Source organism: Tamlana crocina, from assembly GCA_040429635.1.
In the GTDB taxonomy this organism is placed as follows: Bacteria; Bacteroidota; Bacteroidia; order Flavobacteriales; family Flavobacteriaceae; genus Flavisericum; species Flavisericum crocinum.
In genome coordinates this window covers 3280514-3338184 of record CP158972.1, presented here as the reverse complement: position 1 = coordinate 3338184, position 57671 = coordinate 3280514, and the positions used below count along the sequence as shown (strand labels likewise).

General features: G+C 36.8%; 33 protein-coding genes (2 of these 33 running past the window's edge). 28 read left to right on the top strand and 5 right to left on the bottom strand.

The window, feature by feature from the left end; genetic code table 11:
* The 22 genes from ABI125_14625 to ABI125_14520 form a co-directional block, all read left to right on the top strand.
* Window positions 1-1645, top strand: partial view of a GH92 family glycosyl hydrolase gene (locus tag ABI125_14625; GenBank protein XCF05939.1) — the 3' portion only. The gene continues 689 nt to the left of window position 1, outside the view; the window shows 1645 of its 2334 coding nt (coding positions 690-2334); its start codon lies beyond the left edge, outside the window; the stop codon is at window positions 1643-1645.
* A gap of 25 nt (window positions 1646-1670) precedes the next feature.
* Window positions 1671-3545 carry a hypothetical protein gene (locus ABI125_14620; protein XCF05938.1) on the top strand — a complete coding sequence of 625 codons (1875 nt, stop codon included), beginning with the start codon at window positions 1671-1673 and terminating at the stop codon, window positions 3543-3545.
* Between the two features lie 37 nt (window positions 3546-3582).
* Window positions 3583-4617 carry a LacI family DNA-binding transcriptional regulator gene (locus ABI125_14615; GenBank protein ID XCF05937.1) on the top strand — a complete coding sequence of 345 codons (1035 nt, stop codon included), beginning with the start codon at window positions 3583-3585 and terminating at the stop codon, window positions 4615-4617.
* Between the two features lie 77 nt (window positions 4618-4694).
* Window positions 4695-7547: a glycosyl hydrolase-related protein gene (locus tag ABI125_14610; GenBank protein ID XCF05936.1), complete on the top strand. Its 2853-nt coding sequence runs from the start codon at window positions 4695-4697 to the stop codon at window positions 7545-7547.
* A gap of 29 nt (window positions 7548-7576) precedes the next feature.
* Window positions 7577-8281 (top strand): RraA family protein, encoded by a 705-nt coding sequence (locus tag ABI125_14605; protein ID XCF05935.1) that lies wholly within the window; start codon window positions 7577-7579, stop codon window positions 8279-8281.
* Window positions 8282-8318: 37 nt separating this feature from the next.
* Window positions 8319-9770: a sugar porter family MFS transporter gene (locus ABI125_14600; protein ID XCF05934.1), complete on the top strand. Its 1452-nt coding sequence runs from the start codon at window positions 8319-8321 to the stop codon at window positions 9768-9770.
* A 6-nt stretch (window positions 9771-9776) separates the two neighbouring features.
* Entirely contained in the window at window positions 9777-10208 is a 432-nt protein-coding gene (locus ABI125_14595) for a hypothetical protein (GenBank protein ID XCF05933.1), read from the top strand.
* Window positions 10209-10214: 6 nt separating this feature from the next.
* Window positions 10215-11012: a glucose 1-dehydrogenase gene (locus ABI125_14590; protein ID XCF05932.1), complete on the top strand. Its 798-nt coding sequence runs from the start codon at window positions 10215-10217 to the stop codon at window positions 11010-11012.
* A gap of 43 nt (window positions 11013-11055) precedes the next feature.
* Entirely contained in the window at window positions 11056-12108 is a 1053-nt protein-coding gene (locus ABI125_14585) for a lactonase family protein (GenBank protein XCF05931.1), read from the top strand.
* A gap of 16 nt (window positions 12109-12124) precedes the next feature.
* A complete protein-coding gene (locus ABI125_14580) occupies window positions 12125-13264 on the top strand; it encodes an extracellular solute-binding protein (protein XCF05930.1) in 1140 nt (379 codons plus the stop codon).
* Window positions 13265-13266: 2 nt separating this feature from the next.
* Window positions 13267-14037: an enoyl-CoA hydratase/isomerase family protein gene (locus ABI125_14575; GenBank protein XCF05929.1), complete on the top strand. Its 771-nt coding sequence runs from the start codon at window positions 13267-13269 to the stop codon at window positions 14035-14037.
* A 2-nt stretch (window positions 14038-14039) separates the two neighbouring features.
* Complete coding sequence (locus tag ABI125_14570) at window positions 14040-15227, top strand: CoA transferase (protein XCF05928.1); 1188 nt, start codon at window positions 14040-14042, stop codon at window positions 15225-15227.
* A 12-nt stretch (window positions 15228-15239) separates the two neighbouring features.
* Complete coding sequence (locus ABI125_14565; GenBank protein XCF05927.1) at window positions 15240-16325, top strand: mannonate dehydratase; 1086 nt, start codon at window positions 15240-15242, stop codon at window positions 16323-16325.
* Between the two features lie 118 nt (window positions 16326-16443).
* Complete coding sequence (locus tag ABI125_14560; GenBank protein XCF05926.1) at window positions 16444-17841, top strand: glycoside hydrolase family 76 protein; 1398 nt, start codon at window positions 16444-16446, stop codon at window positions 17839-17841.
* 120 nt (window positions 17842-17961) lie between these two features.
* Complete coding sequence (locus tag ABI125_14555) at window positions 17962-20301, top strand: GH92 family glycosyl hydrolase (GenBank protein XCF05925.1); 2340 nt, start codon at window positions 17962-17964, stop codon at window positions 20299-20301.
* 251 nt (window positions 20302-20552) lie between these two features.
* Window positions 20553-23294 (top strand): GH92 family glycosyl hydrolase, encoded by a 2742-nt coding sequence (locus tag ABI125_14550; GenBank protein ID XCF05924.1) that lies wholly within the window; start codon window positions 20553-20555, stop codon window positions 23292-23294.
* A 44-nt stretch (window positions 23295-23338) separates the two neighbouring features.
* On the top strand, window positions 23339-25105 hold the full coding sequence (locus ABI125_14545) for a class I mannose-6-phosphate isomerase (GenBank protein ID XCF05923.1): 1767 nt from the start codon (window positions 23339-23341) through the stop codon (window positions 25103-25105).
* A gap of 14 nt (window positions 25106-25119) precedes the next feature.
* The gene (locus ABI125_14540; protein ID XCF05922.1) at window positions 25120-28356 is read left to right on the top strand and encodes a GH92 family glycosyl hydrolase; all 3237 of its coding nucleotides are present in this window, start codon (window positions 25120-25122) and stop codon (window positions 28354-28356) included.
* Between the two features lie 91 nt (window positions 28357-28447).
* On the top strand, window positions 28448-29185 hold the full coding sequence (locus ABI125_14535; GenBank protein XCF05921.1) for a GntR family transcriptional regulator: 738 nt from the start codon (window positions 28448-28450) through the stop codon (window positions 29183-29185).
* 402 nt (window positions 29186-29587) lie between these two features.
* Window positions 29588-31645: a DUF5722 domain-containing protein gene (locus ABI125_14530; protein XCF05920.1), complete on the top strand. Its 2058-nt coding sequence runs from the start codon at window positions 29588-29590 to the stop codon at window positions 31643-31645.
* Between the two features lie 11 nt (window positions 31646-31656).
* On the top strand, window positions 31657-33363 hold the full coding sequence (locus ABI125_14525; protein ID XCF05919.1) for a sulfatase: 1707 nt from the start codon (window positions 31657-31659) through the stop codon (window positions 33361-33363).
* Between the two features lie 3 nt (window positions 33364-33366).
* Window positions 33367-35013, top strand: a complete 1647-nt coding sequence (locus ABI125_14520) for an arylsulfatase (GenBank protein ID XCF05918.1) — start codon at window positions 33367-33369, stop codon at window positions 35011-35013.
* Between the two features lie 234 nt (window positions 35014-35247).
* On the opposite strand, the gene ABI125_14515 is transcribed toward ABI125_14520, so the two are convergent.
* On the bottom strand, window positions 35248-38214 hold the full coding sequence (locus tag ABI125_14515; protein XCF05917.1) for a G8 domain-containing protein: 2967 nt from the start codon (window positions 38212-38214) through the stop codon (window positions 35248-35250).
* A gap of 350 nt (window positions 38215-38564) precedes the next feature.
* Between ABI125_14515 and ABI125_14510 the strand changes: the two genes are divergently transcribed.
* The 4 genes from ABI125_14510 to ABI125_14495 all read left to right on the top strand — a co-directional run bounded on the left by ABI125_14510 (window position 38565) and on the right by ABI125_14495 (window position 48154).
* Window positions 38565-41828: a glycosyl hydrolase gene (locus ABI125_14510; GenBank protein XCF05916.1), complete on the top strand. Its 3264-nt coding sequence runs from the start codon at window positions 38565-38567 to the stop codon at window positions 41826-41828.
* 292 nt (window positions 41829-42120) lie between these two features.
* Window positions 42121-42273: a hypothetical protein gene (locus ABI125_14505; protein ID XCF05915.1), complete on the top strand. Its 153-nt coding sequence runs from the start codon at window positions 42121-42123 to the stop codon at window positions 42271-42273.
* A 423-nt stretch (window positions 42274-42696) separates the two neighbouring features.
* Window positions 42697-43743, top strand: a complete 1047-nt coding sequence (locus ABI125_14500) for a GntR family transcriptional regulator (GenBank protein ID XCF05914.1) — start codon at window positions 42697-42699, stop codon at window positions 43741-43743.
* A 160-nt stretch (window positions 43744-43903) separates the two neighbouring features.
* The gene (locus tag ABI125_14495; GenBank protein ID XCF05913.1) at window positions 43904-48154 is read left to right on the top strand and encodes a two-component regulator propeller domain-containing protein; all 4251 of its coding nucleotides are present in this window, start codon (window positions 43904-43906) and stop codon (window positions 48152-48154) included.
* Between the two features lie 61 nt (window positions 48155-48215).
* Here ABI125_14495 and ABI125_14490 read toward each other — a convergent pair whose 3' ends face one another.
* Genes ABI125_14490 through ABI125_14480 form a run of 3 tightly spaced genes read right to left on the bottom strand, consistent with a single transcriptional unit; the run spans window position 48216 to window position 52140 of the window.
* Complete coding sequence (locus ABI125_14490) at window positions 48216-49415, bottom strand: Gfo/Idh/MocA family oxidoreductase (GenBank protein XCF05912.1); 1200 nt, start codon at window positions 49413-49415, stop codon at window positions 48216-48218.
* A 1-nt stretch (window position 49416) separates the two neighbouring features.
* Window positions 49417-50757 (bottom strand): Gfo/Idh/MocA family oxidoreductase, encoded by a 1341-nt coding sequence (locus ABI125_14485; protein ID XCF05911.1) that lies wholly within the window; start codon window positions 50755-50757, stop codon window positions 49417-49419.
* Between the two features lie 3 nt (window positions 50758-50760).
* The gene (locus ABI125_14480) at window positions 50761-52140 is read right to left on the bottom strand and encodes a DUF1080 domain-containing protein (protein ID XCF05910.1); all 1380 of its coding nucleotides are present in this window, start codon (window positions 52138-52140) and stop codon (window positions 50761-50763) included.
* 177 nt (window positions 52141-52317) lie between these two features.
* Here ABI125_14480 and ABI125_14475 point away from each other — a divergent pair, with 177 nt between their 5' ends.
* Complete coding sequence (locus ABI125_14475; protein ID XCF05909.1) at window positions 52318-53421, top strand: glycoside hydrolase family 88 protein; 1104 nt, start codon at window positions 52318-52320, stop codon at window positions 53419-53421.
* A 487-nt stretch (window positions 53422-53908) separates the two neighbouring features.
* Here the strand turns inward: ABI125_14475 and ABI125_14470 are convergent, their stop codons facing one another.
* Window positions 53909-56695: a family 78 glycoside hydrolase catalytic domain gene (locus tag ABI125_14470; protein ID XCF05908.1), complete on the bottom strand. Its 2787-nt coding sequence runs from the start codon at window positions 56693-56695 to the stop codon at window positions 53909-53911.
* A 554-nt stretch (window positions 56696-57249) separates the two neighbouring features.
* Here ABI125_14470 and ABI125_14465 point away from each other — a divergent pair.
* Window positions 57250-57671 carry the 5' end (the start) of a TonB-dependent receptor gene (locus ABI125_14465; protein XCF05907.1) on the top strand. 2632 nt of this gene lie beyond the right edge of the window, so 422 of the gene's 3054 nt are visible here — the first part of the coding sequence; it begins with the start codon at window positions 57250-57252; its stop codon lies off the right edge, out of view.

The following is a 57671-nucleotide window of genomic DNA, read 5'->3' as shown; positions in this document are numbered from 1 at the left end:
GACCTTAGCAGAAAACAGTACCGAAAATGAGGGAGAACATGTTGGAGCAATAATAGGTTTTAAAACTAAAAAAGGCGAAGAAGTACACGTAAAAGTAGCCTCTTCTTTTATAAGCCCAGAGCAAGCACAACTTAACCTAAATAGAGAAATAGGAGATGACAATTTTAAAACCACTTTAACAAAGGCAAAAACTTCATGGGAGAAAGAATTAGGTAGAATAGTGATTGAAGATGATAAGATTGATAATTTAAGAACCTTTTATTCTTGCCTGTACCGTGTATTGTTATTTCCAAGACAATTTCACGAAATAGATAAAAACAATGCTATTGTACATTATAGCCCGTACAACGGAGAGGTTCTACCAGGATATATGTTTACCGATAATGGCTTTTGGGATACGTTTAGAGCCGTATTTCCATTTTTCAACATGATGTATCCAGAGTTAAATTCAAAAATTATGGAAGGGTTGGCCAACACGTATAAAGAATCGGGGTGGTTGCCAGAGTGGGCTAGCCCAGGGCATAGAGATTGTATGATAGGCTCTAACTCAGCACCCATTATAGCCGATGCCTTTTTAAAAGGAGTCGATATAAAAAATCAAGATATTCTTCTTGAAGCTATGTTAAAAAACGCAACGACTTCTAAGGGAAGGCCGCTATCAAAAGGAGGGAATACTCTAAAATCGGTTGGGAGAGAAGGTGTAGAATATTACAATAAATTAGGTTATGTGCCTTACAATGTCGGTATCAACGAAAATGCCGCAAGAACATTAGAGTACGCCTATGCCGACTTTACCATAGCCCAAATGGCTGATAAATTAGGAAAGAAAGATGTTGCAGAGCGTTTCTATAAGCAATCTTTAAACTATAAAAATCTATTCGACCCTGAAACCAAATGGATGCGCGGTAAAAATGAAGATGGTACATTTCAAAGCCCTTTCAATCCGCTTAAATGGGGCGATGCCTTTACAGAAGGCAATAGCATTCACTATACATGGTCTGTTTTTCACGATGTAAATGGACTAATGGAATTAATGGGCGGTAAAAATGCTTTTGAAAGTAAATTGGATGAAGTGTTTGAAATGCCTCCAGTTTTTGACCATTCATACTACGGCTTTACCATACACGAAATTCGTGAAATGCAAATCATGAACATGGGTAATTACGCGCATGGTAATCAACCTATTCAGCACATGATATATTTATACAATTACGCTAATGCATCTTATAAAGCGCAAGAAAAAATAAGAAAAGTATTAACTAAATTATATACGCCAACACCAGATGGGTATTGTGGCGATGAAGATAACGGTCAAACTTCCGCTTGGTATGTATTTAGTTCGTTAGGATTTTATCCGGTAACACCGGGCGTAGACCAATATGTTATTGGTAGCCCATTATTTAAAAAGGCAACCATTCATTTAGAAAATGGAAACACTTTCGAAATTTCAGCACCACAAAACAGTAAGGAAAATGTGTACATACAATCTGCAACTTTAAATGGTAAGGATTACAATAAATCGTATTTAGATTATAATGATGTGATGGCCGGCGGAACCTTAAATTTTGAAATGAGCGCCACTCCCAATAAAAATTGGGCAAGTACCGAAGATGCCGTTCCTTTTTCATTAAGCCTTAAGAACTAAAAAGTTGATGATTAAAATCTTAAAAGTGAAAACAATAGTAACAGTATTGGTTTTAACGTTATTAACTAATGCATGCATCAACAACTCAAAAAAAGAGCGCGATAGTGCAGAGGCCAATAAAGCCTATACTAACGAGTACGATTCTTTTAAAGACGTAGGGCAATATTGGCATCTAGCAATGCAAGTAAAGCCAAAAAAATACTGGAGTATTACAGGTTTAATACCCCAACTTCATAAAAATGAATTGGGCCATACAGAATTAACAAAAGGTATGCAGTACCATTTGTTATGCCAATCTATTTCTGGTTTGGTAAATAGGGCTGTAGACCAAGGGAAGAGTGATGTTGGTATATGGTTGCATGATCATAGCGAAAAAGAAGCTTATAAGGTAGCCAAACAAGGGCTTGCAAAAATGGGTGTTCAAGAGCACGCTCAAACAACAGCCATAGAACTTGTTAGCGAAACATATGCTGACGTTGATGGAGTAAAAGTGCAAGTTAAAGATTTATTCAATGGTTATGTATTAACAGATGTTGAAAATAACCCAGAAAGTAATACGGTAGCCACGGTGGCTTCGCATCTGCATAATGCCATCATAGTAGATGTTAGAGATAAGGACTATTTTGATTCGTTAGGTTATAAAATGATGTACGATGCTTCGAAAAAAACCACTCAAGATGCATGGAACGAGTTCAAAGATAAGTGCAATAATAATGCTTTGGTAGTTATGCCGCTTCAAACTGGAGAACAAAGAGAGTTCGCTATCAAAAACAATTTATTTGTAATTAATTTAAACAAAAAATATAACGATGCTTCTGCAGGACAAAACACGGCATTATTTGATGAGGTATTGCAGTGGTTAAAACCTGGTTCACCCATTTACGGATGGGAACATGGCGTAGGCGAAGATTTGTTTGTAAATAAAGTATCAGAAACCGGAAATATCATGGTTCCTGCAGACTGGATGTACAATTTAAACTTAACATCTTTACTCTACAAAAATCGTCAAAGTGGACAGGCAAAAGTATTAGACCCAAAGTCAATAGATTTTTCTGAAAAAGGTAAAAAATATGTATCCTATCATTTATCTGATGGCGACAACGTGCAATGGATGATGAATGGATTTGCAAACGAATACTATTTTAACCATACCGCAGCTGATACTATGAAAATTGCCTTTGGCCTTCCTGTAGATAATTTATCAATGATGGCTCCAGATGTTATGCAGTTACTGTTCGATAAACAAGGCAAAAATACTTCAATAGTACAAACTTTTGGCGGAGGATATAATTACGCCGATCTTTATGGAATAAAAGGCAACAGAGCAGAAAGTTTAAAGCAAATTGCTAAGGCCACAGCTGCACATATGCGCCAACACCGCATTAAAGTTTTGTCGTTAATGGCAAAAGATGTAGGTTCAGAAGAAGCCAAAGAAGCATACAGAGCCTATATAAAAGCCAATAATCAATTAGAAGGTATATTGGCGGTACAGTATTCACCGTATGCTGGTGGTAAAGGCGACATTTATTGGGAAACCAATAGTGATGGGTATGATATTCCAATAATAACAGTTAAGTATTCATTGTGGAATTTTGGTGATAAAAACAATGAACGCGAAGGTACGCCAACATACATAGCCAATAAGTTAAATTCAGAGTCTGATAGTAACCCTTTTAGTGTTTTATCCATTCATGCGTGGAGTAGATTTTCAGACACAGGTAATTCAAAAGACGAAGTGGCTGAAAACGTTTTAGGCCCAATAATAGGCCCAGGAATAGCAAAATTAAACGCTAGTAAATTAAGTGAAAACTATAAAGTAGTAAATGTAGAAGAATTGATTTGGAGGGTAAGAATGTATTATAGACAAAAGCAAACTATTAAAAGATTAGATTTATTCTAAAATAATTATTATTTTAGCGAACTAAATCGGTTTAGTTTTGGTTAGAAGTAAAAAATGTGCGTTAAAAGATATTGCTAATGATTTAAATATATCTAAAACAACCGTATCGTTCGTGCTTAACAATAAAGGTGACGAAAATAAAATTAGTGCCAATACCCAAAAAAGAATTAAAGAATATGCGAAGAAAAACGGATATGTTCCAAATCAATTAGCCAGAGGATTAAGTAGGGGAAAGAGTGAAACCATTGGACTGATTATCCCAAACATATCAGATACCTTTTACTCTAAAGTAGCTGGTTTTATTGAAAGAAAAGCAAAAGAAAAAGGCTATACAGTGTTATTTAGTAGTTCTTACGAAAACCCAGAAACTGAAGGAGAACTTATACGGTCTATGTTAAATAGACAAGTAGATGGATTAGTAATTGCGTCTACTCAAGAAAATCAAAAGGAAATAGACTTTTTAAAGAAAGAAAATTTTCCCTTTGTGCTGTTTGATAGACATTATCCAGATAAGGATACAGACCATGTTATTGTAGATAATTACTATGGTTCAAGAAAAGTAACAGAGCACCTGCTCAACTTAGGAAGAAAACGTATAGGTTTTGTAACATTAAAACCGGGCTTAGAACCGATAGCACAACGTTTAAAAGGTTATTGCGACGCACTTAAAAGTCATAATTTAGTTCAGAATAAAGACTATATACAAGAGATTAGTAGAGAAGAATATTTTAATGAAATAGAAAGCGCTATTAAAGACTTATTCCAGGGAGCAGAACCCGTTGATGCCATAGTATTTTCAACACATTATTTGGCCTCTCAAGGGTTGCGGGTACTTAAAAAGTTAGACGTAAATGTACCAGATGACGTTGCCATAGTAAGCTTTGATGAACTAAGTGCTTTTGATATAGTAGAACCTCCAATTACAGCAGTAGTACAACCTATTGAAGCCATTGGAAGTGCAGTAACAGATATACTTTTAAATAAAATAGAGGGTACGGTTAAGACCAAAACACAAGTAAAAGTTTTAAAAACAAAACTAGAAGTAAGAGGGTCTTGCGGAACAAAAAAATAGCTTTACCGAGTTTTTTTAGAAATAAACTAAACCGATTTAGTAAGACAATTAATAAATTTAAAATAGCTAAGAATTAAATGAAAAAGTACACATTTTTAATGCTGATGTTGGTGGTTGGGTTTGCCTATGGGCAACGCACTATCAATATGACTTATGTAGAGCCTTATGAGTATAAAGAAATCTCAGGGAATTTGCTGGTAAAGGCTAGTTTAGATATCGATGATGTTAATTTATATAAACGGATAGATTTTATTAGCGGAAGAACTGTAGATGTTAAACCTAAAGACGGCAAAGCTTGGGTATGGCTACCTGTTTTTGGTACACCAGAAAGCGTAACTTTTGTGGGTAAGTCTAGTAAGAATACATTCAAACAATTATTTACACCTTTAGTTACTTCTGATTGGGGATATTTTAGCGAAGGTACGTTGCATGTTATTTCATCATCACACCAAGATATTGCGTGGGTAGATACTCCAGATAAATGTAGGGAGGAGCGTATTCATCATATCGTAGCGCCTGCTTTGGATATTATGAAAACCGATAAAAATTTCCATTTTGGAATGGAGCAAACACTCGATTTAATGGAGTTTCTAGAAGAATTTCCAGAGCGCAAAGAGGAGATTATATTACGTTCACAGGAAGGAAGATTTAAGTGGGGAGGCACCTATAATCAGCCTTACGAAGGCATGCAAACCGACGAGCAGTTAATTCGTGAGCTCTATTTTGGAAGACGTTGGATTATAAAGAACCTTGAGGGTGCAGACGCCGTTACAGTATACAATACAGATGTGCCAGGAAGAACATTGCAATCAGCTCAAGTACTAGCTAAATCTGGTATAGAGAACTTATTTGTGTCTAGAATGAAAGAAGGTTTTTATAACTGGTATTCTCCAGATGGTTCGAAAATCCCAACATACAGTCCAGGAAATTATGGCTGGGCGGTTATGTTCTACAAGCTCTTTGAACAAGATGCTATAGAAGCTATGCATAAATTGCAATCTAGAGTAAAAATGTGGAGCGATTATTACAAAGAACACAACTTACCACCGCATTTTGCCATAGTGATAAGTAATGATGCTTCAGGACCTAATAACTATGGAAACATTGTTTCAGAATGGAATGAAATTCTAAAGAAAACTGGGGTTAAAATGCCCAATCTTAGACATTCCACAGTAACAGCACTGATGAATGAAGTAAAAACACCAGAAGCTAATTTTGAAATTGTTGATGGAGAAAGACCCAACATTTGGTCATACATCCATGGACCAGGTCACGCAAAGGCTATTACAGCTTCAAGAAAAGCAGGGCGCTTATTACCATCAGCAGAAATTTTTGCGTCTATTGATGCTACTTTAAAAGGCTCGTTTAAAGACTATCCATCAGAAGCACTTTCGGAAGCTTTTGAAGCCTCCATATACCCAGACCATGGTTGGGGTGGCAAAAACGGACATATTACAGATAGTATTTTCCGAGCAAAATTGGAATTTTCGGCATCAGAAGCAGACCGTTTAATTGAAAAGTCAATCCACTCCATTTCAAGTAATGTAAAAACCAAGCGAAATAATGCCATGGTGGTTTACAATGATCTGTCTTGGGAAAGAACAGCAACCGCTAAGGTAGCATTAAATGATAATTCCAGCTATTATGTGGTAGACCAAAATGGAAGTATGGTGCCGTCTCAAACAAGTACTCATAAAGGCACAAGAACGTTGGAGTTTCTGGCTTCTAACTTGCCATCTTTGGGCTATGCTACTTTTTATTTAAAGAAAGGAAGAAAAACGTTTAAGGTCAACAAGACAGTAAAGCCAAATGCCCTATGGAATCAATTTTATGAAATGCGATTAGGGAAAGGAGGTATGACGTATTTATTTGATAAAGAATTGAATAAAGAGGTTGTGAAAACTACACGATTTGCTGGAGGCGATATACTCTCCATGAAATATGATGGGAATGGTGCAGGCGAGTTTACCCAAATGACAGCCCCAAAAATGGACGGATTTGATAAAACAAGTTTACACACAGGTAACTGGAAAATTGTGAATGATGGTGCTGTATTTACGCTTTATGAAAATCGAGTTAAGTTTAAGCATGCCAATATAGTTCAACACATAAAAGTGCATCATCATATTAAGAAAATAGATTTTTCAATAGATATTTTGGATTGGGATGGCACACATAATAGGGAGTTTAGATTTGCTTTGCCTTTAGATATGGAAGACACAACCATTAAATATGAAGTGCCTCTAGCCATTGCCGAAGTTGGAAAGTCTGAGATGAAACAAGCACCAAGAGGCTGGTCTTGGGGTGGAACTTACGACCAAAAACCGGTAGAAATCCATCCAAGAGAAGTGATGAATTTTATCTCTTCGGAAAAAGACGGTTTCCAGGTAACCTTAGCTTCTGGTGTGGCCGTAGCAGATTGGATAGACCCAACCAGAGAATCTGTTGAATATACAGTGCTTCAAGGTATTTTAATGGCATCACATAAAAGTTGCCACGGCGAAGGCAATTGGTACCATCAAACGGGAGACCATCATTTTGAGTTTTCATTATCATCACATCAAGCAAGTGATGCCACAGCGTACCAGTTTAGTAATGGTGCGCATCATCCGCTACAGGTAAGTCAACAAAAATCTAAGAACAGTAAAGGTAACTTACCAGAAAGTAAAAGCTTTTTTGATGTTTCCAATCCGATGGTGCGTGTTACTACCATTAAGAAAGCAGAAGATGAAGAAGCCCTTGTGTTAAGATTGGTAGAGCTAGATGGTAAAGACGGTCAACCTACAATATCACTACCTAAAGAGGCTTCAAAAGTTATAAAAACCAATTTAATTGAAGAAGACGCTGAAACATTGAATTTAAGTGGAAAAGATATTAAAATAGACATTGGGCACAATGCTATTGAAACTTATAAAATAATTTTAAAATAACAGGAATAAACACTTTGTAATAGAACGATATGAGCAGTACTAATAAAATTTGGAGTGATGATAAAGAGCTATTTGCTATAGCCAAATCAGAATTATTTGTAGCCTTGGTAGGCGATATTTTAGATACCTTAGGATATCAACATCAATTTTTACCGCCTAATATAAAACCATTAAACACAGATTTTGTGGTTATAGGTAGAGCAATGCCAGTTTTAGAGGCCGATGTCTTTGAAGAGTCTGTAAAAGACACTAAAAACCCCATGATGAAAAAACCATTCGGGATTATGTTTGAAGCCTTAGACGATTTAAAAGAAGATGAAGTTTACATCTGCTCGGGCTCTTCGCCCAGATATGCACTTTGGGGTGGATTAATGAGTACTCGCGCAATGAAACTCAAGGCCGCAGGAGCTGTACTTCATGGCTATTCAAGAGATACCAACGAAGTTTTAAATCTTAATTTCCCGACGTTTTCTTATGGAGGCTATGCACAGGACCAAGGCCCAAGAGGTAAGGTAATAGACTACAGGGTTCCTATAGAAATAGAGGGAACACGTATTAATCCGGGAGACATTATTTATGGTGACAGAGATGGTGTAGTTGTAGTGCCAAAAGAAGTAGAAGTAAAAGCGTTTGCAGGAGCTATAGAAAAGGCTAGGGGAGAGCAACTCGTTAAAAAAGCTTTAGAAGAAGGGATGAGTACTGTAGATGCCTACAACAAATTTGGAATTATGTAATTGAGAAAACCAAACCAACGCCAACTAACTATAAATTATGAAAACCAACACATCATTTTATGTTTACGCCATAAGTTTCGTATCCACCATTGGGGGCTTCCTTTTTGGATACGATACGGCTATTATTTCAGGATGTAACACATTTTTAGAAAGTCACTACAACCTATCTGCAAGTATGTTGGGGTGGGTCGTGTCTTCGGCACTTTTGGGCACAATTTTGGGATGTGTGATTTCGGGAAGTATTACGGACAAGTTTGGTAGAAAAAAAGCCTTAATAGTGGCAGCAGTATGTTTGTTGCTTTCTGCGTTTGGTTCTATGTTGCCGCCTCAATTTTTAGGCGATTTAAACAATGCCTATTGGATGTCGGCATCATCTAACAACTCATTTGTATTTTTAGTAGTGGTTAGAATCATAGGCGGTATAGGCGTAGGTATCACGTCAGTTGTAGCGCCTATATACATTTCAGAATTAACATTACCCGAAAAGCGAGGAAAAATGGTATCGCTATATCAACTTTCAATAACGCTAGGTATTCTGTTGGCCTTTTTGGTAGATTGGATGGTACTAAATGCGGCAGGAGATGCGGCAGGGGTTGTAACGCAAGAAAACGGAGGGTTTTGGAACTGGTTATTTGTAGAAGAAATTTGGCGTGGTATGTTTGGTACAGAAATTCCCATAGCATTATTGTTCTTGGTGCTGTTATTCCTAGTACCAGAGAGTCCAAGGTGGTTAGCGGTAAATGGTAAGGAAAATAAAGCCTACGCCATTATGGTTAAAACCATGGGAGAGCTTATGGCTAAATCTCAAATGGACGAGATACAATCTGTGGTAAAATCAGAATCTCAAGGTTTTAAAGATTTGCTAAAGCCCTATTTAAGACGACCATTTTTAATAGGTATTCTATTGCCAATGTTTTCCCATTTAAGCGGTATTGCGGCCATCATGTATTTTGCGCCAAATATTTTAAACGAATCTATAAAAAGTGTTGAAAGTTCCTTTTTAGGAGCGGTTTTAGTAGGATTGGTAAATTCAATTTTCACGTTTGTAGCTATTATGAATATTGAGCGTTATGGACGAAGAAAATTACTTTTAATCGGCGTCATAGGTGCGGCCATATCATTGTTTGGCGTAGCAGCCTTATTCGCCATAGGCTCTAGTTTGGTCATTATTCCATTATTATTGTATGTAGCATGTTTTGCCTTTTCCTATGGTCCTATTGTTTGGGTTATTATTAGCGAAATATTCCCCACTAAAATTAGAGGTTTGGCGGTAAGTATTGGTAGTTTATCTTTAATGGTTACAGGTTTTTTTATCACACTTACCAACCCTGTGTTTATAGAAACTATAAAACCGTCGGGGACTTTCTTTTTATACGGCGCATTAACGCTCCCAGCCATTTGGTTTATATGGAAGTTTGTACCAGAAACAAAAGGCAAAACATTAGAAGAGATAGAAATGTCTTGGAAACAAGATAAAACAAAAGACTAAGATAATATGAGCACAACCGTTATAGAACAGTACAAAGTAGAAGCTAATGGGTACCATCCGTTTTTAATACGAGAGGGCTGGCAAGTGGCACAATTAAACTATATGCCAGAGCAACATATAGATAATATAAAAAAATTGGATGTTCATTTTTTAACCGATGAGGTATTTATTCTATTAAAAGGAGAGGCCGTATTAATTGGTGCTGAAATTGAAGGTGATAGTGTAACCTTTGAAGCAGAATTACTAAAACCCAACATCACATATAATATTCCAGCCAATGTGTGGCATAATATAGCTATGAAAGAAGGAAGTGAGATTATTATAGTTGAAAAATCAGATACACATATATCAGACTTTGAGTTTTTTCAATTAAATGATGCTCAAATAGCTGAATTAAAACAGAAGGTAACAGCTTGTTTTAATAACCAAAAAGATTAAAAGCCAATGACACAAATTAACTTAAAAGGCAAAAAAGCCCTAGTAACAGGAGGAAGTCAAGGTATCGGCGCAGGAATTTGTAAAGCATTGGCGGCGTGTGGTGCTGATGTATTTATCAATTATTACAGTAATAAAGATAAAGCACAGGAGTTAGCAGATGAGATAACATCAAAGTATAATGTTACGGTAAGCATAGGAAAAGCCAATGTGGCAAAAGCTTCCGAAGTTAAGGGTATGTTCAGTCAAATGGATACCGAAATTGGCACTATTGATATTCTTGTAAATAATGCTGGTAGCGAAAGCGTTCAACATGTTTTAGATTTAGAAGAAGACGAATGGGATAGGGTAATGGGCATCAACCTGAAAGGCCCTTTTTTATGTGCTAAAGAAGCAGGAAAACGTATGGAAAACAATGGAGGCGGTGTTATTATAAATATTTCCTCAATTCATGATACGGTTCCCAGAAAGGGATTGATTCACTATTGTTCTGCAAAAGCAGGATTAAAGATGTTTACAAAATGTCTGTCTTTAGAGTTGGCAGAAGATAACATTAGAGTGGTATCTGTAGCGCCAGGAGCTATAGAAACGAATATGAACCGAGAAGAAATCAACAAATTTGGTAGAGAGAAGTTTCATAATTGGATACCATCTGGACGAATAGGTAATGTTTCCGAAGTAGCCAATACCGTAGCCTTTTTGGCAAGCGATATGGCAGATTACATCAATGGTGCCGATTTGTATATTGATGGAGCCTATATGAACCACACGATTCAGTACGACCCGCGTCCTCCGCGCAAAAAATAACAAAGCCGTGAAAGCTATTTTACTAACTATAATATTACAAAGTATGGGTGTTTTTTATACAGGAAGCTATACGGGGCAAGGCACTCCGGCAGAAAATCCAGAAGGAAAAGGTATTGGGTGTTTTGAATTTAATTTAGAAACAGGAGAAATTACCGAAAAAAGCTATACGAAACAGCGAAATCCGAGCTACTTGGTAATTTCTGATGACAAAAAATACCTTTATGCGGTTGAGGAAACCCAAGAAAATCTCAAACCAAAGGTACATGCCTATAAGATTGAAAATAATGGAGGTTTACGCCTTATAAATTCCCAACCTATCAATGGCGATTACGCCTGTCATCTAGCTATTATTGAAAACAAATTGGTACTGGCAAGTTACGTGTCAGGAAATATTTTATCCTATCCCATAAACGTAGATGGTAGTCTTAATCCATATTCGCAAGACATCCGGCACATAGGTGTTGGTCCTAATAAAGAACGGCAGGAAGCGGCACATGCCCACATGATATACCCTTTTGCCGACAATCAGATGTTTGCTGTAGATTTAACTTTAGATACCGCGAAGGCCTACCAATGGCAAGAAAAAGAACAAAAATGGCAGAGTAATCCAATTTTAGATATATCAATTGAGCCAGGTAGTGGTGCACGACACATGGTTATGGATAACAATCAAGAGTTTGCCTATGTACTGGGGGAATTAACAGGAGAGATTTTTGTTGTCGATGTAAAGAAAAGTGATAGTAAGAGCACTCAAAAGATAAGTTTTATTCCTGAAAATCATGATGGGGCAATTGGTGGTGCGGCCATACGAATGCATCCCAATGGGAAGTTCTTATACGCATCCAATCGCGGTTCTGAAACCATTGCTATTTTTAAAATTGATGCTCAATCCAAACAGTTATCCCTTGTGGGGCATCAAAGTACCTATGGCAAAACCCCACGAGATTTTAATATCCATCCTGAAGGCAAATGGCTTGTAGTCGCTAATCAGGATAGCAATAGCTTAGTAGTGTTTGAGATAAACACTAACTATGGTACACTTCAAAAAAAATCGACATTAAAAGTAAATACGCCAGTGAATATTTGCTGGTTATAATTTAATTAAGTTAATAATGATTGAATTAAAAGGCATAGCATGGGACCATCCAAGAGGGTATGAACCACTCATAGCTACATCAAAGGCATTTCAAGAAAATAATCCAAATGTCAATATCGCATGGAAAGTGCGTTCCCTAAAGGAATTTGGGGATACACCTATCGAAGATTTAATTGAAAACTTCGATATCATAACCATAGACCATCCCTACATGGGGCAAGCCCACAAAAATGGCTTGTTACTTCAATTGGAAAACTATATAACCCTCGAAGCATTAGATGCCTTGAAACAACAGGCTTTAGGAAAATGCTTTGATATCTATAATTACGAGGGGCACTTTTACGCCACTCCAGTTGATGCGGCCGCTTTAGTGGCGTCTTATAGAAAAGATATTATAGATAGCTTGGAACTGAGCTTACCTAAAAACCAGGAGGAATTAAAAGCATTTTATAAAAAGTTACCTTCCGGGTTTTCAGTGACTTGGGCACTTTGTCCAACAGATATTTGGTGTACATTTTTAACGCTATGTGCCCAAAATTTTGGTTCTAGATTTATCGATAACAATAAAATTAATTCCAAAGTTGGTATTTCAGCTTTAGATGAGATAAAATTTCATGTAGAACATAGTCATCCCCAATCCTTAAACTGGAACCCCATTCAGGTATTGGATAATATGGGGAATGAAGAAGGTATAATTTATTCTCCTTATCTGTTTGGGTACACTAATTATTCCCGAAAAGGGTATACTAAAAACCTAGTGCATTTTACAAATAGCCCTACGGGATTACAAAAAGATATATCAACGATTATGGGAGGTGTGGGGCTAGCGGTATCTGCCTTAACCAAACATCCTGAAATAGCTTCAAAGTATGTCAACTATGCAGCCAGTGCTGAGGTTCAAAAAGGTGTGTTTACCAAAAACGATGGGCAACCCGCAAGTAAAAATGCTTGGGAGAGCAAAGCCAACAATGCGTTGTGCAACAACTTTTTTAGTGATACCAAATGGACTATTGAAAACGCTTATATACGTCCGCAACATCCAGGATGGAATGCATTTCAAGAACAGGGCGCCGATATTATTCACGAAGGGATATTAAAAGATGCGAATTCAGAGGTAATAATGAATAGGTTAAACGACTGTTACAAATCTGTTTAGTTATGAAAGCATTTAAAACCATAACCATTGAAAACACCGATGCCATAGCTGTATTAAAATTTAATAGGCCAGCTCAATTAAATGCCATGAATCGGGAGATGATGGATGAAATAATTGAAGGTATCCATTGGATTAACGCCCAACCTGACTATCATGTTGCGGTAATAACTGGTGATGGTAGAGCATTTATGGCAGGCGCCGATATTAAGGAATACGGAAGCCAAACCCCTGAAGAGTTTGACGCCTTTCAAGAAAAAGGTAAAGAACTGTATGATGCTATTGAAAATGCAAATAAACCTTGGATTGCTGGTGTTAATGGCTTTGCCCTTGGTGGTGGTTGCGAGATAGCCTTAGCCTGCGATATGATTGTAGCATCCGAAACTGCAAAAATGGGACTGCCAGAAGTGTTTTTAAGTTTAGTTCCAGGCGGTGGTGGTACCCAACGATTAATTCAAAAAATAGGTATAAACAGAGTTAAGGAAATGTTGTTTCTAGGAGGGCAATACGATGCCAATACCTTAAAAGGTTGGGGGTTGGTTAATCAGGTAGTTTCCAATGAAAATTTTTTAACGGAAGTAATGGATTTTGCAGGGAAACTTTCAAGAAGACCTCATAAATCTGTAGCACAATTAAAGCGTTTGGCAAATATGAGTTTAACAACAATACCTTTTGAAAAACGCATCAATGAAGAAGCCATTGCAGTTAAGCAATTATACCTTGATGAAGAAGCGCAGGCGGCCATTAAAAAATTTATAACAAAGTCTGAGCAATAGTCATGGAGCAACACGGACCATTAAAAGGATTGGTAGTAGCCGATTTTTCGCAGTTGGCACAAGGGCCATGGGCTACCCAAATGTTGGGAGATATGGGCGCAGACATCATCAAAATAGAACCTGTAAAAGGCGATTGGATGCGTCATTATTCCTATGGGAATTTATATCCCGAAGGAGAGAGTATCTCATTTATAAGTTTCAACAGAAATAAAAAAAGTATAGCACTAGATTTAAAATCTGACGAAGGCAAAAAAATAGCAAAAGATATAATTGCTAAGGCGGATATTCTTTTGGAAAATTTTCGTCCTGGTGTAATGGAGCGCTTAGGTCTGGGTTATGAAGATATGAAAACCCTGAATCTGGGACTAGTGTATTGCTCTAGCTCGGGATACGGAGCTTCAGGACCATATTTAAAAAGACCAGGGCAGGATTTATTGGCGCAGTCCATAAGTGGGGCTCCCTATTTAAACGGACAGAAAGGTGGGTTGCCCGTGGTTACGGCAGTAGGTCAAGCCGATTTGCTAACCAGTTTGTTTATTGTGCAATCGGTTTTAGCTGGGATATATTCAAGGAGTGTCACCAGTAAAGGACAAAAAATCGAAGCTAATTTATTGAGTTCTGCAGTAGGATTTCATATTCAAGAGATAACAGCTTTTTTGTTAAAAGGGGAAAATCCAGAGCGTAGTGCAAGCGGTATTCCAAATCCTTGGTTGGGTGCGCCCTATGGCTTATACAATACATCAGATGGTTACATTGCTATTGGGATGAATTCTGTACAAAGACTAGCGCATGTTATTGGTTTGGACAAGTACGATTCGGAGGCGTATAAATCGAATAATATTATTGATAATCGTGATGATATTCGAAACGAATTTAACACTGTGTTTAAAACCAAAACCACCAGCGAATGGTTAACATTATTATTAGCAGAAGATATTTGGTGTTCGCAAGTTAATAGTTTTAAAGAAATGGTGGAAGACCCACAGATACAACATAATGATATGATTTTGGAGTACGAACATCCAAAAGTGGGTACTATAAAAACTACAGGGTTTCCCGTGAAGTTTAGCGACACACCACAAAAAATTGAAAAACCGGCACCCTTACTCAACCAACATGCCGAAGAAATATTAAAACAATATTGTGGATATTCCGATTTGGAGGTCCAATCATTTTTAAACAAAACATAAAAAATTAGTGAAATGAAATTAGGATTCGGATTATACCGGCACATGCTGAACGACCAGCATTATAAGTTTGCAAAGCAATGTGGAGCGACACATGTGGTAGTACACATGGTAGATTATTTTGGGAATGCAGATAATAGTAAATCTAACGCCAACCAACCCATAGGGGGGAACAAAGGCTGGGGAAAAGCAGGCAATGGAGAATTATGGTCTTTAGAGGAACTTTTAAAGATTAAAGCAGAAATTAATAGTCATGGACTAGAGTGGTATGCCATTGAGAATTTTGACCCCTCCATATGGCACGATATACTTTTAGACGGTCCTAAAAAGGAGGCACAAATAGAACTGGTAAAGGAACAAATACGAATTGTAGGTAAAGCAGGTATTCCAGTCTTTGGCTATAATTTTTCTTTGGCAGGGGTTTCCAGTAGGGTTGAAAAACCTTTTGCTCGTGGTGGCGCAGTTTCCGTGGGAATGGAAGGTAACGTGGATGAAACACCTATTCCAAACGGCATGGTTTGGAATATGGTCTATGATGATAACGCACCAGCAGGGACTGTAGAAAGAGTGTCGCATGCCATACTTTGGGAGCGCTTACAATACTTTCTAGACCATGTGATACCAGTAGCCGAGGAGGCAGGTGTAAAGATGGCGGCTCACCCAGACGACCCACCAATGCCATATGTTAGAAACACACCACGATTAGTATATCAGCCCGATATGTACCAGCGTTTAATTGATATGAAGCCAAGTAATCACAATAACTTGGAATTCTGTTTAGGCACTATTTCTGAAATGACCGAGGGCAATGTGTATGAAGCCACAGACCAATACAGCAAACAAAACAAGATAGCCTATATTCATTTCAGGAATGTAGTTGGCAAAGTGCCAAATTATCACGAAGTATTTGTTGACGAAGGGGATATCGATATGTTCAAAATATTAGAAATTTTGAAGAGAAATAATTTCGAAGGTGTTTTAATTCCAGACCATACGCCTCAAATGAGTTGCGATGGCCCGTGGTATGCGGGTATGGCTTATGCTATGGGCTTTATGAAAGCTTCTTTGAAGTTAATTGAATCGATGCATTCTAAAGTGTAATTTAAAATACTCTAACACGAGGTGGTTGGTAAGAAGAAATAGACGTTCAATCCTTTTAAGTTTGCTTTAATGAATTACTGAAGACCATGTAAATGGGTACTAACATAATTTCAATGCTATGAAAAGAAGAACATTTGTTAAAAATACAAGCTTGTTAGGGGTTTCTTTGTTTAGCTTACCTCCATTGATGGCCTTGTCCAATTGTAAGTCTAGTTCTTCATCAGAAAAGGTCTTGAAAAATCAAGCGGTCTCAGCCTTTAATAGGTTTAAGGCGGTATGGAACTTTAAGGATTTCTGGAAACGTGGTAATACTTTCGACGCTTGTTTGGTTTTTGTTGATGCATTGCAAAATCAGTGGCCAGACGATGGAGGAATTATTGAAATTCAAAAGGAGGTGGAGGATATGTTAAAGGAAAATTTAGAGTTTTTCCATAGCTATGCCCCTGGCAAGTTATGGGCCGATGATTTTGGATGGTGGGGACTCATGGCCTTAAATGCTAGAAAACATTTGCTTAAAATTGGAAATATAGAATTAGCGAATGCTTATTTAAAATTATCAACTGATTTATGTTGGGAATACAAGAAAAAAACAGCCTATGATAATTCCGATGAAGGCTTCCCTGTTTTACATGGATGCAGAAATGGAGATGCCAACGGAGAAAGTAAAGGCGTAAAGAATACCGTAACCAATGTGTTGCTCTTTTTGCTTTCGTCTCGTATTTATCGTTGTCTTTCAGAAGAAGATATTGACAATAGAGATAAGTATTTAGATATGGCTTACAAGCAGTGGTTGTGGTTTGATGAGTGGTTTAATTTAAAGGATTACGAGTATCTCAAGAAATTAAACACAGAAGGTGTTTTGGTTCAAGAGCGACCTATGGCTTTTATTGAGGGTTCAACTTATATTAAAAAAATTCATCCACCATGGGCAGAGGGCTGGATATGGTCGGGAGACCAAGGTATGCTGGTGGCTTCTTTAACAGATATGTTGGCTATTACCGATGACTTAGATGCTTATTTAAAAAGAACAAAAATTAATCCCGATTTTGATAGCGGTACCTTCAAATCAAAAATCAATAACTTAATAAAAAAACTAGCTAAAGGCATTCAAAATGGATTAATTGCCGATGTAGATGGTATCATAAGAGAAGCGCCTTGTTATTCCAGTTTCGGACCTGAACACGGTAGAGACTATCTCGCTGGAAGAGGCATTATGGTACGCTATTTGGCGCAAGATGAGATTAAAAAACACTTGAATATTGATATGACGGACAATATTTCAAAGACTTTTGAAGCCATTTGGAATACAAGAGACATTGCAACCAATCAATTTAAACCAGAGTTTACAACCGTTGAGAATGATAAATTATATATTGAACAATTTAGACAACTTTGGGGATTGGCAGATGATGTATATCAATGGAATTTGGATAAGATGAAAGAAAAGAACAAATTCGGTGTGTGTCAATCTATAGGTTTAGATGTTTTAGGGGCAACTATCCGAAGTTTAAAATAAGAATAGTACAATTTAATAGAGTTTAAAATATTTACGCAACAATTTTAAACCCCTATGACACCGTATTGTATAGGTAAACAATGATGTTTTAATATAATTCAAATAATAGTGTATAACATTATGGGAAAAGCAATTAACTGTTACAACGTTAAAAATTTAGAGAGAAAAACGTACTTAAGTTTACTCTTAAAAAAAGGCTTTTTTGTTTTAATTGCTATCGGATTGTTTTCGTGTCAAAATGAAACTAAAGACACAGATTATACGCAATACGTAAACCCTTTTATAGGCACTCAAAATGAAGGCCACACATTTCCTGGGGCAACAACCCCACATGGAATGGTCCAACCAAGCCCAGAATCTTACAATACCTATTATAAGGGTTATGAAATGGACCACGTTGCAGGCTATCAATACAACGATCCTTGGTTGATAGGTTTTACCCAAACACATTTAAATGGGGTTGGTTGTCCATCAATGTCAGATATTTTATTGCTTCCACTTAATACAGATACAATTGATAGTGCATCGCGCTTTAACTTTAAATCAACATATAGAAAAGAAACAGAAATAGCCCAACCTGGATATTATAAAGTCTTTTTAGACGATTTTGATGTTAATGTAGAGCTAACTGCTACAGAACATGTGGCTTATCATAAATATACTTTTCAGAACCCTAAGGAAGCCAAACTACTCATTGATTTACAGTATGGTGTGTCTTGGGATATTAACACCATATCCTCAAATATATTGGAAGCATCCCAACAGTTTGAGAACGAATATATGTTGTCAGGTTATAGAAAAGCTCGAGAGTGGACTGCCAGAGATTTATACTATGTAATAAAATTTAATAAACCTGTTGTAAGCAAGAAAGAGTTGCCTGCTCCAAATAATAAAAAAGAAAAAGCGCCTAGGTATTTTATTGATTTTGAGATGGGTAACAGCCAAGTCTTAGAAGTTTTAATAGGTGTTTCCACCGTTGGAATTGAAGAAGCAAAAAAGAATTTAGAAACCGAAATTTCTTCATGGAATAGTTTTGATACTGTTAGGCAGAATACCAACCAAAAATGGAATGATGTATTAAAGCGCATTAACATTAAAGGAATTAACCAAAAAAAACAAGCTTTCTACACATCTCTATACCATTTATATATACAACCCAACAACATAGCCGATGTAGATGGCAGCTACCAAAGCGCCAGCGCAGGAGTAAAAAAGGCTTCCAATGGTAAATATTACTCAACGTTATCATTATGGGATACATTTAGGGCCGCAAACCCAATGTACACTATTTTAAGTCCAGATTTGGTTAGTGATATTAATACATCAATGTTAGATAGTTATGCGCATATGGCAACCGATTCTCTAAATCCTAAAGAGGCTAATAAATATCTTCCAAGATGGCAACTATGGGGTAAAGAAACTCATACTATGGTAGGTAATCATGCGGTACCAGTAATTGTAGATGCGTATTTAAAAGGCATAAAACCCAATCATTATACAGATGATGACATTTTTGATGCTGTTTGGACTTCTGTTACTAAACCTCATTATCGAAACCATGTACAGTTAATAGATTCATTTGGATATATACCCTTTGATGTTAAGCTCTCTTCAATTGACGATGGAAGAGAAACAGTATCCAGATTGCTAGAAGGCATATATGATGATTATGCAGCGGCATTACTTGCCGATAAACTCGGTAAACAAAAAGAGGCTAGCTTTCTTTACAATAGAGCTGGGTATTACAAAAATGTGTATGATAAAGAAAGCGGATTTATGCGCGGTAAAAATGCCAATGGCGTTTTTAAAAAGCAGGTAGATAATACTGAGGTAGTGGGTGAGTGGTTAGAGGGGGCAGATTTTACCGAGGGAAATGCATTTCATTATCAGTTTCATGTGCTTCATGATATTCCCGGTTTACAACAACTTATGGGAGGTAAACAGGCCTTTGAAAAAAAACTAGACCAATTGTTTTTTTCAAAATCTAAACCAGAAGTGAAAACTTTAGTATGGAACATTCATGGTACATATGGGCAATATTGGCATGGAAATGAACCTTGTCATCACTTGCCTTATTTATATAAATATACCAATGCTCCAGAAAAAACAGATAAAATAATAAAAACATTGGTAGACGAGTATTATTATACCAAGCCAGATGGTCTCATGGGTAATGATGATTGTGGACAAATGTCTGCATGGTACATGTTTTCGGTCTTAGGGTTCTATCCCGTAAACCCTACTGGAGGGGAGTATGTTTTAGGTGCGCCGCAAGTGGAGGAAGCTACAATTAGATTGCCAAATAATAAGATGTTTACGATTAAAGCCAACAATTTAACAGATAAAAATTTTGTGGTTAAATCTATAATGCTAAACGGAAAAAAAATTGACAGAAATTATATTAATCACAATGAAATTATTAGTGGCGGAGAACTAATTTTTGAAATGGGTAAATATTAGTTAAAGGAATTAAATAGTATTTCACTTTAAGCAAGTCTTCATTTTTCTAAGATATATAGTCTTTAGTATCCTTAAATTTTAAGTTTCTAAATGTCTTTAAAGAGTTAAAAAACACCAAAAAGAGGTAAAGTATCAAAATAAATTATATATTTGTTCATATGTATGCACATATAAGTTTGTTTTGTTGCTACACGTTAAATTATAAGTACTGCCTAATAAAATAATTAACATTTAAACTCTTTAGAAAAAAAATGAAAAACTTCAAGTTTGGTATCTTGTTTTTTGTGTTAATGGTATGGAGTGGTCAATCACTGTATGCCAAGTCTTTAAGCATTGCCTCAAAAGCAAAAGTCAATGCTTCATCCTCTCTAAACAAAAAAAATAATAGCTCAAAAATTAATGATGGCATTATAGCAATAAAGAATCAGGGTAATTGGATGGCGAAATCTAAACAAGCATGGGTTGAGCTTGCTTGGGAACGTACCCAATTAATTAATAAAGTAGTTGTTTATAATCATCCAGACCCAACTGCCAGAGTAATAAAAGGTAAATTGTTGTTTAGTGATGGTAGTACTATTAATGTAGATTTGCCAAGCGATGGAAGTGCTATAGCGGTTGAGTTTGAGGAAAAAAGTACACAAAATGTACGTTTTATAATTGAAGAATCCGTAGGTGAAAAATCAGGACTTTCAGAAATTGAGGTTTATACATCCCCTAATCAATACACTACCCCAGTAGAGTGGGTAGACCCCTATATAGAAACCAACAGAGGACGTTTTTTTTTATTCGCAACAGGTTCTCGCCCCTATGGTGTAATTAGTGCCGCACCAATGACCATTAATTGGAATAATAGTGGTGGTGGTTACGCTCATAAATCCGATAGCATATTAGGATTCCCTCAAATTCACGCCTGGACACTTTCAGGGCTAAACCTAATGCCAACCTTAGCTTCTGTAAATCCAACCAAAGGCGAACAGGCTTGGAAATCATCTTTTAAACACGACGATGAAATTGTACAACCAGGCTACCACCGTGTGTTCCTGCCAGATAGTAAAGTGTGGGTAGAGCAAACTTCTACCGATCGTGTTAGCTTTTACCGATTTAAATGGACAGAAGATGTTGAGTCGCAATTGCTGTTGTCGCTTGGCGGTTTATTAGGTAACAGTAGAATGGCCAATGCCAATGTTACTAAAATTAATAATAAAGAATTTGAAGGCTCAATTAGTTCTGTAGATAGAGCTTATAATGTGGGGCCTAAAGATGTTAAAATTTATTTTGTTGTTCAGGTTGATGAAAAATGGAAATCGTTTGATGGTTGGAATGAAGACAAAAACTTTACAGATATTTCAACTTTAAAAGGTGATAATGGAGGGGTGTCCATGAAGTATAAATCTAAAGCAGGAGATGAGGTGCAGTTAAAAATAGCCATTTCATATACCAGTATTGAAAATGCGCGAAATAATTTAAAGGCAGAATGCACCACTTGGGATTTTGATAGTGTAGCACAGGATAGCAGAAACCAATGGAACGATTGGATGAGCAATATAAAAGTTGAAGGAGGTACCGTAGCACAACGTATAAAATTCTATACAGATTTATGGCATGTATTGCTTGGGCGTCACCGGATTAATGATGTAAACGGAGATTATCCAGACCGTACAACAGGCAAAATGGTAAACTCAGGAAACTTAACCGATGGGTTTACAACAGATGCTATTTTCAAAGTTAAAAATCCAGGTGTAGATACCAGCGGTAAGGTAAAACATAATATGTACAATTCTGATGCTTTTTGGTTAACCCAATGGAACTTGAATGTGCTGTGGGGTTTAGCTTGGCCAGAAATTCAAGACGACATGGCTTCTTCAATGGTGGCCTATTCAAATAATGGCGGGTTATTACCGCGAGGGCCTTCTGGTGGAGGATATTCATTTATCATGACTGGGTGCCCGTCAACAAATCTTATAGTAAGTGCTTACATGAAAGACATACTTACTAAAACCGATCCTGAAAATGCTTTTGCGCAAATTAAGAAAAACCATATGCCCGGGGGTATGATGGGAGGAGGCGAGTTCTTTAAACACGACCTAAAATTTTATGTTGAAAATGGATGGTGGCCCAATAATGCAGGTATTAATATAGAAGCAGCATTTCAAGATTGGGGAGCAGCTCAAATGGCTTATAAATTAGGCAAAACAGAGGATTATAACTACTTTATTAAAAGGTCTGAATCTTGGAAAAAGTGTTTTAACGAAGAGCATAAACTACTGTTTCCTGTAGACCATAAAGGGAATTTTACGCATAACGACCCACTGCGAGGTTGGGGTTATGTAGAGGCTAATGCGTGGCAAGCAACTTGGGGGGTGTCTCATGATATTCCAGGACTTACGAAATTAATGGGCGGTGATGAAGTGTTATGGGACAAATTAAACTTTGCCTTCGATAAAGGAAAAGATAGCGATTTTGTTTACAGCTACAGTAAAGGCTATGTAAGTTATGCTAACCAACCTGGGTGTTCTAATGCGCATGTATTCAGCTACGCCAATGCTCCATGGCTTACTCAATATTGGGTAAGACAAGTAAATGAAAAAGCTTATGGAGGTATTACCCCAGATTTAGGTTGGGGAGGCCATGACGAGGACCAAGGGCAAATGGGAGGCGTTAGCGCACTAATGTCAATAGGGTTATTTAATATTATAGGAACAGAATCTCAAAAGCCTTTCTATGAAATTACGGCCCCTGTTTTTGATAAAGTCACTATAAAACTTGATAATAAGTATTATGAAGGAAAAGAGTTTGTTATTAAAACATACAATAATTCTGCTGAAAATTGCTACATACAAAAAGCAAAATTAAACGGAAAAGAGCTAAATAACTTTTGGTTTTATCATGATGATTTTGCTGCTGGTGGAGAGTTAGAAATATGGTTAGGTAACACTCCCAATAAAAAATGGGGCTTGCAAACCCCTCCTCCTGTGAATATAAATAAACAATAGTAAAGAACTTCAATAAGAAAGAAGTTAACCTCAAATATTAAAAGATGAATAGAGAAACGAGTCAAAATTTGTTACCTGTAGTTAGCGAAGTGCCAAACACAGATACTTATAATATTAACCCTATACACAAGTTGGTTGAAGGTGAAATAGCACTAGGATATAAAAGTCTAGCGAATAGATTAAAAACAGAAAAAACAATAATTATAGATGGGTATGTAGGCGTAGATTGGAACGAGGTAATTAGTAGTCTAAAAACAAGTTTTAAAGACAACGGTTTTACGGTAAGCGCCTTCAATGTACAAGATTGTTTAAAATCTGAAAATGATATTGAAGCCATGGTAGCACCATATTTAAATGGTGATGACCCTGTTTTTGGAAAAATAACCGATTTAAAACTTCTGGATTATTTTGAGAAAGAAAAGTTGGCTAATGTAAAACTTGAAAACAATACAGATATACAAATAGTATATGGCACCGGTGCAGCACTTTCTAATGTTAAAGGCTGCACAGTGTACGTAGATTTGCCTAAAAACGAATTACAGTACAGAATGCGGGCAAACGCTATAACAAACCTGGGGTTGTCAAAGGTAAAACCGCACAAACAAATGTACAAACACTTTTACTTTGTAGATTGGGTTGTTTTAAATCATGAAAAAAAGAAATTACTTCCAAAATTCGATATAATATTAGACCAACAGCGTCCAGGTGAACCAACCTGGACAGAAGGTGAAGCTTTAAGGAAAAGTTTAACTAATATTTCTCAAAACTTTTTTAGAGTAAGACCATGGTTTGAGCCGGGAGTTTGGGGAGGTAATTGGATAAAAGAACATATTGATGGGCTAAATCCTAATGTGCCTAATTACGCTTGGTCCTTTGAAATGATTGTTCCCGAAAATGGTTTAATATTTGGAGACCAAAATGGGTGGTTAGAAGTGTCTTTCGATATGTTGATGTTTCTAGAGCATAAAAACGTATTGGGTAAGGCTGCAAATCGTTTTAAGTATGAATTCCCAATCCGTTTCGATTTTTTAGATACTTATGACGGCGGAAACCTTTCTGTACAATGTCACCCAAAACCAGAATATATAAAAGCTGAATTTGGTGAAAATTTTACCCAAGATGAAACCTATTATATTTTAGACGCAGAAAATGACGCGCAAGTTTACTTAGGTTTTCAAGACGATATTAAACCAGAAGAATTCAAAGCAGCCCTTGAAAATAGTTACCAAACCAAGCAAGAGTTGGATGTTGAAAAGTACGTGCAAAAAATGCCTGCAAAAAAGCATGATTTGTTTTTAATTCCTCATGGTACGGTACACTGCTCTGGTATTAACAATATGGTGTTAGAAATTAGTGCAACGCCCTATATATACACCTTTAAAATGTATGACTGGCAACGTTTAGATTTAGAAGGAAATCCAAGACCTTTAAATATAGAAAGAGCTTTTCAAAACTTAAACTTTAACCGCAAAGGAACGGTGGTGCAAGATACTTTAATTTCCAAACCCACGGTTGAAGCACAAGGAGAAGGTTGGCAAAAAATTCATTTACCAACACATCCAGACCATTTTTATGATATTTATAGGTACGAATTTGAAGATGAGGTGGTTATAGAAACAAACAACCAATGTCATATTCTTATGCTTGTAGAAGGTACTGCTGTAGAGCTAAGCGTGCCACAACAACAGCAAACGTTTTATTACGCTGAAACATTTGCGGTATCAGCAGCAACCAATAAATATCGTTTAGAAAACAAAGGAAATGGTTTGGCAAAAGTGATTATTTCCTTTGTTAAGGATGAAGCATGTTAAAATAAAACAGGCAATTGAAAAATTTAAAATTTAAATATTTAGTGCTTTTTTTGGGGTGTTGTACATTTTTAAATGCACAACAATCAATAATATGGCAAATAGGAAAATCAGATAACAGTAGCTCAGAATTTGCGCTTGCAAATTCTGAGTATACTAAGTTTTTAGAGCATGATTTTGGATGGGAAGACCGTTTTTATTTAATTGGTTTTTCCAATCAAAAAACAGACTTCCCTTTTGTTTTACCCGGAGCAACAGATTATTGGGGAGGTACATCGGGATTGGCCGGTATAAGACCTCATGAAATCAATATTCTTTTCGGTGTAAATAAAAAGCCAGAAAAAGGCGTTTGGAAATTGGTTGTAGACGTGCTTGACTGTAATCCTGAAACACCTCCATTGTTCAAGGTAAATATTAATGGTAAGCCATGGCAATTCAAATTAGATAAAGGGCAGAATACCGAAGCCTTAAAAGGTTCTAATAAAGGCACTAAAGAACAAATATTAAGCATTCCAGTTCCTAATGAATTAATTAAACTAGGGGGCAATAAGGTGCAATTAACCACTTTAGAGGGGAGTTGGTTGGTTTTTGATCAAGTTCGATTAGAGGGGCCTGAACGTGTAGAGCTAGTGAAGCCTAAAAATGCATTTTTACGAAATGTTGAAGCAGCAAATTATGAACTGGAAGTTAATAGTAATAGGGTTCAGCCCTTATTAATTGATGTTCAGCACCTTTCAGGAACACCACTTCTGCAAGTAAAATTAGATAATCAAACCATTTTTAAAGAAACAATAGAGCATGGTAGAAATATTTATGAAGCACCCATGCCTGCTGTAAGTCTTTCGAAAGTCAGTTATTATTCCGTTTTGTTAAATGGTAAAATAATTCAACAAGGTACCATAAAAAGAACACCTCAACCATTAAATACATTCGCAGATTATGTAGATACAAAAATAGGTACAGGGCATTCTAGATGGATGATAGCTCCGGGGCCTTGGATGCCTTTTAGTATGGTGAAAATAAGTCCAGACAACCAGAGTACTGGTTGGCAGGCAGGCTACCAACCGTCATACGAAAGCGTAAGCACTTTTAGCCATATTCATGAATGGACCATGGCAGGTTTAGGTACTTTTCCAACAAACGGACCTTTAATTACAAAAATAGGAAGTCCAGATAATCCAGATTCAGGGTATCGTTCACGTATTGATAAAAGTACAGAACAAGCACCGTTGGGATATTATTCTGTGTTTCTAAGCGATTATAATATAAAAGCAGAACTTACAGCTACAACTAGGGCTAGTTTTCAGCGGTACACCTATCCTAAAAATAAATTAAATTCTAGAATTCTTGTAGACCTGCAAATACCTTCAGAATATAAATATAATATAGAAGAGGCTTATTTTAAAAAGGTAAATGATTACAAAATAGTTGGTTATAGCAAACAAATTTCACCTTCCGTTTGGGGTGAAGGTCATTACCGAAAACATTACATAGAAAACGGAGATGAACCAAAAGAATGGGACGCGATTGCACAAGAATATACTGTACATTTTGTAATGGAGTTTGATAGCCCAATTAAAGATTTTGGTATTTGGGTAGATGGAGATAAAGAAGGAAAAGATGATGCCACTATAATAAATACGCAAGAATTAAAAGTAAACAACCCCGAAGATATTGTTGCTTTTGTAGAATTTAATACTGATAAAAACCAAGTAGTACAATCCAGAACCGCTTTATCTTATGTTAGTATTCATAACGCCGAATTAAATTTAAACGAAGAAATAACCAAGCCTTTTGGTTGGGATTTTAACAGTGTAAGAGCGCACCAGAAAAATACTTGGAATAATTTATTGAATAGGGTTGTAATAACCTCAAATAATAGGTTAGAGAAAACAAGATTTTATTCTAATATGTACCGTGCTTTAGTGAGCAGGAACATTTTTAGTGATGTTGACGGCAGTTGGATGGATGCAGAAGAGCAAGTTCAAAAAATAAAAGACCCTAACGGAGTTGCCCTAGGGTGTGATGCTTTTTGGAATACGTTTTGGAACTTAAATCAATTTTGGAATTTGGTAACACCAGAATGGTCGTCAAAATGGGTAAACTCACAATTAGCCATGTACGATGCCAATGGTTGGTTAGCAAAAGGGCCCGCTGGAATGGAGTATATTCCAGTTATGGTGGCAGAACACGAAATTCCGCTTATAGTAGGTGCTTACCAAATGGGTGTTGGCAATATAGATGCAGAAAAAGCTTTTGAGGCTGTTTATAAAATGCAAACAACAAAAGGACAAAAGGTTGGTAATGGATACGCAGGCAATAGAGATTTAGAGCCTTACCTTAAATACAGCTATGTTCCATACAATAAAGGGCGGTTTTCAAACACCCTTGAATACTCATTTGATGATTTTGCAGTGTCTCAATTGGCAAAATCCTTAGGAAAGGAGAAAGCATATAATGAGTTTATAAATCGCGGGTATTGGTGGAAAAATGCCATTAACCCAAATACCGGATATGCGCATTTAAGGCATTCCAATGGCGAATGGTTTCCAGATTTCGATCCTATTAAAACGGCAGGCAATTTTCAGTTTGTTGAAGGGAATGCGTGGCAGTTAACCTTTTTTGTTCCACAAGATATTCCTGCATTGGCGGCTATTGTTGGTGAGGAAGAATTAGCAAAACGTTTGGATGATGGTTTTAATACTAGCAGCCCTTGGCGGTATAATGCCCCTAACGAACTGTATTGGGATTTTCCGGTCACTCAAGGAAATCAACAATCTATGCATTTTTCATTCCTGTTTAATTGGGTTAAAAAACCTTGGTTAACGCAAAAATGGAGCAGAGATATTATTAATAGGTATTACGGTTTTGGAGTGTCTAACGCTTATTTAGGCGATGAAGATCAGGGGCAAATGAGTGCATGGTTTATCATGGCGTCTTTAGGTCTTTTTCAAACCGATGGAGGAGTTCGTGTAGATCCTATTTATGAAATAGGCAGCCCAATTTTCAAAAAAACAGAAATACACTTAGATGCTTATAATGGACGGGGAGAATCTTTTGTAATTGAAGCGAAGAATGCATCATTCAATAACAAATACGTACAAAAAGCAACCCTAAACGGGAGAGCACTTAATAACTTTTGGTTTCCGGCAAGTGAATTACTGAAAGGCGGGAAATTAGAATTGGAAATGGGAGATAAACCAAATAAAGATTGGGGCATTTTTAAAATGCCGTCATTACCCAATGAGCACTAACTAACCAATAGAGCAAATTCTAATCACAATTTATGTATTCCATTTTGGGCAGATTTTTTGTTATATATTTGGTAATAATAAAATGTAATCTATGGACTTTAAACTCAATCAATCGAGCCCAATACCCTTGTATGTGCAAATTGAAAATTATTTAAGGGGTTTAATACAAGAAGAAGAATATATAAAAGGGGATAAACTTTTGCCTAAAGAAGTAGCGTTATCGAAAAAATTAGGGGTTTCAAGAAACACCATTAGGCAGGCAATTAACCAGTTGGTGTTCGAGGGATTGATAGAGCGTAAAAAAGGCGTAGGAACCAAAGTAGTCGCAAAAAAAATATCTACCCGCCTAGATAACTGGATAAGTTTTACCAACGAAATGCGGAGTAAGGGTATAGAAGTGGTAGATTATCATATGTCTATTGAGTTAGTCAAAGCCACTCCAGAAGTATATAAAGCTCTGGGAGTTTCAGAAGAAAAAGATTTATGGAAATTGGAAAAAATTAGAGGGTCTAAAAAAGGAAAATTTTTATATTCTATTTCTTATTTTCACCCAAGAGTTGGCATTTCTGGAAAAGAAAATTTTAAAAAGCCACTTTATGAATTGTTGGAAATTGAGCACGATATAATTGTATCTACATCCAAAGAAAAATTAAAAGCCATAACAGCAAATCAGAAAATTTCCAATGCATTAGGTATTTATGATAATCATGCGGTTTTAGAGCGTGAGCGATTGGTCTTGGATGTTGGAGAGCGGCCTGTAGAATTCAATAAAGTATATTATCATACAGATTATTTTACCTATGATATAGATATTAAAAGAGAACTTTAGGTTTTCGTCAATTTAAAAAAATCGCTTTATACTATTGTATTAAAAAAAAGTAGAGCGGAATTAGGAACATAGTGTTACCCCATCGAACCTAATAATAGGAAAAAACAAAAACTGTTAATCTTTTGATTATCAGTTTTTTTTGTTTTAGGTGTTTTGTTTAATATCAAATAAAAGTATTTATTTTCAACAAAAAGGCCTACTAATCTGTGAGGACTTTACCATCTGACTTGCAACAAAAAGTCTATGAAAAACTTTAACACTACCTCATTCTACAGGATAGTTTTTTGGGTAATACAGCGTAGATTTACAATTCTTTGAAAGCCTAAATAATTTATGTTCAAATATACTTTCTTTTTTTTGTTATTTTCAGCGTCAGTTTTTTCTCAAAAAAATGTAACACTTTTGGATATTGATGCCAGAAACGGTAATGAAGTTGAAATTCAAAATCTAGAAAGCAGAGGGTATGCCATTAGAACGAAAGGAACCGATCCATATGTTTTTTTAAAGCCCTTGAAAGAAGATTTAAACGGTAAGAAAAATCAATTGTCCTTTAGCTATTTCTGTCCCTCTGGGTTAGACCACATACAGGTTTATTTTTACCCTTTAGGAAAGCAAATTAAGAGCGTTATGGTAGGTGATGTTGGCAGTACCGAGGGTTGGGTTGACTTTAGGATAGACCTTAGCGAATATACAGAAAACTGGGGTAAAACTGGTCAATTTCTGCGGTTAGATTTTGGAACGAAGCCAGGGGTAAATCTTCAGATAAAGAATATTCTGCTGAGGGAAATGACAAAAAGAGAATTGGAAATCCAGGTAAATAAAAAAAAGAAAAAACAACAGGAACTCATTCTTGAAAAGAATTTACAGGCTTACTTAAATAAAAATTATAGTAATAGGGTTTCCAATGTTTTGGTAACGGATGATAAGATTACGATAAGTGGAACTGTTTCAAGAAATAGTAATTTATACCTAGCCGAAATCCCGATATATCTAAACGGCACTGAACTAAAGCAATTTAAAAATTTAATAGCAATAAGAGGTAACGATGAAAATTTTACAATGAATCTTGATCGTTATGTTCAGCGTCATGGATTCCAACAAGATCGCCTGCTTTCAAAATGGATGATAGTAGAAAAACAAGCTAATGGTTTCAAAGGTGTTTCCCATGCCCGTTATAGCGATTCGGTAGTGCCAAAATATAATTACGAGTTTCCGAAGCTGGCATCTAAAAAAGGACTTGGCGGGTATAGTGCTAATAGAGAGGCACCAATTTCAGATTTAGATAGTTTGGGCATTGCCAGTGCAACCGTAAATATTTTAATTAATGGATTGTTTAGGTCTGCACCTTCAATAGATAATATATCTCATAGCTATTTAGGGAAAACCTATTATATTAATAAAAAGGAAATAGAAAAGTACGATAAAACCTTGCGCTCTACTTCAAAAAGAAATATTGAAGTTTCAGCTATTTTACTGGTAGCAAAAGCATCTCAGTCTCCAGATAAAGTTATTGGTAACATTCTTCAACACCCCGACACAGATCCAGCAGGCATATATGCCATGCCAAATGTAACCTCACCGGAAGGCATTCAGTATTATTCTGCAATACTCGATTTTTTGGCAAAACGATATACCAGACTCGATAAAAAATATGGACGAATTCACCATTGGATAATTCATAATGAAGTTGATGCCGGTTGGGTTTGGACCAATGCCGGCGAAAAAACGGCTTTGGTTTTCATGAGTCTCTACCATAAATCGATGCGTTTGTCTTATAACATTGCCAGAAAGTATAATCCAAATTCAAAAGTCTTTATCTCTTTGACCCATTATTGGAACTGGACTTCCAATTCGCAGTTTTATCATTCTAAAGCATTACTTGAGCAACTTCTTCTCTTTTCAGAAAAAGAAGGGGATTTTGAGTGGGGCATTGCGCACCACCCTTATCCAGAATCTTTGCGAGAACCAAAAACATGGTTGGATGAGAAGGTAAGCTTCGATTATGATACCCCACTAATTACCTTTAAAAATATAGAAGTTTTAGATGCCTGGGTAAAACAGCCCAGCGTATTGTATAAAGGAAAAGTGAAACGACTGGTTTACCTGTCTGAAAACGGTACCAACTCACCATCGTACAGCGAACAAGATTTGAATGAGCAAGCCGCCGGAATGGCCTATGCCATGAAGAAGATAAAAAAATTAGACGGTATAGATGCATTTCAATACCACAATTGGCAGGACAATAGGAATGAGGGAGGGTTGCGCCTTGGGTTAAGGCGCTTTCCTGATGATCAAGAAAACCCCGGAGGTGTAAAACCGGTTTGGAAGGTTTATCAAGCCTATGGAACAGAAAAAGAAGATGAAGTTTATAATAAATATAAAACGATGATAGGTGTTGAAAACTGGAATCAAATTCGGTTCAGTATTACTAATGAAAAAATTGGTGGCACCAAAAAATAAAATTTAAGAACATGAAAAAAAGAAAAACCTTTGTGTATGGCCTAGCGGTGTTGATTTTAGTTGCTTGTCAATCTAAAACCGATAAAAAAAGTATTGGTAAAGTACAAGAGCAATCGCGCCCCAACATTATTTTTATATTGGCCGATGATTACGGGATTATGGATAGTCAAGCGTATGCATCAAAATTTTCTGGAGCAACCTCCTCAGAAATGTTTTATGAAACCCCTAATATCGACAAATTGGTTAGCCAAGGAACATCTTTTTCGCAGGCTTATGCAAATCAATTGTGCTCACCTACACGGGCTAGTATCTTAACAGGCAAATACGCTGGAAAAATTGGGTTTACAACGGCTATGCCTCCCAGAAATACATACTACAACCAAAATTTAGAAGTTCCAGAAGGCTTTTATGTTCATGACGTTTTAGAACATAAAGACCCCATTAAAATAGAACAAGCGCTCGTTAACGGTATTTCCAATTCAGCCGTTCCTACAGGCAGTAAAATTGATGGCGGTAAAGACGAACTTTCAATTGCAGAAGCTTTAAAGGATTACCATTCGGCTTTCATCGGGAAATGGCACCTTGGAGGTTTCGGGGCCAAAGGTTACCAGCCAAAAGACCAAGGGTTTGAGCCCCTAGCCTGGTTTGATGCAGGAGGTTCTACTTACTTTAATTGGAGAGGTATTTGGAACAATAAAAGTAATGATATGTTTCCAAAAGTAGCCCCTAAAGATTTAGAAATAGGAGGAGCAGGGAGAATAACAGGAGAAAACTATTTAACCGATGATTTAACCGTGCAGGCACTACAGTTTATAGAGGAAAGAGCCAAGATAAAGGAAAAACCTTTCTTTCTATATTTTTCGCATTTTGCCATACATACACCTTACCAAGCAAAAGAAGATGAAATGGCCCATTTTAAAAAGAAGAAAACTAAAGGATGGAACGGGCACAAGGACCCGGTTTATGCGGCCATGGTAAAAAGCCTCGACCAATCTGTAGGCGCTATTTTAGATAAGCTTGAAGCATTACATTTAGAAGAGAATACACTCGTTGTTTTTATGTCCGATAACGGTGGTATCGATGCTAAATTAACACCAAATGACAAAGGAACAAATAACCATCCTTTCTTGGGGGGAAAGGCCTGTTTAACCGAAGGCGGAATACGGGTTCCCCTAATTTTCAAATGGAAAGGAAAGGTACAAGAGGGTAAATGGGTTGATGTTCCTGTGGACTGTACAGATATTTATCCTTCCCTTTTGGATGCCGCTGGGTATAATTCAAAAAGAGTAGTTGAAAAACACCAATTGGATGGCGAAAGTATCATTCCGCTACTTTCAGATTTAAAGAATGACAAAGGAAATTATACCAAAACTACGCATTATTGGCACTATCCTTTCAATGTAATCTATAACTCCCCTTTTGAGCCTTATGCGCTAACGCCTCATTCTGCGATTCGTGAAGGCGATTATAAATTGATTTACGATTGGTACGGACGTTTGTATCTATACAACATAGAGGAAGACCCTTATGAAAAAAACAATCTTATACATTCAGAACCTAAACTTAAGGACAGTATGTTCTTAAAATTAATGGGTTGGTTAAAGGAAAACATAGATGGACGTTATTGGCCATCAATAAACAAAAATTACAACTCTAAAAAAGAAGTTAGAGATACTCCGTTTGTCGATATGTTTTCATCATATAAACCCCAAACATAGATTATGAGAAATTACTTTTGTTTTGCTGTGCACCGAATAAAAAATACTAGATCAATAATTAGGCACGTACTAATGTGTGCAGGTGTTTTTGTTTCATTTACCAACTGTGTTTCCCAAAATAATTCAGAAAATACACAGCCCAATATAATTGTTATCATGGCTGATGACTTGGGATATAGTGATTTAGGCTGTTACGGTGGTGAGATTCATACCCCCACATTAGATAAAATGGCGGAAGAAGGTATTCGCTTTCCTAATATGTACAATGCCGGTATGTGTGTTATATCCCGTAGTGCTTTAATTACTGGTACATGGTGGCCAAGAGCAGGTTATGGTGCCCAAAACGGAGAGAATATAGCCGAAAAGCTAAAAAAAGTGGGATACAGAACAGGTTTAGTTGGAAAATGGCATTTAGATGGGAAACCAAACAACAAAGGCTTCGATTACTTTTTTGGGTTTTTAGGCGGTTTTTCCAGTTATACTAGAGGTGGAAAAGATTATAGGGTTAACGATAAAAAATTTGAAGATTTTGGTGATGACTATTATTCAACAGATGCCTTTTCGGAGCACGCCGTTCAATTTGTAAAATCGAGTACAGAGCCTAACCAGCAGCCTTTTTTTCTTTATTTAAGTTACCAATCGCCACATAACCCTTTGCAGGCTTCCAAAGAAGACATTATAAAATATAGAGGCTCCTATATAAAAGGGTGGCAATCCATTAGAGAGCTTAGAATAAAAAAACAGAAACAAATTGGAATTATTAAGGGCAATGTACCTTTACCAGAATACCCAATGAATTTGCCTAAGTGGGACAGTTTAACAGCGGCTCAAAAAGATTTAGAAGATTTACGCATGTCTGTTTACGCTGCTATGGTAGAGCGCATGGATGTTGGTATTGGCAAGTTGATGGATGCCTTAAAAGCGACAGGCCAAGATGACAATACGCTCATAGTATTTTTAAGCGATAACGGCACAGACTCCTTTTCTGTAATGGATTCGGTATTGCTTAAAAGAGGGCTTTTGCCAGGTGATGAGGGGTCTAATTATCAGTTGGGTACGGGTTGGGCCTATGCTAGTGTGAGTCCTTTAAGACTTTATAAAATCAGCCAGCATGCTGGTGGTGTAAAAACAGGAGCTATCGTTAGGTGGCCCAATGGCATAGCAAAACCAAACAGTATAAAAACCGAACAATTAAACCTTGTGGATTTTATGCCTAGTTTTATGGAGTTGGCTCAGAATAGACCAGTATCTAGAAACCAAAATTTAGCAGGCCAATCCTTTATTCCTCTATTGAAAGAGCAGGCGTGGCAACGACACGCGCCAATGTTTTTTCAATTTATGGATAACAGGGCGGTTAGAACGGCCAAATGGACGTTGGTAGAAGTAGACGGAAATGGTTGGGAGTTGTACAATATTGAAAAAGATCCTTTTGAAACCAATAATATAGCCGAAAAGCATAAAAACAAGGTCGCAGAATTGGAGGGCCTATGGCTAAATTGGTGGAAAACCGAAAGTGGTAATGCAAACTACCAAGCAGAAAGCACTAGCACAAGTCCACATTATAAAGCACAGGGCGACCGAGGTTCTGGCGAACAATATATCCCTTCAGCCATGCCAGAGCGGCTTAAAGGTAAATATGCAATTGATTAGTTTAACTTGATTTTTACTGCTTTAAGCAAAAAGAGGCATTAGCTTTAAAGAGGTTTTCTGGGATACGTTTATTGAAAAATAGGAGAAACACCTCTAAAACAATATATGGATTTAAAGTAAAAAGAAAGAAGTTTTTTAAGTATAGTATAGAAGCTGTTTTGTAAAATATACGAACACAAAAAAGGTAGGGGGAAAACCTCTACCTTTTTTTGAGAACGAAAAGATTATCAATGATTACTCAATAGCTATTTTCTTGGTGCTTTTACCGTTATTATTGGTCATGACTACCATATACAGTCCTTTGGGCAATTTCGAAATATTTAGTGATTTGTTGGGGCTTTCGTTGGTGCTAAATTGATTTTGCAAAACCATTTTGCCCACTAAATCATAAATTTGAATGGTAGTTTCGGTATTAAAATAGGGACCTGAGAAATGCAGGGTATGCGATGCTGGATTTGGAAAAAGTTTCACGTTGTTATCAGCAATTAAATCTTGGGTTTCGAGGATTTCGCCATCGTCATCAAAAGGATTGGTGCCGTTTTCTATTTCTTGCCTATCGCTAACCAAGTCGTTGTCGGTATCTAAAATAGGAACTGTAAAATTTGTGTTCCATTCCATATTTATATTTTGGTTAAACTGGGTTGCCACATATTTAATGTACAGATCACCGTTGTTCTCTAGGTAGAAATTGGTTCCATTGTTGTTTTTTAAACTTGAAAGAGAAGCACTTTCTGTAATCGGGCTTCCCGCAAGTTTTAATGATAAACCACCGAGTTTACCAAAGTCTGCAAATTTAATAATATACGAATCTCCTTCAGAAGCGTTTTCCATGGCAACATTCATTTTTTTGTTGCTTGGCAGTGACTCAAATGTGTACGTGTATTGAAAATCTTCGTTGACAATAAACGGAAATTGAATGAACGTTTTAAAACCATAAATATGGTATGAAGACGCGGTTGGTGTACCTGTTTTGGTTCTCCTGCAAGTTACGTTTGGAATATTGCTTGTTGGTAATCCGGGGAAACGAAGTGCAGACAAGACAAAGTTGTGCGGACTTCTAAAAGCTCGCGTCCAGTTTGAATGTTGAAACTCATCGCCCACCAACATAAACGGGTGGTTACTTACAATAGAAGAATTAGCTCTACCTGTTAATGAACCGTCTTCATCTAATACAACTGTATTCCAGTTTCTAGGATGTGATGGGTTTTGTGGCCGGGTGTCATTGTTTTTTATTTTGATGTCGTAATCTGGTAAATTTATATGAGGTACGCCGTTGTTATCTGTAGTGATGCCAGAAAACCGGTGATTGGTGTTTTTTGTAGCGGCTCCACCACTGCTTAGAAAAGTGGCATTGATGTTATTCCAGCCTACAAAATGTGAATCCCTTATTTGCCCAGCGCCATCGTACATCCTGTATAGTTTTGCTTTGCCCTGAAAAATCCCCGTTCCTGAGTTTGCAACTACGGCAGATTCGACTACTTGGGAGTAACTAGCAAACTGAATTGCGGTAGGGTTATCTATCATGATATTGTTTTTAAATATAAGGTTGGAAGTAAATGCCAATCTTTGCCCTACGCTGTTGCCCAATCCCGTATATATACCAAGATTGTTGGAGTACCATGTGCAATTTTCAAACACGTGTTCTTCTGAGTTTTTCCAGCCTCTATTGCTCAAAATAGCATGGTTGGGAGTTAATTGATCAAAAACATCAACGCCGCTAACGCTACTGTGAGTTTTATTGCCTTTAAAAAGCCCTAGGGGTTCTTTGTAAGGTTCTATACCATTAAACCTAGAGTCGTTTGCCGAGGCGCCCATAGGTTTCTGTGGAAATGCAAACCAATAACCAGTGCCTTCGGTTCCTGCAGCTACATTGTTCTCAATGATGTTGTTGGGGTTTGTAATCCAGTAGGTTGCAGGTGTTCTATCCTGAACTTGATTAAATTGATTGTCAGATGGGGTGAGTTCTTCCCCTTTTTTAGGCTTTTTAGTAAGTAGGGCAACATTGTTTTTAATGATGTTATACCGTTCGCTGCCATCTTCCAGAAATATACCATGCCCAATGTGGTCGTATATAAAATTGTTGTCTACAGTTGCATAGCTTGTACCATGTATGGTTACCGCTCTGTTAAAAGATTTATGTATGCTGGAATTTTTTAGGTATTGACCATTGCCAAAAGTGTGCAGTAAATGCCAGTGCCAAGGATATCTGCCCATCTTAGATTTTTGTCCCATTCTATAAAGTTCAATACTACTGGCATTAAGGGTGCTGTTCATCATGGCCATGATGTGCCCCCCAAAGCTAGTGTTTTCGCTATTGGCATCTCCTTGTATTTTAATGTTGTGGGATAAAAGGCCAACTTCTGCCCGCAAATCGGCTGTCCAGGTTTTGTTGTCTGTTGCTCTAGTGTAGGTTTTTACCACACTAAAATGCGGATGGTTTAAAGGTTCTGTAAATGAAATATTTAATTTGTCTGCACTAATGGCACTAATGGTTCTTTTTTCTGCTTCTTTCCAATTGGTTCTGCTGGACACGATAAGTATGTCGTTTCCCACTTCCCAATCTACAGGTTCAGACATGGTTATTTCATTGGCTCCTATGGCTGCATTGGCACCGAGATGGGTCCAGCTTATCTTTTCTTTACCGTGTAGTTTTATGGTGGCACCGTTCATGGCTGCTATGAATTTGTCGCCCATATTTCCAATGTTATCACCGTCATCATTACCTATTAGGGTAATTTTACAGTTTCCACTAGCTATGTAGGGTTGTAATTCGGTACCTATTTCGAGTTGGGCACCACTGCCACTTACCAGTAGCCATTCTGTTTCTAAATCTATTTCAGCATTATTTACTTGTCCGCTAATACCTTTTAGAATACCGTTAACTGTAATGGTTTTGGCTTTGGCCACACCAACCAAGTTAACCGTTATTCCTGTGGGAATGAGTACATCAGCGTTAATTGATGGTATAACTCCGGTAGACCAGGTGCTGGTTTCCTGCCAGCTGCCATTGTTTATTGCTTCAATAGAAGCTGTTGCCATTATTTCTGCTGGAGAGCATTCATATTTATTGTAAACCAATTGGGGCGTTTTTGTGCTCGAAAATAAATTATAGAGCCTATCGAGTAGATTGGGCTCGTTATTGGCAGGTAACTGTCCTAGCCCAAAAACCATCATTAATAAAAAGAGTGTCTTTTTGTTCATACTTTTGTGTTTTAACTTGATAATTAAATAGTTTAGTGGTTAATTACTGATAAAATTATATGATGCTAAGTGCAAAACTATCCTGCTCTTTCTGTTTATATGATGCGTGTTGTTTGTTAAATTAAAATTTGTTATTGATGCTGAGTGTTTATAGGTGGTCTCGGTAATTTTTTATTGTTGGCTTTTTGAAAAACAGTGTTGCACCCCTAAACAACAGGATACAAAGTTTTCAATAATTACTTTTTTTTACATAACCTAAACATAACTTTCTTTAATGCACATCATTGGAATTAGATGAATGGCTTTTTAGGGTTAATTTATTTTTCAATTTAATTAGATGCAATACTAAAATGAATTTAACAAATACAACATTTAAAATCTTAACAATCTTATTGGGGCTTATTTGTGTTAACTGTAAGGAATCCGATAAATTGGGAATTTCTAATTTGGAAAACCTGAAAGTGGGTTTTATAACCCCTACAGAAGATAACAACCTTTGGTGCTATTGGTACTGGATAGGAGATGATATTTCAAAAGAAGGTATTACCAAAGATTTAGAGGCCATGAAAGAAGCTGGCATTGGCGGGGCTTTAATAGGCAATATAAATCCAGATGAAAAAGATGGAAAAGTCCCCATGTTGAGCGAATCTTGGTGGGAGCATATGGTGCATGCCGTAAATGAGGGTAAGCGTATAGGGGTTGATATTGGCGTGTTTAATTGCCCTGGGTGGAGCCAATCTGGTGGGCCATGGATAAAAGCAGATATGGCCATGCGGTATATTACTTATTCAGAAACAAAAATTCAAGGAGGTAAAAAAATAGATTTAAAATTAGAACAGCCCGAAACCGAGTTTCAAGACACTTATGTTTTGGCTTTCCCTTCCATAAAATCAGAAGAAAAAACAAGTTCTGTTAGTGGAACTCAAGTTATTGTAACTCCAAGTATTGCAAATTCGAAAAATTTAATTGACGGAAAAACTTCAGGGATAGCAAGTTTTTCGAAAAGCATAAAAAGTTATGAGGTTGAAATTATATTAAAAGATCAATTGGCAGCCAAAAGCATCCAAATTCTCCCAGGTAAAAGTGAGATGCTTCTAGCTTGTGAGGTCTATGCAAATGTTGATGGCACGCATAAAAAAATAAAATCGTTTACTATTGATAGAAGAAAATTGACACCTAACGTTGGTGCCGATAAATATGCTCCTATTTTGAAAAGTATTCCTGAAACTAGAGCAGATAAATTTAAGCTAAAGTTTAATGCAATAGGTTCAGTTGCTAACTTAAAAGGAACGTGGGATTTAAACGAAATTATAATTTCCGAAGCATCGGGGGTAGAAGATTATGCCAGAAAGACGTTGGCTAGAATGCACACAACACCTTTTCCTGCTTGGGATAGCTACAGGTGGGAGCAACAAAAGGATTTGGCAGATACATCATTAAAAATTAGCACAAGCCAAGTTTTGGATATCAGCGATAAAATGGATGCCTCTGGAAATCTTCGCTGGGATGTTCCCGCTGGAGATTGGACTATTCAACGCTATGGGATGACACCAACGGGTACAACAAATGCACCATCAGCCCCTCAAGGAAAAGGCTATGAAGTAGACAAAGCCAACAAAGAGATGGTTCAATTTCATTACAACCAGTTTATCGGCGAGTTGTTAAAACGTATTCCGCCAGAAAGTAAAAGCGCATTTAAATATGTAATTGCCGACAGTTACGAAATGGGTGCCCAAAACTGGACTGACGGATATGCTGAAAAATTTGAACAAGAATTTGGTTACGACCCAAAAAAATATTTGCCTGTTTTTACTGGTAGAATTGTTGGAAGTGTAGAAGAGACCGAACGATTTTTATGGGATTTACGCCGCTCTATTGCAAATGCGGTGGCTTACGAGTACACTGGAGGTTTGCGAGAAGCCAGTAATAAAGACAATTTACAACTTTGGTTAGAGAATTATGGTCATTGGGGGTTTCCGTCAGAATTCTTAATGTACGGCGGACAATCAGATTTAGTAAGTGGCGAGTTTTGGAACGAAGGGACCTTAGGGGATATCGAGTGTAAATCGGCCTCGTCTGCAGCACATATTTATGGCAAGAAAAGAGTTTCTGCCGAAGCTTTTACAGCAGCTCAAAGGTCGTATGTAAGGCATCCGGCTATGTTGAAGAAACGGGGGGATTGGTCGTTTACGGAAGGAATCAACCATTTTGTATTGCATTTGTATATCCACCAGCCCGATGATAATAGAGTTCCGGGAGTAAATGCTTGGTTTAGTACCGAATTTAATCGACACAATACATGGTTTAAGAAATCTAAATCTTATTTTGATTACCTACGGCGCTCACAACACATGCTGCAACAGGGGCAATACGCAGCCGATGTTTGTTACTTTATAGGAGAGGATGCGCCAATAATGACAGGGGTAAGAAATCCCGAATTACCAAAAGGCTATTCTTATGATTATATAAATGCCGAGGTGATTATGGACAGAATGACGGTTAAGGATGGTAAATTCGTCTTGCCCGATGGCATGACTTACAGTTTAATGGTTTTACCGCCTTTTGATACTATGCGACCAGAGCTTTTAGCTAAAATAGAAAGTTTAGTGAGCCAAGGCGGAAAAATATATGGAAAGGCACCATTAAAATCACCAAGCCTACAAAATTACCCTGAAAGTGATGAAAAGGTGAGAAAGATTGCCGATAAAATGTGGGGTAGTAGTCAAGAAGAAATTAAGAATTACGGTTTGGGCACCATTGTTGACGGTATAGAATTACAAGAAGCTTTAAAGCAATTAAACATTAATAAAGATGTGGATTTAAATGGTGAAAAATCCGTATTGTGGACACACCGTACCATGAACGGCATGGATATTTATTTTTTAACAAATCAAAGCAATGAAAAAGTTGAGTTTACACCCTCGTTTAGAGTTAAAGGCATGAAGCCTCAACTTTGGGATGCAGTAACAGGAAACATAAAACCACTAAACAACTTTAAAGAAGATAATAATCGTACTACCGTACCTCTAAAAATGGAACCGTTGCAGAGTTGGTTTGTGGTTTTTTATAATTCAAAAGACGGAGATAAACCTTTGACCACTAAAACTAATTTTCCAGAAACTAAAGTGGTAAAAACACTTAATAACCCATGGAAAGTTGAATTTAAGAACAAAGTTATCGGGCCTAAAGAAACTGTGGTGTTTAATTCGTTAACAGACTGGATTGAAAGCGAAAACGACAAGATTAAATATTACTCTGGCACGGCTACCTATACAACCACTTTTAACTATGCTGAGGATACAACAGAGTCAGATCTTTTTATAGACTTGGGTGAGGTAGGAGTTATGGCAACAGTTAAAATTAACGGAAATGATGTTGGTGACACCTGGATTGCCCCTTTTAAGTTAAAGATAAATGATGCCATAGTAGAAGGAGAAAACACACTAGAAATTGAGGTCGTAAATGTTTGGAGAAATCGATTGACAGGAGATAAAAATCTGCCGGAAACAGAAAGGTTTACTTGGGTAAATGTAGATCGGGTAGCACCAAATGAAGCATTGGTTTCCTCTGGTTTGTTGGGACCTGTAACTATTCAGTCCTCGGGTTCATTTTAAAAAAAAAATAGAAGGTTAAGACCAACCAGCCGATACTTTGGAGAAATTTATGCTGAAGAAGTGAAAAGAAACAAACACCATTAGCGGTTTGCTCTATTTCTAGTCTTAAATATGTATGTAGTTATTTTGTAGATGTGCTTTTACTGGAGTTGCGACCTTTACTCGGGCATAAAATTTAAGACTGTTTGTTACAAAACAAATATATTAGAAACATGAAAAAACGATATTACAGTCCCGAATTAAATGAACAGGCGGTTCGCTTAAGCTAGCAGCGAGAGGACGTAATAATTTAGTGAAATTATACCCTGAAAAAGTCAATGAATCCATTAAAATAATGGAAGCTAAAATTGAAGAATCCAAAGCATTGGTGCCTAAGTCCAACCCTAATTTTGCTTCACAAAAATACGCTTCAGAATTAATCGATGTCCAGCCAAAGGGGGTATAAAATGAAAAGTAGAATTGAAATTAATGAAGGTTAAAGTTTAAAAATACGGTTTCTGGATGCTTTTTGGTTAAAGTGTAATATTTTGATTTATAGTATATTGCGTGGATGTTGCAGTGTGTTTTAAACATATCTCCCTAAAAAAAAAACATTTTACCCTTCAAAGTAGTAGGTGTTAAAATAGTTTTGAAGCATACCAATAACCAAACTAGACTACCACATTAAACACGTTCTTTAACGTTCTTTAATTATTGCTTTGTAAAGCAAATTTTTAATGAATAATATTTCAACGTTTTTCTGTTTAAACAATAAAAGGTGTTTTCTCTTGGGGTGATTTAGATCAATAACTGGTATAACATAATTTTTCAAAAAAGGCCATGAAATATTGGGCTGTTAATTGTAGAAAAGTTTTTAAAATTAAGTTATATGGAAATATCAGAGTTTGTAAAAATTAACGAAAATTCAAGAGAAGCCAAATATCAACAGATTGTAAAATCTATAATTCATAACGTTGTTATTGGTAATTTAGTAATCGATCAAAAAATTCCTTCCATAAACAATTTTAGTGAGGAGCTCTATGTTTCCAGAGACACTGTCGAGAAAGCATACAACATTCTTAAGAAACGTCAGGTTATAGCTTCAATTAGAGGTAAGGGGTTTTACATTGCCAGAACAAAGCTTATTTCAAAGGTTAGAATCCTTTTTCTTATCAATAAATTAAGCTCCTATAAAATGAGGATTTATAATTCTTTTGTTGAAACAATTGGGGCTGATTCTATTGTTGATCTTCATATATACCATTGTGATGAGTCCTTGTTTTTAAGTTTGTTGGATAAACATAAATCAGACTATGACTATTATGTAATCATGCCACACTTTAAAACTGAAGCACAGGAACATACCAGTATGACCAATAGGGTATCAGAGGCCATTAATAAAATTCCAAAAAACAGATTGGTTTTAATGGATAATGCCTTAAAACAAGACCATAGTCAATCTATTACCGTTTATCAGGATTTTAAAAAGGACATCTATACAGCACTTAAAACCGGGATTAAGAAAATAAGTAAGTATAAAAAAGTCATGTTGGTTTACCCTGAAACTGGCGTTTACCCCTATCCTAAAAGAATTTTGCAAGGGGTAAAGTTGTTTTGCCTAGAGCATCATTTTGATTTTGAGGTGGTTGATAGGGTTTGCGATGATATGTCTATAAGTAAGGGCGAATTATTCATTATTATCGAGGAAGGAGACTTAGTAAATTTTATTAGGCGAACACGAGAGAACAGGTATAAATTAGGTGAAGACGTGGGTGTAATATCTTATAACGACACTGCCTTAAAGGAAGTTTTTGGTGTTTCCGTTGTTTCAACAGACTTTAAAGTGATGGGCGAACAAGGTGCAAAAATGATTTTAGATAAAGCAAAAGGTGAGTTTAAAGTGCCATTTAATTTTATAGATCGAGATTCTGCTTAATGGCGATAGGTGTCGGGATGGGCGTTTGTAATATGAAACTTTAAGCCATCACTTCAAAATGTTTTGCAGCAAATGGTCCTAAATAGGAAGACTTAAAAGCAGTTTGTATATATTTATCAAAATTAAACATGAATTTTGTGTTGAAATGATAAAAAGTCTTTTGAATTTTTTTTTTATTGGATTGCTTTTCTTTGCGTCCACAAGTATGTTTTCCCAATGGCGTTTAAACCATATAGGAGGAGATGAAGGGCTTTCCCATAACAGGGTGTCGAGTATAATTCAAGACAAACATGGTTACCTGTGGTTTGGAACGTTTAATGGCGTTAACAAGTATGACGGGTACGCAATGAAACAGTATAATTATGCTTTAAACTCAAAAGGTTTAAGTAGTAATATTGTGTTTCAATTGTTTGAAGACCAGAAGGGTTTTATTTGGGTGCCAACCTCGGCCGGACTCAATAGAATAAATACAGAAACAGAAGAGATTGATACCTACTTCAAGGGAGATAATAGAGAAAAATCATCTGGACTAAACAATATTCAACAATCGCAATCGGGCGTTTTTTTCATTAACGCTCCCAAAGGGATTAAGTGTTTTGAACTTAATAAGAAAGGGCAATTACAGAATGACACTTTTTTAGAAAAAGGCAAAGACCTTAATCTAGACATAAAAAAGATTGTGCCGGCATTAAATGGAAAATACTGGGTAGCCTCTCCATCTGGAAAAGTTCAATTATACCAACTAGATGTTGTTAAGAAGGATGGCCTGCCGAAGCTAAAAATTGATGCCGTTAATTATAATGGAGCACTTTTTGGACCAGGAATAGGCGTTCTTGATATCTTGGAATATCCAAAGAATACTGTTTGGATAATAAACAATAGGCTACAGTTGGTTAAGTTGAAATTGACTGACGATTTGAAGGTTATCGAGTCGAAAAAAATCGCTTTGAGTTCGGGTATAGCCCCAGATGTTCTAAAAATACAGCGCAGAATAGACATGATTGTCGACAAACAAAATAGGTTATGGATCGGCGGAAACAGATTATTACTTAATTATAATATTGAAACTGGGGCTAAAGCTAACTTAGCCCGAGATAGCCAGTTAAAAAAAGTAATAGGGCAAAAGGACATACAACAGGTGTTTATAGACGATTCTAATGTGTTCTGGTTGGGAACCTTTAACCACGGGGTCTATAAAATGGATTTAGATAACCACACTTTTTACAACTCTAACGAATATCTAAATTTTGAACAACCTTCAGAACTATTTGAGTCCCCTATTATGTCCATTTGTGAAGTTAATGATGGCAGTTATTGGTTTGGAACACAGGATGGGGATATTATTTCTTTAGATGCACATACATTTAACAACAACTCTAAAGCAGGTTCAAAACCAACACTAATATACAGCTACTCACAAACCTTAGATCAAGGACTTAAGCCCAAAATTACAGGTGAATTATCTCGATTAAAGAAAGCTAAGGACGGCGGGGTATGGGTTGGCGCTACAAGTGGACTCAGCAAGATTACATATAACGATATGTCCAAATCTTATCAAATCAAGGCCTTTAACAGCCTTCGAGATAGTGACGGCAACTTAATTGACAGTCGCGTTTTTGCCATAGAAGAAGATCAAAAGGGCAATCTTTGGTTTGGAGTATGGGGGAAAGGACTTGTGAAAATGACTTTTGATGAGCATTCAGAACCTCACCGTATTACTAGTTATAACACCTCTGGAAACGAGCTTTCAAACATATCAAACAATAATATTCGAGATATATTAGAAGATAACCAAGGTACTATCTGGATAGGTACAAATAATGGACTGAACAGGTTAAAAAAAGCACATGGAAGCTCGGTAAAGTTCGATAAATATTTTAGCACAATTGGAGATTCTACCACTTTAAGTAACGATTACATACTGGACTTGTACCAAACAAAAGATGGTACTTTGTATATAGGTACTTCAGGCGGCGGATTAAACCGATTAAACACAACCCAAGCCGATCAATTGGAGTTTGCCCATTACACAATTGAAAATGGCTTGCCAAGCAATGTGGTCTATCAAATAAGGGAAGATTTGCAAGGTAATATTTGGCTCATGCATGCTAGGAAAATTTCTAAGCTAAACCCTAAAACCGGTGAAATAATTTACTTTGAAAAAAGAGATGGTTTTAACGTTGATGAGTTTAGGGATAGCGCTATGGCTTTTACCTCCTCAGGAATGATGTTTTGCGGTGGCGTAAATGGGTTTACATTTTTTCAACCCAATAGCCTAACAGTTAATATGCTTCCCCCACAAGTGGCAATAACCGACTTTAAGCTTTTTAATGAGTCTGTGGATGTCGGTAAAGAGATAAACGGCCACGTAGTTCTAAAAAAAGATATTAATGAAACTAAAGAAATTAAATTGCCTTTTTATTTAAATTCTTTTGAGTTCGCTTTTTCAAGTATGCATTTTTCGAACCCAGAAAAGAACCGTTACAGGTTTTTTTTAGAAGGTTTTGAAGATAAACCCCAAACATCCAAAGGTGGTGATAGAAGGTTTGCGTCTTACACCAATGTGCCTCCTGGAACCTACGCTTTTAAAGTTTATGGCGCTAATAGCTCAGGAGTTTGGAACGAAATACCTAAAAAAATTGATATCATAATAACTCCGCCTTGGTATTTAACGCCCCCAGCAATTTTGTTTTTTGTGGTAGCGGGACTTACCGTAATATACATAATATTTAAAGTAAGATGGAATCAAATTAAGCTAAAAAATAAATTAAAATTAGAAAGTGCGCTTCATGAAAAATCATTAGAAATAAACCAGATGAAATTGCGCTTTTTCACAAATATTTCGCACGAATTACGAACCCCGCTAACACTAATTATAGGGCCCCTCCAGCAGATTATGGAGGGTAGTAATGATACCGAGTATTTGCAACGCCTAAATAACATAATGTACAAAAACTCTACACGTTTGTTGCGTTTAATAAATCAATTGCTTGATTTTAGAAAGGTAGAGTCGGGGGAGGTTAACCTAATTGTTGAAGAAGGTGACTTGGTGGAATTTGCAAAAGAAATTTATGATGCATTTCACGAAATAGCAGATGAAAGGCGAATTGATTTTATTTTTATACCCCACCAAAATAATATTCCAGCCTGGTTTGATAATGATAAAGTTGAAAAAATATTATACAACCTCTTGTCTAATGCATTTAAGTTCACTCCGCCCAATAGAAAAGTGAAACTAGTAATAAACAAAGAACGTCAGGGTGAAAAGGAATTTGCGATTATAAAAGTGATAGATGAAGGTGTTGGAATAGAAAATGAGGAATTGCCCAGTTTGTTTGAAAGGTTTTACCAAGCGAAAACAGAAAGTAATACAATACAAACGGGCTCTGGTTTAGGGCTAGCTTACACTAAGCGACTTGTTGAGATACATAAGGGAAGTATTGAAATATCAAGCGAGGTTAACAAAGGTACAATTTGTACCGTTTCAATACCGCTTTCAAAAATGGCCTATGAAGATACCGCCATCTTGGAAGAACGGCCTAAACAGCACCACTTTAATTTTGTTAAAAACGAAATAAAAGATTTAAGAGATGTTACCGCGGAGGGCAAGAAGAATAGTCAAGTAATACGGCATTCCTCAGAAACACCTACTATACTAATTGTTGAAGATAATAAGGATTTGCAGGAGTACTTGTCCAATTATTTTAGTAAGTTCTATCATGTGCTATGTGCAAATAACGGGCAAGAAGGACTAGATTCAGCTGCAAAAAATAATCCCGACCTGATTATTACCGATTTAATGATGAATAATATGAACGGTATTGAAATGTGTAAAATCCTTAAGAATGATATAAAAACAAGCCATATACCCGTTATCATCCTTACGGCCAAGTCAGGTTTAGAAAACGAAAAAGAAGGACTTGAAACAGGTGCAGATGAGTTTGTTTTAAAGCCTTTCAATATAGAAGTTTTAAGGCTCAGGGTTGGAAACATATTGAAGACTAAAAAACAATGGGCAGAAAAATTTAAAACCAAGCCAACGTCCTCCACTTGGAAAGAGTTGTCCAATAAGCTTGACAAAGAATTTTTAAAGAAATGTCTGAAAATAGTCAAAAAAAATATTGATAACACAGACTATTCTGTGGAACAATTTGCAATGGATATAGGAATGAGCCGCTCTGCATTACATTTAAAAATCAAGTCTATCACAGGTCAATCTACATCAGAGTTCATGAGAACAATTAGAATAAAACGTGCGTCAAACCTCATAAAATCAGGAAAGTATTCAATTACCGAGGTTGTTTTTATGGTAGGTTTTTCAGATCCAAAATACTTTAGGACTTGTTTTAAAAAGCAATTTGGACAAACACCTACCGAATATATAAATAGCTATAAACGGCAGGCGGGATAATGTTTTAAGCCTTCTGTAGTGTTTAGAAATTAGGTAACGACTTTAAACTCATAGCAAAAATTTATACTCCAAATTCAGAATTCCATGTTACGATTTTATTATTTCGCATGGCATCTATCCCCATTTGTACGCAGTAAGCAGCCCTTGCTCCGGTAATTACGTTTGAAACGGGTGTTGTATTATCTAAAATGCTGTTTCTAAAATCGAGTAGCGCTTGTTTGCTAGGGTTTTCGTGAGTTATGTTTATAGGTTCATAATAAGCAACCTCATCTTTTTGCATAGTAGCGCCCGATACGCCATCTACATCTTGGCTTATAACGGGAGCTTTTTTTGATTTTTCGTCCTCTGGATAAAACCTTGCAGAAGTGGTTGTTAGAATTAAGGTTCCCTTATTTCCTATTATTTTTATTTGGTACCTGTCTTTGGCGTTGCTCAAAATACACGAAAATTTAGCTTCAATGCCGTTGGGGTAACTATAGGTTAGGTGGATGTTGTCGTAAGTTTCACGTCCGTCTTTCCAAAAATCGATACCTCCTGTTCCCATAACTTGAATGGGGTTTGCATCTAAAACAGTGTTAACAAAGTCTATTTGGTGCGAACATAATTCTGCCACAAGGCCTCCAGAATATTCCCTGTACATACGCCAGTTGATGGCTCGCTCTAGGCTGGGTTCGGGTACAGGTTTTCGCCAAGAGTGGTTTCGATTCCATTGGCATTCAAAGGCCGCTATTTTACCTGCCTTCCCTTCTTTTATTAGTTGAACAACATGAGTATATAACCTGGAGCTATGGTATTGATGGCCAGTTTGAAATATAACCTTTGAGGTTTTTACCTTGTTTATTAGTTTTTTGATGCCGTTGTATCCTTTTGCCATGGTTTTTTCGCAATACACATGTTTGCCCGCAGAAACCGCATCGATAGCTATTTGTGAATGTGTGCTGAATGGAGTGGCTACTATTACAGCATCAATAGCTTTGTCTTTCAATAGGTCTTTATAATTGGTGTAACTTTTTGTTTTATTTCCTGCTCTTTTTAGCCCCTGTTCTAATCGAAATGGAATAACATCGCAACAGGCGTAAACATTCAGGTTTTCTATTTCGTTTATAAAGGGTATTAAACCAGCGCCTCTAGCTCCTGTGCCAATAATACCTATATTTATTTTCTTGTTGGAAAAGCTTGCTGCTTGAGCTAAAATGGTTGTGCTGGCCGCTAGTGTTATCGATGCTGCTGTTCCGTTTATTAAAAATTTTCTTCTATTCATGTTAAAATTGTATTTCCCATCCTTTTTCATAATTTCTACCCCACAACGCCATAGCTGCTCTGTTGTACATAACCCCTGTTTTATCGTCAATATCGAAAGCTTGGTTTATTCTGAATGAGATATTGGCATAATGCACCATTGCCATGCTAAGGCTGGCATCTTCTATGGGGGCCGTTAGTGGCGATTTGCCTCGAATGGCATCAAAAAGGTTTTGAACATGTTTGGTTGAAGTCTGTCCGCCTCCACCTAAAGCTGTTCCCGACTCGTTTGTTTCAGATTCGCTATTTTTCAAGATATTACCACCACGATCGTAAAGAATGTATTTGCTTCTGTCAACAAAAACAGCCCCGTTAGTTCCATATATAATAGTACCTCTTCCAGGGCCATATGTGCCATAGGCATTTCTGGACTTGCCGTCCCATTTTATTATTTTATTGTCTCGAAATTTAAAGGTAGCTTCCATATCATCATACATTTCCCAGCCATCCTCTACAAAATGCCGTTTTTCGGCTTCTACGTATACATGATTTGGCAAATCGGTTTGTAAAGCCCAACGTGCAACATCCAACTCATGTGTGGCGTTATTTCCAGCTTCTGCTGTTCCATACTCCCAGCCATACCAGTGCCAATTATAGTTCCATGTTTCTGAGGTGTACTTCCTTCGTGGGGCGGGCCCTTGCCACAAGTTCCAATCTAAGCCTGCTGGTACTGGTGCGGGCTTCTGTATTGGTACTTCGCCTCTGGTGTTATTGTAAAAAGCAACAGCCTTATAGGGTTCTCCAATAACTCCGTTATGTATTTCTTTAATAATCTCAACGGTATGCCCAGAAGATCGTTGCTGATTTCCCATTTGGACAATTTTATTGTAGTGTTTTGATGCTTTTACGAGTAGTTCGTTTTCGTTCATATTATGGCTGCAGGGCTTTTCAACGTAAACATGTTTGCCTGCTTGCATGGCCATAATGGAACCAGGGGTGTGCCAATGATCTGGTGTGGCATTTATTATAACATCTACATTTTTGTCATCTAAAACTTTTCTTAAGTCATTTTCTAGTGTAGGGGTGTAGTCAATAATTTTTTTGAAATCTTTATGGGCTTTTAGGCGTTGACTTTCCATGACGTCGCATAAATAAGATAGTTTAACGTTACTTTCTTTTAGAGCGATGGGTTCCTTAAAAGCTGGAAGTCTGCGACCCAAGCCTACAATGGCAATGTTTAAACGTTCGTTTGAACCTATAATCTTGTTATAACTTTTAGCAGACATCGCCATAGCCGAATTAGTGAGCGTTATAGCTGCCCCTGTTAATGCTGTTTTTTTAATAAAATCTCTTCGAGAGTTCATGTTTTAGTAAGTTTTAATTTTAATATTTCTGAAAGCTACACGGTCTCCATGGTCCTGAAGTAATATTTGGCCTTTATCTAGCAGCCCAAAGTTTGGCCATTTTTCGTATTTGCTTTCTGAAACTAATTTTTTAAAGACATCGTTACCGCGTTCATATTCTAAAACCTTTGTACCGTTAAGCCAATGCTCTACATGGTTGTTTTTTGAGATGATATGAGCAGTATTCCATTGGCCTATACGGTTAATTGGTTTAATAGAATCTGCCTGGATTAGGTCGTAAAGGGAAGCAACTGTTCTGCTGCCCTCATGGCTTCCTAATTTTGCATCTGGGTGCAGGGCGTCATCTAGAATTTGGTACTCTAACCCTATTGAAGACCCAGGGCCTTTGTTTATTTCGGTATCAACATAATATTTTATACCGCTATTGGCTCCGGGTGTTAACTTAAAATCTACTTTTAACTCAAAGTCGCCGTATAGTTTTTCGGTAACAATGTCTCCGCCTGCAGCAGATTCGGCACCGCCCGAGGAAAGGACAATAAGTTCGCCATCTTTAATTTGCCAGCCGTGTTTTGGAAATGAGTCTAATTTAGCGCCTCGCCAACCTTTGGTGGTTTTTCCGTCCCAAAGCATTTTCCAACCTCTCAGGTTTTCATCCATTGTTAAGCTGTTTTTGGTAATAACAGGCTGTAATGGGGTGTTTTTGGTGTATTTTTCTAAATCTTCAGTTAGAATTTTTATGTTTCTCCAAGAGATGTTTTTTCCAGCTTGATTCTCTTCAAAAATACGGTGTACTTGGAGGCCAATAAATCCAGAAGCAGTTTTGTCATCAATTAAAAAGGATGCTGGTACATTGTTTATCCATGTTTTTATGGTGTCGCCAATAGCTTCTATTCGAAAATGGTTCCATTCGTTTTGCAAAAACGCTTGTTGTGCTTTTGTATTCTCTTTTAATGGGTTTAGCCATTTTCTTCTGCCTTCATCGTAAATGCCTCCAGTCCAAGCCCGTTTTGAGGGATCTATTTCAACTTGATAACCATGTACGCGTCCATTTTGGTAATATGGAAAACTATTGCTCCTTATTTGTACGCCCGAGTTCATGCCTTGGGGAACCAAGAATTCTAATTCTAGTATAAAATCGCTGTAAAATTCATTGGTTGATAAAAACGTATTTGGGGTATTTGCTACAGTAGTTCCGGTTATAACTCCATCTTTAACTTTGTATGTGGCTGTACCTCCTTTAATATGCCATCCATTGGTTGTATTGCCATCGATTAATAATTTCCAAGGTACATGGTCTTTTTTGGAGTTAGAACAATTGAAAGTACACAATATGGCCATTACAGCTAAAGTAATTTTAAAGGCGTTAATTTTAATCAGTTTCATAATTATTTGCTTTACTTTTATTTATAGTAAACTAATGTGCAATATAAAATGGTTTATAAAATAAAGTATCCTGTGGAATAGGGTTGCTGTTCTAACCTGTAAGGGACAGGATGGATAACGTGTTTTGTTTTTGTTTTTTTGGAGTACGGTTTAATATTAAAAGATAAATTAAGAATAATGAAAAAAGTGTATTTAAAAGCATTGGTTGCCTTTGGGGTATTGGCCATAACGTCCTGCAAATTAATTTCGCAGAGTGCAAGCATAGAAGATAAAATGGTAAAGGCTTTAGAATGGCAGGAACAACATCCCATTTTTGCCATTTCTCCAACAGATTGGACCAATGGTGCCTATTATACGGGGGTGGTGCGTGCCCATCAAGCCACTAAAAATCAAATATTTCTTGCAGCTCTAAAAACCATGGGATATAATAACCAGTGGGAAACGCTTAAACGCTACCATCATGCAGACGATATTGCCATTGTCTATCCATATTTATACATAGACGGCACGAGAAAGGATTTGGTGAACCTAGAGCCATCCTCCACTTTTATTGATAAACACTTATTTGAACCCAATCCATGGAGACATGGCCCTAAAGACAGTTTAACCCATATTTTATGGTGGTGGTGCGATGCCCTGTTTATGGCACCTCCTGTTTTGGCGAGTTACTCCAAGAATAAAAACGATTCTTCTTTTTTAGATGAAATGCATAAATATTATATGGAAACGTATAATTTACTTTATGATCAGGAGGAGCACCTTTTTGCAAGAGACCTCCGCTTTGTATGGAAGGGAGATAAAAATGATAAAAAAGCCGAAAATGGAAGAAAAATATTTTGGTCTCGAGGGAACGGATGGGTTTTAGGGGGGCTAGCCTTAGTTTTGGATGATATGCCAAAAGATTATAAACACAGAGCTTTTTATGAAAATTTGTTTAAAGAGATGGCTTTTAAAATAAAATCGATTCAATCTGAAGATGGTCTATGGAGAACCAGTCTTTTAGATCCAGATTCTTATAGTCATGGGGAGACCAGTGGCAGCGGATTTTTTACATTTGCTTTGGCATGGGGAGTTAACAATAAGTTACTTTCTAAACAAGAATTCATGCCAACTATACAAAAGGCATGGAAGGCACTTGAAGATTGTCAGCAAGAAAACGGTATGGTAGGTTGGGTACAAAATATTGGAGATGCACCAACTGGAGCTGGCGCAAAGAGTTGGCAAAACTATGGTACAGGAGCCTTTTTGTTAGCAGGAAGTGAAGTAATGAGATTAGAGTAAATTTATCTGAAACGTTAATTAATTCAATTAAATTTTTGGCTTAATGATATAAAGTTTCGATATAATTTTTATAGATAGACTAAAATGTGAAGCCCCTAGATTAATTTTTAATTTAGGGGCTTTTTATAGGGTTGTTGACACGCTTAAAGTTGATGCTATCTCGATAAGATATTAAATAACGTGAGATCTATTTTTAAAAATTCAGTGTTTGCGCCAGTATTTTGAATAAAATAGGCTGTTGTAGCCTTGATTGGTTGAAAAGAAAAATGTTTTTTAAAGTACCTTGCAAAGCACAAGTTGAAAGGAGAGAAAAACGATAATTCAATTCGGTTTCAACCCGCTCAACTTGATACAGTCCATTAATTTGCTAATGATGTGGTTTAAGGATAAATGGTTATATCGAACTTGTGCTAAATAGAATGTTATTAGCGCCTCGGTTAATTGATGACAAAAATTTAAATGTACTTGGCTGCGCTTTTGCAGGTTGTTAGTTCTTTTTTTGTGTCATTTCAACAATATAATGTCCATCTTCAAAAGTTCCTATTGATGAGAACATGCTTTTTGAAACATTCAAATTTACGCTCTCTCCATTTATAAGTAAGGAAACGTTCTTGCCATAAGTAGGAAGAAATACTTCAGCAGAGCTGTTTTTAGGGATTCGGATTTCCCATATAAAAGTATCGTTCTCGTTTTTCCATTTACTTTCTATAGTCCCGTATTTTGTGTTGTAAGAGGCTTCAGCATGCTGCAATTGTTTTGTTAAATAGGGTTTGAGTATAATTTTTTCGAATCCAGGTTGTTCTTCAGAAGGGTTGATGCCTGCAATACCAGAATAAAACCAAGCATCAAACCCGCCCTGCATGGGGTGGTTGTGCGAACGAAGCATTAAAACATCGTAAAGTTCATCATCAGTGCTGGTTGGAAGTATTTCCCATAAAGTGGTGGCATCGTAGTGTTGCCACAAGGTTTCGAAACTGTGGTTCCCCTTTTTCGAAAGGAGTCTATAGGCTTCGTCTTCAAAACCATTTTCGCACAATACTTTAAAAATTCTAGAGATACCAAAAATGCCAGTATTTAAAAATCCGTTAAATTTGTTGTGGCTTTCATCAACAATGGCCTTGGCTACGCCAGTTTGGTATTGCTCTGGTACAATTCCTATGTCTAAAGCCAAACTATTAGCGGTTTGGCTGCCGTAAGTTATTGACTCTTTGTTTAAAAAAGTTTGATTGAAACTTGAAACAAGATTTTTTTCCATTTCTGAATAATGCTTTTCATCATCTATTAAACCTAATGCGGCAGCTGTCTTTTTCATTATAGACACATCAAGAATATGGAAGGCAGACGAGCTAATAGGAACAGGGCAATCAATGTTTACATTGCCGCCTGGAGGGCACCAGTCGCCTAAGCCGTGGGGTATTATGCCATTTTCGTTTTTGGCATGAACATACTCAACCCAAGTTTTCATGTCTGGGTAGAATGCTTTAAGGGCGGCTTTATCTGCATAATGCAAATACAAATACCATGGTAGTTGAACAATGGCTGTTCCCCAATCGGGAGAGGCTACACCGCTTGTCCTTCTGCCTGGAGCAATCATGGTGGTAATGCCCTTTGGTTTTGTAATAATGCTACGGTCATGAAAGTTTCTTCCAAAATAAAGCTCTCTTTGAGCCTTACGCCCAGAAGACCTCATATCGAATATATATTTTGTTAGGAATTTTTGGGAATCGAAATTATAGATCAATGTTTTTGCTAAGGCATGGGCATCACCGGTCCATCCACATTTTTCTCGGTGCGGACAATCAGTGGGTATGCCTTGTAAGTTACTTTTTAATGTCCAATTGGTTAATTCGTGCAGTTTATTAATATTTGGTTCAGACGAGTGGAATTGCCCCGTTTCATTCATTGAAGAGTAAACCACCATACCTGTTAAGAGGTCTTTAGATGGCTGTTTGTTTAATCCAGAAACCTCTACATATCTAAAACCATGATAGGTAAATCGAGGTTCCCAAGTTTCCATTTCAGTGCCCTTTGCCGTGTATTTTTCAGTTTGGATATTTTTTGTGGCCTTTACACCGGTAGATCTAAAGTCCATTTGTCCTCTTTTATCTAGCTCTTCAGAAAAGCGCATAGTTATTTCTTGGCCTTTGTTAGCTGTTACTTGCAATTTTACCCATCCGGTAAAGTTTTGCCCAAAATCAAAAATATAAGAGCCATTCTCTGAAGGCTTAATTTTTTTGGGAACAATACTGTCCATAACCTTTATGGGTTGGGCAAATTGTTTTATGATTTTTGTGGGGTGATTTTTTGATGGTTTGGCATTAATCCACCCAGTGGCATCCAAGTTGGGGCTTAGCCAATTTTCTACTTCTGCTCTGGCATCATAGTGTTCGCCGGCGTATATGTTTGTGAAAGTTATTGGCCCTTCGTGCCATTTCCAGGAACTATTGGTTTCAATAATTTCTTTTTGGCCATTGGTATAATGTACTTCTAATTGGGCAATGAAAACTGGCTGGCCGTAAGCCATGGCTTTTGACCAAACTAAGTTTTGATTGTACCACCCGTTTCCAAGCATTACACCCATAACGTTTGAGGGGGTTAACTGTTCTACAGGAATATCATAAGTCGAATAAAAAACATAATCATCATAATTAGTTTGTGCTGGATCTAAAACATTCTTTCCTATTTTTTTGCCATTAATGTAGGCTTCATAAAACCCAGGTGCGGCAATGTGTAATCTTGCAAAATCAATGGGTGTGCTCGGGTTTATTTCAAATGACTTTCTAAATATGGGTAAAGCAGCCTCGGGCACATAATCATAAGTAATCCAATTGGCTTTCCAGTCTTCAGGGTATTTTAAAGGCGCTATGAATGGCTGCGGTTCGCTTTTGGAAACGGTATTGCTTTCGTCCCAAATTAAGACTTCAGATAAATAAGTTGATCCACCTTTTAAACGTGGCCCGGAGTAAGGTATGCTAGCCTGTTGTTTGCTTTCTGTTTTTCCAGAATCCCAAATGACATTGGCAGTGTTCTTTGTGTTTGGGTTTTGGGCATACACAATAATTTGGTAAGCACTTTGCTTATTTTTTTTTAGCCCTTCTATTTGCCAATCAAAGTTTAAATGCGATGTGTAAAGCTGATTTATGTTAACACTATGGTGAACTTTATGGGTGTTATTTTGGCCACAATTTGTAAAAAAAAGAAGCATAAGAATTGGGGGTATGAACTTCATGAGTATTAAACTAAACTTTAATCCGTAATCATTTGTTTTTATCATGGCAAATAGTAGTTGTTATATTAATTCTTGTCTATAAAGTTGTTGTATTTAGCATAATCATTCAGAGACTTTTTGGGGAGGTAAGTAAGTTATAACCGCATCCATAAAAGAGTGTTGCTTTTACAAACACTAAAATTAATCTATTTAGAAAGTACTAGCATCCTGTTTAATCCTGTCTATACTATTGGGGGCTGGCCCATTCACTTTTTGCTTGTTGACAATTCACCTTGAAGAAAACCGAATGTTTTAGTGCTTCAATTTTGAGGGACTAAAAGCTTTGTTTCTGAATATTTAAAAAAATATTTTAAGCATTAATTTTAAACGTTAATTATTTGATTTTCAGTTGTTTGATATTTTTTGTAGAGCCTAGTAAAGTTTATGGTTTTTCATTTATACCCAAAAGGGCAGGATGCCTCAAGGTTTTGGAAATTATAATTTAACCGAAAATTAACAAAAAATATCAATTAACTACAGGGTTGTTTGTAGGTCCACACTTCTAAGCTCTATGTTAAGATGATGTTTTGCCAACTATTGTAAATATAAAAAACAGACTAATGCGAAAAAAACTAACAAAATTTTATTTAATGCTCCTATTGAGCACGGTTTGGTGCGGCTCAATATATGGACAGGAGCTCCTTGAAGTTAAAGGAGTTATTCTTGACGAGAAAAGTAATTTGCCATTGCCAGGAGCAACTATAATGGTAAAAGGAACGTCAAAGGGAACGGTTACCGATTTTGATGGCAATTATAGTATCCAAGCAGCTCCCGATGCTGTATTGCAAGTTTCCTTTATTGGATACCAATCCATAGAGGAGGCTGTTAATGGAAGGAATAAAATTGATTTTAAGCTTGCTGAAGATAGTGAGCAACTATCAGAAGTTGTAGTTGTAGGGTTTGGAGAACAAAAGAAAGCAACCGTAACAGGAGCAATATCTTCAATTAGCACCCAAGAACTTAAGCAAAGTCCAGCGGCAAA

What these genes read in the sequence shown, in the direction of transcription:
- ABI125_14510 (XCF05916.1), top strand. Translation starts at nt 38,565, where the DNA reads ATGAATTTAACAAATACAACATTTAAAATCTTAACAATCTTATTGGGG.
- ABI125_14470 (XCF05908.1), bottom strand. Translation starts at nt 56,695, where the DNA reads ATGATAAAAACAAATGATTACGGATTAAAGTTTAGTTTAATACTCATG.
- ABI125_14580 (XCF05930.1), top strand. Translation starts at nt 12,125, where the DNA reads ATGATTGAATTAAAAGGCATAGCATGGGACCATCCAAGAGGGTATGAA.
- ABI125_14520 (XCF05918.1), top strand. Translation starts at nt 33,367, where the DNA reads ATGAGAAATTACTTTTGTTTTGCTGTGCACCGAATAAAAAATACTAGA.
- ABI125_14535 (XCF05921.1), top strand. Translation starts at nt 28,448, where the DNA reads ATGGACTTTAAACTCAATCAATCGAGCCCAATACCCTTGTATGTGCAA.
- ABI125_14585 (XCF05931.1), top strand. Translation starts at nt 11,056, where the DNA reads ATGGGTGTTTTTTATACAGGAAGCTATACGGGGCAAGGCACTCCGGCA.
- ABI125_14595 (XCF05933.1), top strand. Translation starts at nt 9,777, where the DNA reads ATGAGCACAACCGTTATAGAACAGTACAAAGTAGAAGCTAATGGGTAC.
- ABI125_14515 (XCF05917.1), bottom strand. Translation starts at nt 38,214, where the DNA reads ATGAACAAAAAGACACTCTTTTTATTAATGATGGTTTTTGGGCTAGGA.
- ABI125_14560 (XCF05926.1), top strand. Translation starts at nt 16,444, where the DNA reads ATGAAAAGAAGAACATTTGTTAAAAATACAAGCTTGTTAGGGGTTTCT.
- ABI125_14600 (XCF05934.1), top strand. Translation starts at nt 8,319, where the DNA reads ATGAAAACCAACACATCATTTTATGTTTACGCCATAAGTTTCGTATCC.
- ABI125_14545 (XCF05923.1), top strand. Translation starts at nt 23,339, where the DNA reads ATGAATAGAGAAACGAGTCAAAATTTGTTACCTGTAGTTAGCGAAGTG.
- ABI125_14565 (XCF05927.1), top strand. Translation starts at nt 15,240, where the DNA reads ATGAAATTAGGATTCGGATTATACCGGCACATGCTGAACGACCAGCAT.
- ABI125_14610 (XCF05936.1), top strand. Translation starts at nt 4,695, where the DNA reads ATGAAAAAGTACACATTTTTAATGCTGATGTTGGTGGTTGGGTTTGCC.
- ABI125_14550 (XCF05924.1), top strand. Translation starts at nt 20,553, where the DNA reads ATGAAAAACTTCAAGTTTGGTATCTTGTTTTTTGTGTTAATGGTATGG.
- ABI125_14575 (XCF05929.1), top strand. Translation starts at nt 13,267, where the DNA reads ATGAAAGCATTTAAAACCATAACCATTGAAAACACCGATGCCATAGCT.
- ABI125_14555 (XCF05925.1), top strand. Translation starts at nt 17,962, where the DNA reads ATGGGAAAAGCAATTAACTGTTACAACGTTAAAAATTTAGAGAGAAAA.
- ABI125_14605 (XCF05935.1), top strand. Translation starts at nt 7,577, where the DNA reads ATGAGCAGTACTAATAAAATTTGGAGTGATGATAAAGAGCTATTTGCT.
- ABI125_14480 (XCF05910.1), bottom strand. Translation starts at nt 52,140, where the DNA reads ATGAAACTGATTAAAATTAACGCCTTTAAAATTACTTTAGCTGTAATG.
- ABI125_14485 (XCF05911.1), bottom strand. Translation starts at nt 50,757, where the DNA reads ATGAACTCTCGAAGAGATTTTATTAAAAAAACAGCATTAACAGGGGCA.
- ABI125_14570 (XCF05928.1), top strand. Translation starts at nt 14,040, where the DNA reads ATGGAGCAACACGGACCATTAAAAGGATTGGTAGTAGCCGATTTTTCG.
- ABI125_14490 (XCF05912.1), bottom strand. Translation starts at nt 49,415, where the DNA reads ATGAATAGAAGAAAATTTTTAATAAACGGAACAGCAGCATCGATAACA.
- ABI125_14590 (XCF05932.1), top strand. Translation starts at nt 10,215, where the DNA reads ATGACACAAATTAACTTAAAAGGCAAAAAAGCCCTAGTAACAGGAGGA.
- ABI125_14475 (XCF05909.1), top strand. Translation starts at nt 52,318, where the DNA reads ATGAAAAAAGTGTATTTAAAAGCATTGGTTGCCTTTGGGGTATTGGCC.
- ABI125_14500 (XCF05914.1), top strand. Translation starts at nt 42,697, where the DNA reads ATGGAAATATCAGAGTTTGTAAAAATTAACGAAAATTCAAGAGAAGCC.
- ABI125_14525 (XCF05919.1), top strand. Translation starts at nt 31,657, where the DNA reads ATGAAAAAAAGAAAAACCTTTGTGTATGGCCTAGCGGTGTTGATTTTA.